Origin of the sequence: Nostoc sp., from assembly GCF_036917465.1 — a bacterium.
GTDB lineage: Bacteria > Cyanobacteriota > Cyanobacteriia > Cyanobacteriales > Nostocaceae > Nostoc.
Genome location: NZ_JBALDL010000002.1, coordinates 1 through 57,671, shown reverse-complemented (window position 1 = coordinate 57,671; position 57,671 = coordinate 1). Strand labels below are relative to the sequence as shown.

Annotated in this window: 44 protein-coding genes and 2 pseudogenes; 19 read left to right on the top strand and 27 right to left on the bottom strand. The window is 40.6% G+C overall.

The annotated features are described in order from the left end of the window. Window positions 1-242: 242 nt before the first annotated feature. From V7K38_RS00355 to V7K38_RS00345, 3 genes are all read left to right on the top strand, one after another. Entirely contained in the window at window positions 243-1,436 is a 1,194-nt protein-coding gene (locus V7K38_RS00355; protein ID WP_334854733.1) for a Fic family protein, read from the top strand. Window positions 1,437-1,532: 96 nt separating this feature from the next. Then, entirely contained in the window at window positions 1,533-3,020 is a 1,488-nt protein-coding gene (locus tag V7K38_RS00350; RefSeq protein WP_334854732.1) for an ABC transporter permease subunit, read from the top strand. Then, a complete protein-coding gene (locus tag V7K38_RS00345; protein ID WP_334854731.1) occupies window positions 3,013-3,747 on the top strand; it encodes an amino acid ABC transporter ATP-binding protein in 735 nt (244 codons plus the stop codon). Before V7K38_RS00350 ends, V7K38_RS00345 begins: the two co-directional genes overlap by 8 nt. 80 nt (window positions 3,748-3,827) lie before the next feature. Here the strand turns inward: V7K38_RS00345 and V7K38_RS00340 are convergent, their stop codons facing one another. Further along, window positions 3,828-4,271 carry a type II toxin-antitoxin system PemK/MazF family toxin gene (locus V7K38_RS00340; protein ID WP_334854730.1) on the bottom strand — a complete coding sequence of 148 codons (444 nt, stop codon included), beginning with the start codon at window positions 4,269-4,271 and terminating at the stop codon, window positions 3,828-3,830. Next, entirely contained in the window at window positions 4,265-4,507 is a 243-nt protein-coding gene (locus tag V7K38_RS00335) for an AbrB/MazE/SpoVT family DNA-binding domain-containing protein (RefSeq protein WP_334854729.1), read from the bottom strand. Before V7K38_RS00335 ends, V7K38_RS00340 begins: the two co-directional genes overlap by 7 nt. A 226-nt stretch (window positions 4,508-4,733) precedes the next feature. Between V7K38_RS00335 and V7K38_RS00330 the strand changes: the two genes are divergently transcribed. Then, window positions 4,734-5,312 (top strand): NADPH-dependent FMN reductase, encoded by a 579-nt coding sequence (locus tag V7K38_RS00330; RefSeq protein WP_334854728.1) that lies wholly within the window; start codon window positions 4,734-4,736, stop codon window positions 5,310-5,312. 5 nt (window positions 5,313-5,317) lie between these two features. Here V7K38_RS00330 and V7K38_RS00325 read toward each other — a convergent pair whose 3' ends face one another. From V7K38_RS00325 to V7K38_RS00305, 5 genes and pseudogenes are all read right to left on the bottom strand, one after another. Continuing rightward, the gene (locus V7K38_RS00325) at window positions 5,318-5,689 is read right to left on the bottom strand and encodes a TSUP family transporter (protein ID WP_334854727.1); all 372 of its coding nucleotides are present in this window, start codon (window positions 5,687-5,689) and stop codon (window positions 5,318-5,320) included. Window positions 5,690-5,712: 23 nt separating this feature from the next. Then, complete coding sequence (locus V7K38_RS00320) at window positions 5,713-6,678, bottom strand: acetamidase/formamidase family protein (RefSeq protein ID WP_334854726.1); 966 nt, start codon at window positions 6,676-6,678, stop codon at window positions 5,713-5,715. Beyond that, on the bottom strand, window positions 6,675-6,935 hold the full coding sequence (locus tag V7K38_RS00315; RefSeq protein WP_334854725.1) for a hypothetical protein: 261 nt from the start codon (window positions 6,933-6,935) through the stop codon (window positions 6,675-6,677). The genes V7K38_RS00320 and V7K38_RS00315 overlap by 4 nt, the downstream gene beginning before the upstream one ends. A 179-nt stretch (window positions 6,936-7,114) precedes the next feature. Next, window positions 7,115-7,370: pseudogene (locus V7K38_RS00310) on the bottom strand (UPF0175 family protein). A 98-nt stretch (window positions 7,371-7,468) separates the two neighbouring features. Then, window positions 7,469-8,089 (bottom strand): hypothetical protein, encoded by a 621-nt coding sequence (locus V7K38_RS00305; protein ID WP_334854724.1) that lies wholly within the window; start codon window positions 8,087-8,089, stop codon window positions 7,469-7,471. A 157-nt stretch (window positions 8,090-8,246) separates the two neighbouring features. On the opposite strand from V7K38_RS00305, the gene V7K38_RS00300 reads away from it, so the two are divergent. Beyond that, window positions 8,247-9,473 (top strand): DUF4336 domain-containing protein, encoded by a 1,227-nt coding sequence (locus V7K38_RS00300; RefSeq protein ID WP_334854723.1) that lies wholly within the window; start codon window positions 8,247-8,249, stop codon window positions 9,471-9,473. 202 nt (window positions 9,474-9,675) lie between these two features. Here V7K38_RS00300 and V7K38_RS00295 read toward each other — a convergent pair whose 3' ends face one another. Beyond that, window positions 9,676-10,323 (bottom strand): GNAT family N-acetyltransferase, encoded by a 648-nt coding sequence (locus V7K38_RS00295; protein ID WP_334854722.1) that lies wholly within the window; start codon window positions 10,321-10,323, stop codon window positions 9,676-9,678. A gap of 243 nt (window positions 10,324-10,566) precedes the next feature. Here V7K38_RS00295 and V7K38_RS00290 point away from each other — a divergent pair, with 243 nt between their 5' ends. Beyond that, window positions 10,567-10,719: a lmo0937 family membrane protein gene (locus tag V7K38_RS00290; RefSeq protein WP_334854721.1), complete on the top strand. Its 153-nt coding sequence runs from the start codon at window positions 10,567-10,569 to the stop codon at window positions 10,717-10,719. 187 nt (window positions 10,720-10,906) lie between these two features. Here the strand turns inward: V7K38_RS00290 and V7K38_RS00285 are convergent, their stop codons facing one another. From V7K38_RS00285 to V7K38_RS00265, 5 genes are all read right to left on the bottom strand, one after another. Further along, window positions 10,907-12,220: a GTPase family protein gene (locus V7K38_RS00285; protein WP_334854720.1), complete on the bottom strand. Its 1,314-nt coding sequence runs from the start codon at window positions 12,218-12,220 to the stop codon at window positions 10,907-10,909. A gap of 93 nt (window positions 12,221-12,313) precedes the next feature. Continuing rightward, window positions 12,314-12,484, bottom strand: a complete 171-nt coding sequence (locus V7K38_RS00280; protein WP_334854719.1) for a hypothetical protein — start codon at window positions 12,482-12,484, stop codon at window positions 12,314-12,316. Between the two features lie 153 nt (window positions 12,485-12,637). After that, window positions 12,638-12,865, bottom strand: a complete 228-nt coding sequence (locus tag V7K38_RS00275) for an addiction module protein (RefSeq protein WP_334854718.1) — start codon at window positions 12,863-12,865, stop codon at window positions 12,638-12,640. A 98-nt stretch (window positions 12,866-12,963) separates the two neighbouring features. Further along, window positions 12,964-15,591, bottom strand: coding sequence for a hybrid sensor histidine kinase/response regulator (locus tag V7K38_RS00270; RefSeq protein WP_334854717.1), 2,628 nt, complete (start codon window positions 15,589-15,591; stop codon window positions 12,964-12,966). A gap of 263 nt (window positions 15,592-15,854) precedes the next feature. Beyond that, entirely contained in the window at window positions 15,855-16,976 is a 1,122-nt protein-coding gene (locus tag V7K38_RS00265; protein ID WP_334854716.1) for a metallophosphoesterase family protein, read from the bottom strand. 322 nt (window positions 16,977-17,298) lie between these two features. Here V7K38_RS00265 and V7K38_RS00260 point away from each other — a divergent pair, with 322 nt between their 5' ends. Continuing rightward, window positions 17,299-18,171, top strand: coding sequence for an S-methyl-5'-thioadenosine phosphorylase (locus V7K38_RS00260; RefSeq protein WP_334854715.1), 873 nt, complete (start codon window positions 17,299-17,301; stop codon window positions 18,169-18,171). Window positions 18,172-18,544: 373 nt separating this feature from the next. Here V7K38_RS00260 and V7K38_RS00255 read toward each other — a convergent pair whose 3' ends face one another. From V7K38_RS00255 to dpdE, 4 genes are all read right to left on the bottom strand, one after another. Next, entirely contained in the window at window positions 18,545-19,495 is a 951-nt protein-coding gene (locus V7K38_RS00255) for an AAA family ATPase (protein WP_334854714.1), read from the bottom strand. A 28-nt stretch (window positions 19,496-19,523) separates the two neighbouring features. Next, on the bottom strand, window positions 19,524-20,618 hold the full coding sequence (locus V7K38_RS00250; RefSeq protein WP_334854713.1) for a DUF4350 domain-containing protein: 1,095 nt from the start codon (window positions 20,616-20,618) through the stop codon (window positions 19,524-19,526). An 81-nt stretch (window positions 20,619-20,699) separates the two neighbouring features. Next, complete coding sequence (locus tag V7K38_RS00245) at window positions 20,700-22,874, bottom strand: O-linked N-acetylglucosamine transferase, SPINDLY family protein (RefSeq protein ID WP_334854712.1); 2,175 nt, start codon at window positions 22,872-22,874, stop codon at window positions 20,700-20,702. A gap of 443 nt (window positions 22,875-23,317) precedes the next feature. Continuing rightward, complete coding sequence (dpdE, locus tag V7K38_RS00240; RefSeq protein ID WP_334854711.1) at window positions 23,318-26,629, bottom strand: protein DpdE; 3,312 nt, start codon at window positions 26,627-26,629, stop codon at window positions 23,318-23,320. 570 nt (window positions 26,630-27,199) lie between these two features. Here dpdE and V7K38_RS00235 point away from each other — a divergent pair. The 3 genes from V7K38_RS00235 (at window position 27,200) to V7K38_RS00225 (ending at window position 29,202) form a co-directional block, all read left to right on the top strand. Next, on the top strand, window positions 27,200-27,454 hold the full coding sequence (locus V7K38_RS00235; RefSeq protein WP_322643995.1) for an RNA-binding S4 domain-containing protein: 255 nt from the start codon (window positions 27,200-27,202) through the stop codon (window positions 27,452-27,454). Between the two features lie 47 nt (window positions 27,455-27,501). After that, the gene (gene arfB, locus V7K38_RS00230; protein ID WP_334854710.1) at window positions 27,502-27,918 is read left to right on the top strand and encodes an alternative ribosome rescue aminoacyl-tRNA hydrolase ArfB; all 417 of its coding nucleotides are present in this window, start codon (window positions 27,502-27,504) and stop codon (window positions 27,916-27,918) included. 1,107 nt (window positions 27,919-29,025) lie between these two features. Next, window positions 29,026-29,202, top strand: coding sequence for a hypothetical protein (locus tag V7K38_RS00225; RefSeq protein WP_334854709.1), 177 nt, complete (start codon window positions 29,026-29,028; stop codon window positions 29,200-29,202). A 135-nt stretch (window positions 29,203-29,337) separates the two neighbouring features. On the opposite strand, the gene V7K38_RS00220 is transcribed toward V7K38_RS00225, so the two are convergent. The 3 genes from V7K38_RS00220 to V7K38_RS00210 form a co-directional block, all read right to left on the bottom strand. After that, window positions 29,338-29,913 carry a pyridoxamine 5'-phosphate oxidase family protein gene (locus V7K38_RS00220; RefSeq protein WP_334854708.1) on the bottom strand — a complete coding sequence of 192 codons (576 nt, stop codon included), beginning with the start codon at window positions 29,911-29,913 and terminating at the stop codon, window positions 29,338-29,340. Window positions 29,914-30,026: 113 nt separating this feature from the next. After that, entirely contained in the window at window positions 30,027-30,551 is a 525-nt protein-coding gene (locus V7K38_RS00215) for a DUF937 domain-containing protein (RefSeq protein ID WP_334854707.1), read from the bottom strand. Window positions 30,552-30,709: 158 nt separating this feature from the next. After that, the gene (locus V7K38_RS00210; protein ID WP_334854706.1) at window positions 30,710-32,452 is read right to left on the bottom strand and encodes a sensor histidine kinase; all 1,743 of its coding nucleotides are present in this window, start codon (window positions 32,450-32,452) and stop codon (window positions 30,710-30,712) included. A 267-nt stretch (window positions 32,453-32,719) separates the two neighbouring features. Between V7K38_RS00210 and V7K38_RS00205 the strand changes: the two genes are divergently transcribed. From V7K38_RS00205 to V7K38_RS00195, 3 genes are all read left to right on the top strand, one after another. Beyond that, window positions 32,720-34,273: a YcjF family protein gene (locus V7K38_RS00205; RefSeq protein WP_334854705.1), complete on the top strand. Its 1,554-nt coding sequence runs from the start codon at window positions 32,720-32,722 to the stop codon at window positions 34,271-34,273. Window positions 34,274-34,621: 348 nt separating this feature from the next. Then, window positions 34,622-34,834 carry a hypothetical protein gene (locus tag V7K38_RS00200; protein WP_334854704.1) on the top strand — a complete coding sequence of 71 codons (213 nt, stop codon included), beginning with the start codon at window positions 34,622-34,624 and terminating at the stop codon, window positions 34,832-34,834. 229 nt (window positions 34,835-35,063) lie between these two features. After that, window positions 35,064-36,827 (top strand): serine/threonine-protein kinase, encoded by a 1,764-nt coding sequence (locus V7K38_RS00195; protein ID WP_334854703.1) that lies wholly within the window; start codon window positions 35,064-35,066, stop codon window positions 36,825-36,827. Between the two features lie 337 nt (window positions 36,828-37,164). Here V7K38_RS00195 and V7K38_RS00190 read toward each other — a convergent pair whose 3' ends face one another. The 3 genes from V7K38_RS00190 to V7K38_RS00180 all read right to left on the bottom strand — a co-directional run bounded on the left by V7K38_RS00190 (window position 37,165) and on the right by V7K38_RS00180 (window position 43,251). Next, on the bottom strand, window positions 37,165-38,460 hold the full coding sequence (locus V7K38_RS00190) for a hybrid sensor histidine kinase/response regulator (protein ID WP_334854702.1): 1,296 nt from the start codon (window positions 38,458-38,460) through the stop codon (window positions 37,165-37,167). After that, the gene (locus V7K38_RS00185; protein WP_334854701.1) at window positions 38,457-40,883 is read right to left on the bottom strand and encodes a hybrid sensor histidine kinase/response regulator; all 2,427 of its coding nucleotides are present in this window, start codon (window positions 40,881-40,883) and stop codon (window positions 38,457-38,459) included. The genes V7K38_RS00190 and V7K38_RS00185 overlap by 4 nt, the downstream gene beginning before the upstream one ends. Before the next feature lie 238 nt (window positions 40,884-41,121). Then, window positions 41,122-43,251, bottom strand: coding sequence for a tetratricopeptide repeat protein (locus tag V7K38_RS00180; RefSeq protein WP_334854700.1), 2,130 nt, complete (start codon window positions 43,249-43,251; stop codon window positions 41,122-41,124). Between the two features lie 137 nt (window positions 43,252-43,388). On the opposite strand from V7K38_RS00180, the gene V7K38_RS00175 reads away from it, so the two are divergent. From V7K38_RS00175 to V7K38_RS00165, 3 genes are all read left to right on the top strand, one after another. Further along, on the top strand, window positions 43,389-44,090 hold the full coding sequence (locus V7K38_RS00175) for a rhomboid family intramembrane serine protease (RefSeq protein ID WP_334854699.1): 702 nt from the start codon (window positions 43,389-43,391) through the stop codon (window positions 44,088-44,090). Window positions 44,091-44,917: 827 nt separating this feature from the next. Beyond that, window positions 44,918-46,189, top strand: coding sequence for a DUF4912 domain-containing protein (locus tag V7K38_RS00170; protein WP_334854698.1), 1,272 nt, complete (start codon window positions 44,918-44,920; stop codon window positions 46,187-46,189). A gap of 84 nt (window positions 46,190-46,273) precedes the next feature. Further along, window positions 46,274-47,200: a phosphodiester glycosidase family protein gene (locus tag V7K38_RS00165; RefSeq protein ID WP_334854697.1), complete on the top strand. Its 927-nt coding sequence runs from the start codon at window positions 46,274-46,276 to the stop codon at window positions 47,198-47,200. A 332-nt stretch (window positions 47,201-47,532) separates the two neighbouring features. Here V7K38_RS00165 and V7K38_RS00160 read toward each other — a convergent pair whose 3' ends face one another. After that, a complete protein-coding gene (locus tag V7K38_RS00160) occupies window positions 47,533-47,853 on the bottom strand; it encodes a hypothetical protein (protein WP_334854696.1) in 321 nt (106 codons plus the stop codon). 586 nt (window positions 47,854-48,439) lie between these two features. Here V7K38_RS00160 and V7K38_RS29490 point away from each other — a divergent pair. Together V7K38_RS29490 and V7K38_RS00145 are read left to right on the top strand one after the other, a co-directional pair. After that, window positions 48,440-48,697, top strand: a pseudogene (locus tag V7K38_RS29490) (histidine kinase dimerization/phospho-acceptor domain-containing protein); the annotation flags it as partial. A 504-nt stretch (window positions 48,698-49,201) separates the two neighbouring features. Beyond that, window positions 49,202-51,430: an EAL domain-containing protein gene (locus V7K38_RS00145; protein WP_334854695.1), complete on the top strand. Its 2,229-nt coding sequence runs from the start codon at window positions 49,202-49,204 to the stop codon at window positions 51,428-51,430. Between the two features lie 29 nt (window positions 51,431-51,459). On the opposite strand, the gene hpnH is transcribed toward V7K38_RS00145, so the two are convergent. The 3 genes from hpnH to V7K38_RS00130 are packed head-to-tail and all read right to left on the bottom strand — an operon-like array spanning window position 51,460 to window position 56,196. Then, the gene (gene hpnH / locus V7K38_RS00140) at window positions 51,460-52,479 is read right to left on the bottom strand and encodes an adenosyl-hopene transferase HpnH (protein ID WP_334854694.1); all 1,020 of its coding nucleotides are present in this window, start codon (window positions 52,477-52,479) and stop codon (window positions 51,460-51,462) included. Between the two features lie 55 nt (window positions 52,480-52,534). Beyond that, the gene (gene hpnA / locus V7K38_RS00135) at window positions 52,535-53,518 is read right to left on the bottom strand and encodes a hopanoid-associated sugar epimerase (protein ID WP_334854693.1); all 984 of its coding nucleotides are present in this window, start codon (window positions 53,516-53,518) and stop codon (window positions 52,535-52,537) included. Further along, window positions 53,518-56,196, bottom strand: a complete 2,679-nt coding sequence (locus V7K38_RS00130; protein WP_334854692.1) for an efflux RND transporter permease subunit — start codon at window positions 56,194-56,196, stop codon at window positions 53,518-53,520. The genes hpnA and V7K38_RS00130 overlap by 1 nt, the downstream gene beginning before the upstream one ends. A gap of 186 nt (window positions 56,197-56,382) precedes the next feature. Here V7K38_RS00130 and V7K38_RS00125 point away from each other — a divergent pair, with 186 nt between their 5' ends. Beyond that, window positions 56,383-57,072, top strand: coding sequence for a 5'-methylthioadenosine/S-adenosylhomocysteine nucleosidase family protein (locus V7K38_RS00125; RefSeq protein ID WP_334854691.1), 690 nt, complete (start codon window positions 56,383-56,385; stop codon window positions 57,070-57,072). Window positions 57,073-57,671: the final 599 nt, after the last annotated feature.

Genomic DNA, 57,671 nt, shown 5'->3' with positions numbered 1-57,671 from the left:
AACAGATTTAAAACTAAAACAGATGGAACATTGAACCCAAATTAATGTTCTATTTACTACAGTAATTACTGATATCCATATAAGTATAGCAAAGCTATAGCAAGTGTATTGACCGTTCAGAGAACTAGAGCAAAAAGAACATGCAGTTTACTTGCTGTTTGTTGGAATATGGCAAAGGCATGATCATATCATGTAAAAACACAAAAAAATTCTTATTGCTGATATTAAGAGTATTTGATAATATGGATGAAAAATTGTCTCTTGTGAATGAAATCGATAATATGATTGATACCGATAGAGCAGGTAGATACATAGAACAGCTTACTGGATACAAAGCTTTTATACCTAATCCTTTACCGCCTATACCCAAATTATGTATTGATGATGAAATGTTAGAACTTTTATCACAAGCAGATAGAGCATTAGGTCGTTTAGATGGATCAACAGACGCTTTACCTAATCCCGACTTATTCGTGTTTATGTATGTTCGTAAAGAGGCAGTGTTATCAAGTCAGATAGAAGGAACACAAGCTTCTTTGATAGATGTCCTTGAGTTTGAATCCCGTACAGTTGAACCAGACAACCCGCAAGATGTAACCGAAGTTGTCAATTATATTGCAGCAATTAATCACGGACTCGAAAGATTAGAAAATAATTTTCCTTTATCATTGCGATTGATCCGTGAAATTCATAAAGAATTATTGAGAGAAGGCCGAGGTTCTGAAAAGGGTTCAGGAGAATTTCGCCGCAGCCAAAATTGGATTGGTGAAGGAAGATGTAATTTAAAGGAAGCTACTTATGTTCCACCTCCACCCCATGATATGCAAGAAGCTTTAAGTAATTTTGAGAAGTTTTTACATGACTCTGCTCCAATGCCAGCTTTAATTAAAATTGGATTAGCTCATGCTCAGTTTGAGACAATTCACCCTTTTGAAGACGGCAATGGAAGAACAGGACGCTTACTAATTACTCTCTTATTATGTGAAAAAAATATATTAAAACGTCCTCTGCTGTATATATCTTATTACTTCAAAAAATACCGATTGCAATATTACAATCATCTCCAATCTATCAGGGATAATGGTGACTGGGAAAGCTGGCTTAAGTTTTTTTTAAAAGGTGTATATGAAGTTTCCCAAGAAGCATCTACTGTTGCTCGTCAAATAGTTAATTTAAAAGAAGAACATCGTAAAACAGTAATGGAACGAATGGGAAATCGGAAGGCAGGGAATGCTATAGCTTTACTCGAAAAACTCTATTACAAGCCAGTTTTTAATATAGAAATGGCTCAAGAATTTACCCAATTATCATATACTAACGCTAACATTCTAGTCAGAGAATTATGTAATATAGGAATCGTTGAAGAAGTTACTGGAAATAAACGTAACCGAGCTTTTATTTATGAACCATACCTGTCTATTTTTAAGGAGTCTTAACAACAAAGCAAATGTAGATTCAAAAGCTTCTGCACAAAACTTATAGCTACACTAAAATATTTTGATAGCTATGGAATTTATATAATTATCAAGTTCATGAAGAAAAAAAAAGTATGGCTATTAACGATACTGGTTGTAGCAGTAGTAGGAATCAGCATCATCGCAGGACAAAGTAATTCTCTAAAAGCTGCCTCATCTTTAGGCAAAGACACGCTGACGTTGATTACTTCGCCAGATTATCCCCCTTATGAGTTTTATGATACTAAAGGAGGCGATCGCCAAATCGTTGGCTTTGATATAGATATAGCCAAAACCCTTGCTGAAAAACTAGGGTTTAAACTTCAAATAATGGAATCTGATTTTAATGGGTTAATTCCTGCACTGCAAGCAAATCGCGCTGACTTTGTAATGGCTGGGATGACTCCGACTCCAGAACGTCAGAAAAATATTGATTTTTCAATTATCTATTACGAAGCTAAAGATACAATTGTCGCTCCTAAAGGTAGCAATCTGAAGCAGCCCCAAGACTTATCAGGCAAAAAGGTTGGGGTACAACTCGGAACGATACAAGAACAAAATGCCCAGAAAATTGCTAAAAAAGTTGCGGGTATTCAGCTAAAGCAACTCAATAAAGTGCCGGAAGTCGTTCAAGAAATCAAATCTGGGCGAATTGATGCCGCAATTGTTGAGGATACCGTCGCTAAGGGATTCGCCCAAGCTAACCCAGATTTAGAATTTAATGTTATTCCCTCACAAGAAGCAAGTGGATCTGCGATCGCTTTTCCTAAAGGTTCTTCTTTTGTAGAACCGTTTAACAAAGTCCTTCAACAAATGAAGGGTGATGGCACGTTGAATAAACTTGTCGCCAAATGGTTTTCACAGAATACCGCCAATCCTGTATCCTCAACTCCTGTCAAAAGCGGATTGAATCTTGATTTCACTAGAATTGTCCCTGAGATTCCCTTTATTCTTCGGGGGATCCCTTTAACTTTGTTATTTACCCTATTATCTGTATCCTTGGGGTTAGTCTGGGGAACAATCCTATCTCTATTAAAAATTCTCGGCATCAAGCCGCTTACTTGGGTTGCTAATGCCTACACTTCTGTTTTTCGAGGCACACCTTTGCTATTACAATTGGCATTGGTTTACTACGCAACACCCCAACTTACAGGCTATGACATTTCCGCATTGCAGGCTGGGGTATTAACTTTTACCCTAAATTCTGGCGCTTATATGTCGGAAACTATCAGGGGTGGGATTCAGGCGGTGGATAAAGGACAAAGTGAAGCGGCGATGTCTATGGGTGTTCCCTATTGGTTGATGATGTGGGATGTGATTTTGCCCCAAGCATTGAAAAACATTCTCCCCGCATTGGTAAATGAAACTATCGGATTGCTTAAAGATTCCGCGCTGGTGTCAACCATTGGCGTGGTGGAAATATTACGCAGCGCTCAAATCGTTGGTGCAAATAAGTATATTTATTTTGAACCACTGCTATTTGCCGGATTAATCTACTATGTTTTAGTAATGGGTATGACTTTGAGTGCATCGGCTTTAGAAAGGAGGTTACGGCAAAGTGAATAATGTAGTAATTCGCACGGAATTCTTATATAAATCCTTTGGGAAACTCGACGTACTAAAAGATATTTCTACTGAGTTTTATCAGGGGGAAGTGGTTGCTATACTAGGCCCTTCTGGTTCAGGTAAGTCTACCTTTTTGCGATGCATAAATTTGCTAGAACAACCCACCAAAGGAAGAATCTACTTTCACGAGCAAGAAATTACTAAGCCTAAGGCAAACATTGCGAAGGTGCGCCAGCAGTTGGTGATGGTATTTCAACATTTTAATTTGTTTCCCCACATGAATGTGCTGCAAAATGTCACCTACGCACCCATAAAGGTGAAAGGAATAAACAAGCAAAAAGCAGAACAACATGGCTTAGAATTGCTTGCTAAGGTAGGTTTAGAAGAAAAAGTGTCTGTCTATCCGTCCAAACTATCGGGGGGACAGAAACAGCGAGTCGCGATCGCGCGGGCATTAGCAATGGAACCTGAGATGATTTTGTTCGATGAACCCACCTCTGCACTAGATCCCGAAATGGTTAAGGATGTGCTGGAAGTGATGAAAGATTTAGCGCTATCTGGGATGACAATGGCGATCGTTACCCATGAAATGGGCTTTGCCAAAGAAGTTGCCAATCGGATTATGTTCATCGAGCAAGGAAGTTTAGCAGAAGATGCTACTCCTGGCGAGTTTTTCCAAAATCCTAAGTGCGATCGCGCCAAGCAGTTCTTAGAAAAAATGCTTTAAAACAATTGAAATTCGCTGCTTTTTTTGTATTCTTGAAACTTTTCTAAAACGGGGCGATCGTTTTTTATTTAAAATTAGTTTTATAAAATTAATGTTTCGAGCTTTGCCTGTACTTCTTCTATTAAATCCTGTGAAACACTTTCAACAAATTTTGCCTTTCTACTTTTCCAAGAGAATGATTTAATTTGGTCAGCTAACACAAATCCTTTTGTTTGCATTCCTCCAACAAGTGGAACTTCAAAACTAAGTCCTTTTGCCTTGCTGGTTATAGGACACGTTAAAACTAAAGAAGCCCTTCGATTGTATTGAACTGGAGATATAACAAGAGCAGGGCGGTAGCCCCTTTGCTCCCGCCCTTCCTGTTGTAGTTCATTGTTCAATGTCATAGCAATGTCATCAAATGACATTCCTGAGTTGTAAAGGGCAAATGCACGCTGAATCGAATCAACCGTAAACTGCTGTTCTGATCCAAATTCTAATTTGATGATGTCTCCTCTTTTGGGAAAGTATTGATTGACTACCAATGCTCATTCCCCACAGGATTTCCAGTTTCAAATTCTGGGTGAAATTTATCAGGAGTCATACCTTCAAGCAATTCATCAAGCGTATACTTTTTTCTTTTTCGTGGTGTAGCTATAATACTGTTACCTTCCACAGTAAGATCCATACCTGTCCCTTCAGTTACATGTGCTTGTTCAGCTACCGCTCTTGGAATCCGAATAGCTAAACTATTTCCCCATTTAGCAACAACTGTCGTCATAGCTATCTCCAAATATTTTGTTAGTGATCTACACGCCCGAATTTTAGATTTTCGGAGTGAAACACTTTTAAAACCTTGTCTGATGTATATACTTTGAAGATACAGGTTTTATTAGCGGGTGTCAACACCCCCTGTTAAGAGGGAATATATAAAGAAAATCTAAAGGTGGCAAATAGCGATCGCCTGAAAACAGGATAATGCAGCTGAACTATCCAATCTTAGAATTATGGCATCTACAGCTAAAATCCTCGCCTTTGCTGGCAGCACCCGGATTGATTCTTACAACAAAAAATTGGTAAAAATCGCGGCAGCTGGCGCTCAGGCAGCAGGCGCAGAAGTGACTTATCTAGACCTCCGTGATTTGCCCCTACCTCTGTTTGACGAAGATTTGGAAGCTCAAGAAGGACTACCTGCCAACGCCCGCACTTTTAAGGATTTGCTGATTTCTCATCAAGGATTGCTGATTGCTTCGCCAGAATATAACAGTTCACTCACAGCAGTTTTGAAGAACGCCATCGACTGGGCATCCCGTCCAGCCCCAAATGAAGCGCCATTGGCTGCTTTTGCAGGTAAAGTTGCTAGTATTATGAGTGCTTCTCCAGGCGCTCTTGGTGGTTTGCGCGGGTTGGTTCACCTGCGGTCTATTTTGGGAAACATCAAAGTTTTGGTACTACCTGATCAAATCGCATTACCCAAAGCTTACGAAGCCTTCAATCATGATGGCACTTTAAAAGATCCGAAACAGCAAGAATCTATTGAAAAGTTAGGCGATGGCTTAACAAAAATATTGCTGAAGCTTAATTAAATTGTTCAATTTGATAGTAGATAACGAATACCTATCATTAATACAAAGATGCCATATAGCTTTTTCATGAACTCGCTGCTAATAAACGGCTGATTTGCAAACAATGCCCCGAAGAAGTTACCCACGATTAAACCGACTGCAATAATCAGGGCATATTTGATATTAAGATTACCATTGCGATGGTAAACTAAGGCTGCTAAAATGCCGATTGGCAAAATTTGAGCAGCTACAGAAGTTCCTGTGGCTAATTTCTGATCTAAACCAATTACTAACACCATTGCCGGAATCATAATTGCACCGCCACCGATACCAAACATCCCACCAGCAATACCAGAAACTAAACCGATTAACAATAGTTGGATAAAGATATTAGACATAAAAATGGTCGCTAGATTGTAAATTATAAATTAATTTTCTGAGAAAATATTGACTTAGGTAGCATTCCATGAACACCTTTGTTAGGACTGTTCACAACTTGAGTGATGTGAAAATTTACAGCTAAACTACACAATACATAAGCATCTTCTGGCGACAAATTTGCAAAGCGTTCCAGAAAATCAATCATATTTTTTAAAGCCAGTTCTAAGGCTTCATCTAAGGTTTGAGCAAAGCCCATTGTCATGATATGAGTTGGAGTTTCGGCGATTGGTGTTGTTAGTTGTAAATCCTTGCGAAGTTTGAGGGTAATTCTACCATTCATAGAAGTTTCAATGGCGGTGACATTTACCTCGCCATCTCCTTGTGCAGAATGCCCATCACCAATAGAAAATAATGCACCTTTTACAAAAATCGGCAAAAATAAACAAGAACCAGCTTGTAATTCCCGGTTGTCGATATTACCGCCATAAGAACCTGGTGGGACAGAAGTTCGAGAGGTTTCTGGAGTAGCGACACCCAGAATTCCAAAAAACGGTTTGAGGGGAATTTTTATGCCAGCACCCGCCGGAAATTCAGCGATATTGTTTGCTAAATCTAGAGGAATGAATCTCAAAGCAGGTTGAGGAAACTGCTGTGGTAAAGCTCCCCAACCTGTACGAATGGCATTGAAGCCGACAGGTAAACTAGGTGCGATCGCATCTAATTGTACTTCTAAAACATCCCCTGGTTCGGCATCGCGCACATAAATTGGCCCCGTGAGTAAATGCGGCCCCCCAGCAATCTTGCGTTCTGGTAGAAGATTTTGGCAGATATCGAGAAATTCTGGTGTGACAAACTCAGGTGGTGCTTTGTCGTAAACGTAATAACCAGTATAAGTTTCCACATCAACCGTATCGCCAGAATTAATAGTAAGTGCTGGTTTTAGTAGATGCGAGAAACCACCCAGATGAACGGTTTCTTTTGATGCTTTTAAAATATAGTGACTCATCGCTGTTTTGTTTTTAGTTGGGTTAAAGGTAATTGAATTACAGATGCTTCCCCTAAATCCAACGAGTTGAGCAAAAGAGGTGAAATATTGAGTGGAGTTTGCCACTTTTGTAGCCAGGTTGCGGCCTCAAATTCTGCGACTGCAAACCCACTTACACCCCCAGCAAGTAATTCCTGACAAACTTCAAAAGGAACTATAGGACTACTATTTGATTTCTGAACAGATATGTAGGGTGTGTTAGCGACAGCGTAACGCACCAAATCCTTATAAATGGTGCGTTACGGAAGCCGTAACACACCCTACATATACTTAATTTTGTTCAAAAATCAAACCGGATTCCTATAGTACTTGAGTATATAGCTGCAATACGTCTAAATCATCAAGAGCCGCTACTATACTAATTAGAGGAGCAGTATTAATGACGATTATCTCAGTGTTAGGCATTCTCTAGATCGTCAATAAGTTCATCTTCTGTTAAATCAATCATAGCCACTCCATAATGATGCAAATTAAGCAAAAAAGAAACTCGATCTGTATCTACTAGTGCAGCTGCCATACCAGAAGATAGGCGTTTCATTTCAAACAGTTTTACTGCCATTGCCCATTTAGCTTGTTGTTCAAATATGTTCCTGTATCTGTTGTAAGGCATCTGGAAGTGTCTCTGGGTAGTTGATTTTGATTTGCAATGACATAGGCAAAATTATTCTTTTGTAATGTAACTTTTCCCTTACTCTACATTGTTAAGTAGTGAATCACCATATTCTGGAGCGTGAAAGTTTTTCAACTTGCATCAAGCCTCAGATGAAAGTATGCCTACTAGTACTCGTACCAAATCCTCTAAACCTTCAGGAACACGATAAAGTTTAATATCTTCTGTAATTAGCTTTTGTTGTGTATTGAGTGTACCAAATTTCCAGTCATCTCCATTAGTCACTGCGCCAAATAAAATTGATGATTGTTCATCTAGAGACTGAGCCAGAGCTATTAATTCTACCGCTAGTTGTGTAAACCCTCTTCTGATATCTGATTGTTTTGCTTCAATCACTAATAAAGAGTTAGATTTATGTAAATAATAATCTAAAGTACCTTTGAGCTTTTCATCCACATTAATTGGATACTCACTATATAGTTGAGCTTTTGTTTGATCGCAGATTTCAGCCAGGATAGGAGCAATCATAAATTCTCTGATTGATATTTCAGCCGTCGGGTTAAAAAGCTTTATATTGCGCTGCAAGTAATTTTGTAAAAATTCTAAATAGCTAACCTCAGCAAAATATCTTGGTAATTTTAGCTCTGTGCGATCGTAGCTGTACTCAAACTCAGCTACTACATCTATTGTGGGATTAGGTAACAAAAAGTATTGACTAAAAGTGTAACTTTGCTCAGGTTTTAAAATTCTATATTTATTCATGATTTTTTATTGTGAAAGTAACTATACCGGAGATATTACGAATTACAAATTATGAGTTAGGAATTGATATGATTATCTCAACAATTTGCTAAACTCCAACTTCAGGGATAGCAAATAAAAATAATTTCAGTGTTGGGAAGTGAGAGGGGGTTGCAGAGTGGCTGATGATGAATGCATAGTCAATGCACAACAGATACATCCAAAAGATTTTTCATGGAGATTATGGCCTGTTTTGCCACTGTACCCTTATGGTAGGCGGCAGACAATCCGCAAAGAAGTGGTTAAGGACACAATCTGGAATTTTGACCAGATTCAAGGCATTTTCTACGTAGTTGTGCCAATTCGCATGACTGTGGTTAAACTCGAAGCTGGCGGTTTTCTTATCTATGCGCCTGTTGCACCAACTCCAGAGTGCATCCGACTTGTGAATGAGTTGGTGGCGGAACATGGTAATGTTAAGTATATTATCCTGCCGACTATCTCCGGTATAGAACACAAAGTCTTCGTCGGCCCCTTCGCCAGATATTTTCCGACTGCACAGGTATTTGTAGCTCCCCATCAATGGAGTTTTCCGCTAAATCTGCCCCTTAGCTGGCTTGGTTTACCCTCAAAAAGGACTCAGGTACTCCCTGAAGATAGTAGCAAAACACCCTTCGCTGATGAGTTTGATTATGCAATGCTAGGCCCCATCGAGCTTGGCCCTGGTCGATTTGCGGAGGTTGCTTTTTTTCACAAGCGATCGCATACTCTTTTAGTAACAGATTCTGTACTTTCAATCACAGAAGACCCACCTGCGATCGTTCTATTAGATCCATATCCCTTACTATTTCATGCCAAAGATCGGGCTTCTGATATTGTTGCAGACATTGAAGTAAATCGCCGTAAAGGTTGGCAGCGCATCTGTCTATTTACTTTGTATTTTCAACCAAGCGCCCTACATATACCCCAATGGAGTCAGGTATTGCAAGATGCCTTCAAAGCCCCAGAACGCTCAAGGAAAGCTTATTTTGGATTGTACCCTTTTAAATGGCATCCCGATTGGGCGCGATCGTTTGATGCCCTGCGAGGTAATGGGCGGTTGTTTGTCGCCCCAATTTTACAGATGCTGATTCTCAACCGCGCACCCCAAGAAACCATTGAATGGGCTGAGAAAGTTGCAAGCTGGAATTTCCAGTGGATTATTTCCTGTCACTTTGATTCACCAATTAAAGCCGAACCCCATCAGTTTCGCCAAGCTTTCTCTTTTTTGGAAAAACAGCCTGCTGTTAATGGGGGTTTGTTGAGTAGATATCCCTTACCAGAAGAAGATTTTAAACTACTTAAAGAAATCGATGCAGGTTTAAATAAGTTTGGCATTGTGCCAGTAGCAAAGGAGAAGGTGTAGAACCAATACGGTTCGGTTAATGTTTTTTGATGGAAATTCTAGATTGTAGAGACGCGATAATTCATCACAAAGACGGGATAAATCGCCGTCTCCTGCCTTAACCGAATAGTATTGGGTGTAGAACCTAATTAAACATATTTGAGGAAAAGACAAGCCTAAAACCCATACAGAGTAAATGTAGGCAAATTTACGCCATATTCTACTAACTGTTGTTTAGTTCCATTAATGAAACATTTTCGGGGGAATAAAGCCACTTTTCAAAATTGCCTTTACAGCGCGACCACTCTTTATCTGTCATCGCAAACCAATCGGTATCTCTATTTCTTCCGCGAACAAACATGTGTTGTCGAAAACGACCTTCATAAATAAACCCCATCCTTGTGGCGGTAGTTCGACTCGCATGGTTGAGAGAATCACATTTCCACTCAACTCGACGATAAGAATGGTGGTCAAAAAGATGCTGAAGTAGTAAAAACTGTGATTCGGTATTGACTTTACTTTTGTGAACTGCGGGAGTAAACCATACATGACCAATTTCAGCACGACCATTATTTGGTGCGATCGCAAGTAATGCTACAATTCCTACTTGAATGTTTGCTGAGTTTTCAAAGACTGTCCAAGTAAGAGGGTCAGATTTACTAACTAGGTTTGTTTCTATCCAGTCTTTCATCGTCGAAGGGCAATCAAATGGGCCGTAAAATAAATAATTCCATACAGCTTCTTTTTCAGGAGTGCCGTGTGAAGCTACATACAAGGTATCCACATCCCTGTCGGGAGTCAAGGGCTTGAGTGTTACAAATTGACCCTTGAGTTGCAGAAATTCTGGTGATTGCCAAGTTCGGTTTTGCATGATTTTATTGTTTCTCACACACAGATAATCTCATATCTGAGTGCTTGTTTTGAGAAACGGATTCTTGAGACTTAATGTTTGATTCACTTAAACTGTTCTTATCCAAAAGAATCAATACTTTCGTATTATGTCTCTAGATAGATGAATTATATTTATAGACCTATCTCAAGACAAATAGAATAAACGCAAGTGAGATGATAGAGTCTTTTAACAAAGAAAAATAACTTGATCGAGAGTAAATATATGTTTAGCATACTTTGGGGTATTGTTGTTGTACTGGTTGCTTTTTGGGCATTAGGATTGGTATTTCATATTGCAGGAAGTTTAATTCATGTAGTATTACTTTTAGCTATTGGGCTTGCCATTTACAATTTTGCCAAGAGACATGATGTGTAAATGAATAAATCATGAAAATCCAAATCTAGTATTCAGATGCAAAATGAGCTTTCTGCATGGCTTTAAGATGCAATTTGTATATTTCAGCAAGCCCTAATTACGCAAAATTCGCTAAAAAAGCCTTTGTAATAGCTCAATAATATTCACTGGATAATAGTGATTGTGACATTGCGGTAATTTTTAAGGCTTAATGTTTAATTCCCTTAAAACGTTCTTGTGCCGCCTGAAATGCTTCTTGCATTACCAACTGAATTCTTTGGGGGTCGGGTTTTTTACCTCCCATTAAATCACCAAAGTAAACGCAGGCTGCTTCCCCTAGCGCCCAGGTGTAGGCAGCTGCCCAAGACGCTGCGATCGCACTCCCAAAACCTGGTATAAATTTAATTAACTCCCGTGCAATTGCCTGTGCTACAAAACCACCTGCGATCGCACTCACAACACCCCCCGCCTGTGATGGTGTAATTGTCTGTCCATATAATTTACCCAACAGACTCACCATTGATACTTGTAATGCAGTGAGTACAGGCATTGTGGCAAAGGGCAAAGGTACAGCCGCCAGGGTAGCAGACATAATTGCAAATGGCAAAATATAACGGCGTGCAGCATCTCGGTAAAGATTACCAAGTTGCTTGCCAGTTTCTTCTTGGTCTAATAATTGATAAATTGCCTCGGCTTCTGCTTGTGGGAGTACTTCTGCTAAAGAATCTCGCAGTGCTTCTAAGCCATAAAATACCGGATTATAGCCATCTTCTTCTAGGGTAAAGTCAATGAGTACCGAGCGGTCAGTTATCCCTACAAAGGCTTGTTGCATTGCGGCGAAGGCGCGGTTGACTTCTTCATAGTCTGGTGGATAGCTAGGATGATCGATACTATCGAGAGGATAAACCTCATGCAAGCAGGTAACTACTAGCAGACAGGGAATATTTGGATATTTTTGGCGCAACTGTTGAGCAATTTGTCGGAGTGTGTCAGTTGCAAAATCATTGATTTTGACCGTCAGAAGGAGAATTCTGGCGGAACGAGTTTCCTTTTGTAAATCGCCAACTAACTCCTGAATGATTAATTGAGTATTTTTGGTAACATCACCTAGCCCCACCGTATCAGTAAAAACTAGTAAAGGTAGGTCATTGGAAGGATAGGCATAGCGCTGGGTATGTTGCGTGTGGGGACGAAATCCTTGACCAATAATCTCAGCAGAAACTCCTGTCAATCCCCGGACAATTGAACTTTTTCCAGCTTGGGGTTTACCAATTAGCAGTGCTTCTGTGGTTGGTAGTTCGGCTCGAATTTTCTCTAAAATCTCTGCAACCTGAGTTTCGCTCACACTAAACCATTCAACAACCGTTTGTGCCACTTGTTCTACGGGTAGCAGTTGGGTTAGACGTGTTGTTGCTTTGTTCCAGACACCACCAAGACGGTTTGTCCAAGAATTATCGACCGACTTGGTAGTTGTTTCATCAGTCGGTTTACTCAATTGCTGAGAATCATCTTGCTCAGTCATTTTCATGAAAACGGTAGATAGAATTACAAACTACATCCTGTCTATATTTATCGTACTGTCAAACTTGGTTTAGTTTGGGTTAATTTACTCATCCTAAAGTTCAGTTTCTTCACCCAATGGCTTTTCTTGAACACGCTCTTTCCAATATCCTGGTTCGCGGCTACAGTGCATCACCGCCAAAATCAAAATGTAATCTTCCTGAATGGTGTATAAAATTCCATAGGGAAATTTGCGTGTTAAACACCGATTGAATGTTTTCCTCAAAAATAGCCCAGCGATTTGGTGATTGAATGATTCGGAAAATTGTATCCTCAATCGCCTTAATAAATGCTTATGCTAATTCAACTCGACGTTCTGCGTAAAAATTGACTGCTTCGCCGTATTCACTTAATGCTATTGGGTGAAAAACGTACTTCATTAATCGAAAAGTCGTCTCACCCTAGCTAAGGCTTCCTCTCTAGGAATGAGTATAACTGTACCGTTTCGGACTTCATCTCTACGCTTCTTGGCTTCCTCTATCCACAGCTTTTGTTGTGTTTCATCTAGATCAAATTCAAGACTTTCAACCAGTTTTTCTGCCAACAATGCTCTTGATGCACTGGGCAAAGCTAAGGCTTCTTTCATGATTTGCTCAACAGATGACATAATTCCTGAAAGCATAGGACTATCAAGAGTCTAGCAGGAAAGCAGTAGACGTGGCACAATACTGAGATTATGGAAAGTTTCTCGGATGTCTACCTAGATCATTTTGATTCAATCAAATTAACGATCGCTTTCAGCAATACATCTGGATCTACTGGTTTAGAAATATGCATTTGAAATCCGGCTGCGAGTGCTTGCTGCTGATTCATTTCGCCTGCATAGGCTGTGAGAGCGATCGCGGGTACATGTCCTCCTTGTTGGGGCGATCGCGATCGCACTTCCCGCATCAGCATATAACCGTCTGTCTTTGGCATTCCAATATCGCTGATTAAAACGTCTGGTATCAATTCAGACAGTGCTTGTAATGCTTCCTGTGCTGAGGATACGGCGGTTACTTCTACACCGTAATCTTCCAAAATGAAGCATACTAAGTCGCGGATATCTGGTTCATCGTCCACAACTAAAACTTGAATGTCCGAAAGAAGTGAAGATTCCGGCTGACAATCTAAAGACTCATTCTCCTCATGTCTAACCTGTTCACTTCTCACTAAAAGCGGTAACTCAACAGTAAAGGTTGCACCCAATCCTTCTCCAGGACTTTCGGCTTGAACTGTTCCCCCATGCATTTCTACAACATTACGCACGATCGCTAATCCTAAACCTAGTCCACCAAATACCCGGGTAGTTGTGCCATCAGCTTGGCGAAAGTAATCAAACACATAAGGCAAAAAGTCTGGGTTAATTCCCTTACCTGTATCGCTGACTTGAATTTGCATCTGATTACCAACTTCCATGAGTCGAATTTCTACTCGTCCTCCTGTTGGTGTAAATTTTACCGCATTAGAAAGCAGGTTCCACACAACTTGCTGGAGCCGATTTGGATCGCCCATAACTTGCCCTAAATTGGCATCAAATATGGTCTGAATTTGAATGGAATTAGTTTCGGCTGCTAGTCGTACTGTTTCTACTGCTGCTTCAACTACCACTACCAAACTCACTGGACAGATATTTAAGTTTAATTTTCCTTGAAGGATGCGAGACACATCCAACAAATCTTCAATTAGCTGGGTTTGTAATTTGGCGTTGCGTTCAATAGTTTCTAAGGCGCGATGAGTGGTTTGTTCATCAAACTTGCGAGTCCGCAACATTTTCGACCATCCTAAGATCGGGTTAAGTGGAGTTCGCAGTTCATGGGAGAGAACCGCCAGAAATTCATCTTTAATTTTATTAGCGATCTCTGCTTCTTGGCGTGCTGTCCTTTCGCAGTCGAGAAGGCGATCGCATTCTTTTTCGGCCAATTTGCGATTGGTAATATCTAGGACAAAAGCAACACCGTTGTCTTGGGAGTCATTCAGCAAGGCTATCCCCAAAACAATTGGTACTCGTTTTCCATTGCGGTGAATATATTCTTTCTCGTAAATTTTGGAAACTCCAGTGCTTTGCACCTCCAAGAGGGCGCGATCGTCTAAATGCTTGTATTCAATCGGGGTGAGTTCTCGCCAATTAATTTTACCTAAAGTGGCAAATTCTTCATGAGTGTAACCAGCTAATTGAAGAAAGGCATCATTGGCATCAATCACAAAGCCGTCCACATTCCAAAAAGCGACCCCGATTAGGTTAGACTCAAACAAACGCCGAAATCGTGCTTCACTTTCGCGTAACAATTTTTCTGCGCGTTTGTGTTCGGTAATATCACGAGAAACAATAATTACGCCTTCAATACTTTGGTCGAAATTCCGTAATGCGGTAATAATGTATTCATAATAATGCACGCCATCAGTAGTTACATATTTACACTCATCCTTGATTGGCTGTCCAGTTCTCATCACAGCTTGTCGTTGATTATCTACCTGTTCTACAAGGTCTGTAGGTAAATCCAGTTCTTGCAAAGTTTTTCCGATAATATCCTGGGGTTGAAAACCTAATATAATAGCTGCATCATGACTGACATATTCATAGCAACCTTTGCGATTAAAGATGTAAATATGATCGACAGAGGCGGTGAGGATGGCATTTAAAATATTTGCCTGTTCTTGAACTTGGGTTGTTAGTTCACGAGTACTTTCTACTGCCTGCTTGCATACAGTAGTTTCCATACAAACGCCAATCATTCGTACGGCTTTTCCCCGCTCATCATAGATAAATTTTCCCTTGGCAGAAATCCAATGTACACTTTGGTCTGAGCGAACTATCCGAAATTCATCGTTGTAATCGGTTTTTTGTGCCAAGGCATGGCCGATCCTTTGCATTACAGATTGCTTATCTTCGGGATAAACGCACTTCTGAAATGTCTCATAAGGGCCGTCAAAACTATTTGGAACTACACTAAAAAGCAGTTCATAATTTTCAGACCAGATGACTTGATTGGTAATAATGTTCCAATCCCACAAACCCATTTGGGAAACATCTAAAACTAACCTTAGCCGTTCCTCACTCTCTTTTAAAATTACCTCTAATTGTTGCCGCTTAGTAATTTCTTCTTGGAGTTGCTGCAAAGCTACATCTTTTGGAGCATTTAAAGCTGGAGATTTCCCTTGTTCAAGATTGTATTCTATGTCATGCTCGACAACTTGAATATGGGAGTTTTGCGCCGCTATTGCTAGTTCTTCCTCAAGTGCTGCTTGCCTTTGCTGATAAAATATTTCTGATTGCTCTAACTCAGCTATACGCTGTCGCAAAACTGCTAATTCATCAGTAGGTTTAGAGGTAATTTTATCAACATTTGGCATTTTAACACACTATTTATAACTAAATAACACCGACTTCAAAAGTAGGTACTCCCTAGTCTTACCAGTATGGATTTTTAAGCTAAAAAATGCAATCTCTCAAAAGGCACACAGGAGTATTAGCCAGAATACATCTTCTGGTATTTGAGAGTGATTTCTAGCCCTGCCAAGGTGATATTTATATCAGAGAATTATGACAGGAGCGATCGCTATTTAAAAAGAAACAGTTAAGAATAAACTACCAAACTTTCAGACACTCATCACTCCTAACGCAGCAAAAGTGTGCTGTTGTTATCAATTAGCGTCATTCCACTAGTAGCCATACCTGGGTTAGGCTGTGCCGATGCATTATAAGTCTCAATGTAGCGACGCACTTCTAATGGAAACTGAGGATAGTCTAATACTGCGTCTCCATCGGCAATAGTTGCCCAGAAGTCTCGCAAACTTGGAGCTAATTTTCTGGCCTGTGATAGTGGTAAGTTTAATGGAGAGTGAGTTAATAACTTGATTAAGAAGGGAAAAGAGCGATCGCCCATCCATTGCCGTGATGACTCTTGCAAGTCAGGAAAATCAGGTACTGACTCTACCCGATGGGATACAATTTGCAACGATTCTTTACCTTGGTTATCCCGATGAAACTCTAGCACTCGATAAGGGTGAGGATAGCTAACTAAGGAGCCAGTGGTAATATCATATACTCCATCTGAGTAAGCAATATCCTGAACGTGCAAATGCCCTGTAAATACTAGCTTGACTCCGTAACGTCTTAGCAATTGCAATAATTCTGCTGAATTCGCCAACATATAGCGATTTGCCAGTGGGTGGTTCGATTGATTGGGCAAATGCTCCACCACATTATGATGCACCATCACCAAAATTAATTCATCAACAGATGCCGCCAATACTTCTTCTAACCACCGTAGCTGTTTGGCATCCAAACACCCCACTTGCTCACCCTGGTCATTAAAGGAGTTAGAATTTAGTCCAATTAGCTTAACTCCAGGCTGCAACTGACGAACGTAGTACATCTGCTGCGGATTTTCATAGCCAAACTTGGTGTAATAGTAGGGAAAATCTGCAAAAGCGATTGATTGGCTATCGGCCAACAGCACAGGAACGTCATGATTACCAGGAACAACATAGACGGGAAAAGGTAGCTGGGCTAAACATTGTTGTAACCAGGCGTGGTTTTCTGGTTCGCCGTGCTGAGTTAAATCTCCTGGTAATAATAAGAAATCTAAATCGAGTTGTGTTAAATGTTCGAGTACACTTTCAAACGCCGAAATACTGACTTCTACCAGATGAAACCGACTAGGATGATCCCAGATTGTGTGGGGAAGTGCCAGGTGTAAGTCACTGACTACCGCAAAACGAAAATTGAGAGCCATTGATTTATGAGAATGTTAAAAACAGTGTTTAAAATAAGCCTTTTCCCAAAAGTATAACCCTAACTTTCTTTCCTTGCTCAGGAGTGCATTTACTTAACATTTGTATACATTAAGTATTGATTAAACATTATGATGACGATTAACTTAAGGGCAATCGTAGCCATTAATCACCAAAAATTATCGGACATAGAAAAGACCAAATATGGATGATTTAAAAAACTACATCTGTCGTAGGGGCAATTCATGAATTGCCCCTACTTCTCTGCTACTCCACTTTTCGGTAAAATAACTTAGCAGATCAGCAAAGAACAGGTTCAGAATCATGGCTCAAGCTAGTATTGGGATTATTGGTGGCAGTGGTTTGTATAAAATGGACGCACTCAAAGACGTAGAAGAGGTGCATATCCAAACCCCTTTTGGCTCACCATCTGATGCTTTGATTCTGGGGACATTAGATAGTACACGAGTAGCTTTTTTGGCGCGTCATGGCCGCAATCACACGCTTTTACCCTCAGAATTACCCTTTCGCGCTAATATCTATGCGATGAAGCAATTGGGAGTGCAGTATTTAATTTCAGCTAGTGCTGTGGGTTCCTTGAAAGAAGAGGCGAAACCATTGGATATGGTAGTGCCAGATCAGTTTATTGACAGAACTAAAAATCGGATTTCCACGTTTTTCGGTGAGGGAATTGTGGCTCACATTGCCTTTGCCGATCCGATTTGTAAGAATTTGGCTGTTGTGTTGGCAGATGCGATCGCATCTCTCAATTTACCAGAAGTTACCCTCCATCGCGGCGGTACTTATGTGTGCATGGAAGGGCCAGCTTTTTCTACCAAGGCGGAATCGAATCTTTACCGTAGTTGGGGTGCAACCATCATTGGGATGACGAATTTACCAGAGGCAAAGCTGGCTAGGGAAGCCGAAATTGCTTATGCAACCTTAGCGCTGGTGACAGATTATGATTGTTGGCATCCAGATCACGATAGTGTGACGGTGGAATTGGTAATTGGTAATTTGCTGCGGAATGCTGCCAATGCTCAAAAAGTGATTCAAGAAACTGTGCGGCGATTGAGTGAAAATCCACCTGCGAGTGAGGCGCATTCAGCATTGCAATATGCGATTTTGACTCAGTTAGATAAAGCACCAGTTGCAACCAAGGAAAAGTTAGGGTTATTGTTGCAGAAATATTTGTAGTAAGCAAGTGGGTCAAATTAAATATAAAACCTCACCCTGCCTCCGGCTTCCCTCTCCTTACTAAGGCTACGGTGTACACACAAGTCTTTGAGAGTGGACTCATAGGCTTTTGATCCCCCCAACCCCCCGATAAATTGGGGGGCAAAAGTCTCTTAAAGTCCCCCAATTTATCGGTGGATTTAGGGGGATCTCCAACGATTTTGGATTTGTACAAAGATGTGTGTACCACCGTAGCCTTAGTAAGGAGAGGGATTGAGGGTTGAGGTTTGATCTTATATTTAATTACGCCTACCTACTTATTGGTTAGCGATCGCTTTATCTTAAGTTTAGGCGATACCTACGGTAAGCTCCGCTAACACAGCAACAAATTTTTTCATCTTGGAACTGGCACTTGATTAATCACCGATGCAATTACCGCATCCATTTGTAAACCATCCAGCATTGCTTCTGGTTTTAAAATCAGGCGATGACGTAGCAATGGCAATGCAACCGCTTTCACATCATCTGGTGTGACAAAATCCCTTCCAGTTAACCACGCTAAAGCTTGAGATGTCTGCAACCAAGCACCGGCGGCGCGAGGCGATGCACCCAAAGTTAAATCAGGATATTGACGCGATATTCTCACCAACGCCAACAAATAATCAACGATCGCTTCTGATACTTTAACTTCTTTCACTGCTTGTCGTGCTTGTAAAATATCGGCTACTGTTGCGATTGGTTTCAAACGGCTAATATCCAAACGCCTTGCGGCAAAACCCGCCTGACGATTGAGTAACATTTGCTTTTCAGCAGCTTGATCTGGATAATCTACCACCAGTTTAAATAAAAATCTGTCTAACTGTGCCTCTGGTAAGGGATAAGTCCCCTCAAATTCTAGGGGGTTTTGGGTTGCAATCACCCAAAATAAATCAGGTAAGGGTAAACTTTCGCCATCTAGCGTTACCTGCATCTCTTCCATCGCTTCTAGTAGCGCCGCTTGTGTCTTGGGAGGAGTACGGTTGATTTCGTCTGCTAGCAGCACTTCGGTAAATATTGGCCCTTTTTTTAAAGTAAAATTGCGGCTATTTAAATCAAAAATATTTGTCCCAGTAATATCTGAAGGTAAGACATCTGGTGTTAATTGAATTCGGCGAAAATCCCCTTGAACTAACTGTGCTAACACTTTTACGAGGAGAGTTTTACCAGTTCCCGGTACTCCTTCTAAAATTACGTGTCCACCAGCTAGCAGTGCTACTAAAAGTTGTTGGATGAGGCTAGATTGTCCGACAACTACTTGATTAAGACCTTGACCAAGCCGAATTATAATAGGATGAGTTTCGCTCATATTTTTTATTGATAAATAACAAAATTAATTACGAATTACGAATTCCCCGCAAGCTTCGCCATTTTCCCAACCAGCTTAACAGTTCTCGTTCACTGATGGGTTTTTTCCGAGATTGTAGCTTTAAAACTGCATCTAGTTCTGCTGCACTTTTGCCTGTTTTTTCTACCCAAAAACCGATCAAGGCTTGAGGTTCTAAAAGTACTTGTCCTAATCCCAAAGCTTTTTGGAGTTGTAGTTGTTCTTCTTTACCTACCATCTCTACAACAAAGTCGGTGGTATCAGCTTTCTGCAAAACTCCTGCTAAGGCTTGGATGTATGCTTCGCTGTTATCTGCAACTGGTGTAACTAAAGCCACTGGTTTCCCAAAGCGACGATTCTGCGCCCAAGTTAGCACCAATAGCAGGATACCTACCTGTATTAATATCGGAAATAAAGGAGTTTTAGCAAAAAAGCTAGATAAATTACCTTCACTTTCTTTCTTCCTGACATCAGCATCTTTATAACCGTGGATGTATTCATCGACAATTACTGTGTTACTTTTTTCACTTACTAAAATATCTAGATACTTGAAATTACTTAAATAATCTTGATAGGCGTTAGCGGCTAAATAAGGAGTGGTAGAAAAAATTACCTTTCCCTGGTTATAATTTTTTTCCCAGACAACAGCACCAAAGCGATCGCCTAAATCAACTTCCTTGGAGTTAGCTTTCTGATATCGTCTACGTGTATCAATTTTGATATCACCTTGAGGAGATTTTTGCATAGTGCTAAACTCCGCTTCTGTAACCCGCGCCCCCGCACCCAAAATTACCAAAGTATTCCCTTTTTCTACCCATTCCTGCTCTTGACTATCCAGTGTTGTCTCTCTGGGATAACCACTGATCTGTACAAAGGTAACTGGGCTTTTCTCTGACTGAAGATCGCTAAAAGGCTTTTGCCAGCGCTTGATAGAAATTCCTTGCTGTTGCATAAAAGCATACCAAGCGCCATAGCCATCGGAGGCACGATTATAGGTAGAGCCAGTGTTAATTTTTGTATGATTCGGAGCCGCGAACAAACTCAGTAAAACGATCGCAGCGAGTGCGATCGCTCCTATCCAAGCAAGCCGATTTGAACGTTTCATTTTCGATCGCTTCGTTTCAGGATCACAAGTGTTAATACTTACTTATTTTGCAGGTAAAGTCAAAAATATAATCAAGTGGCTTCATTTTCTCAAAGCGATCGCCTGCTTGATGAATGCTTCTAAGTTTTGGGTAGCAGTAGGATTGTCAAACAGAATGTTGATTGACAGTTTTAGAGCTTCACGAATAGAGGATCGCCAATCAATATCTACCGCTAATCGCACTGCAATCTTGATATATTGCGAGGCATCATCGGCAATTGTCTCAGTTACACCCATAGCTTGCAAGAAACCATAAGAGTGTCGCCCTCGCATAAACTCACCAGGACAAGTAATAATGGGTAAATGACAAGCGATCGCATCCAGTGTTGTATTCCCACCCGCCCAGTCGAAGGTATCTAAATAAATGTCTGCTAAAGAAAGCAAGTCAAAGTAATCTTCACGGGGTAAAACAGGCGAGAATACACAATAGTGAAGACTATCTAAACCTACACCCGCAAATACCCGTTTCAGACGTTCTTGAGAAATCCCACACCGAAGGAACATAAACTGAGCATTGGGAACTTGACGGGCAATTTCGGCGTAAATATAATCGTGCTGCGGTAAATATTTATAGCCAGCTTGACTAGATATGTAGACAACAGCATCTTCTCGTAATCCAAAAAATAATCGGTTGCGGCGAATTGAGTCAACTTTGATCGCAGGATAGGAAATCCCCACACCAGGCAAACGGACAAGCTTTTCAGTGTAATGATCTTGCCCATTCACAGGTTCCATCAATTCGCTAGATAAGAAATAGTCAATGCTGGGCAATCCAGAAGTTACAGGTTGTCCCCAAGCCATACATTGAATCGGTGCTAAACGAAGTCCAGCAATACATAGTGTGGTGGCATCCATTCCTAATTCTGGAAAAATTAACACATTAAGGTTGTCATCAATAACTTGTTGACAAACCTGTTCTAAATTATTCGGTAAATGATAAAACTTGGTACTACAAGACTGAAATAATTGAGTAACAGGATCAATTTGATGCCCTATGTGATATGAATAAATTTCAAAATTTTGATTATCTGCATATTTTAGCCAGTTTAAGAATAAAACTGTTCCACTCCAGCCACACAGAAAATAAGAAAGATAGCCAATCTTAATTCGCTGATTGTTGCTAATAGAAGAAATTGGACGTGACTGAATCCATTGCGGATAATTCACCGCCATAATTTGGTGAACTAGCTGCCCATATTGTTGCTGTATTAATACATCATTCTTTGCCTGATATGCAAGAAAAAAGTTTGTATGATTTCTGATTCCTGTTAAAGCTTTTTTCTGCTGCTCAAGGCTATTAATTCTTATTTCTTGAATGAGTTTTTCTAGCCCATGCTGAAACCATGCTCGGTAAGTATCAATTTCATCAGGAGTATGATAAATTTCTGGCAGCATCAGATGGCTTAACATCTTAAATATATAGTTTTCAGGAAACTTATCTGTAACCTGTTGAGCGAAGTTACGAGCTTCCAGATATTTGTGGCTTTGCTTTAGGCGAATAATCAGCCAAAAATAGAGTTCTTCTGCTTGGGGGCAATGGCTAATACCATTGTGCAATGTTTCGATAGCCGCTTGCATCTGACCAGTTTTATAGAAAATATTACTTAGCTTCAGATAATAGTCAATCTGGTACGGACAACTAGATAAATACTTGCTGTAATATAGAATAGCGTTTTCAGGCAATTCACTATCTGCGAAATAGTCGCCCCATCTTTGCCAAGATTCTAACCGGGCAGTTTCATAAACAGTTTGCTGACAAATTTCTGACAACTCACATATCGGAATTTGTGCAATTTGTAGCTGCTGGATAATATAGCCATCTTCGTTGTTAATTGGAATGCGAAAATTAATTAATGATTTAATCATAGACCATTCTTGTGTGGTTAACTGACCCGTAAGCCCTACATTCAGGTCTTCACAGATAATATTTTCTAAGCTAAGTTTCAGAACAGTCTCAAAAAGCAATGAGTTAGCATTATCTTGTAGCTCATCCGATAAATATTGAGTGTCAATTAGTAGTGTTATATCTTGTCTAGCTGGATGTGTAAAAAGAGTTCTGAGAACAGTTATCAAATCTTCTGCGTTAGCGTTCGCGCAGCGTTCCGCAGGAAAGCTCGCCGTTGGCGCAGCCTCTCGTAGAGAAGGCATCGCTGTTTCTAAATTAGACCAGTTAGGAAAAATAATGAAATTAATATCTCTTAATTCATTAATTAACATAATGTTGCAATTACTAATGGCAAGTTGCCTTGCGTATAGGCACTACTATATATGTTTTTACAGCAATGTCATCAGTAACTACGAACACAAAGATCCCCGACTTCTTCAAGAAGTCGGGGATCTAAGCCTCTGGCATTTTCCCAATCAAATAGGATTGCCAAGGCTATTTAATCGGAAATCATATCACTCAAATTGCACAAGCGATCGCCCCTATCCAAGCAAGGCAATTTGAACCCTTCATTTTCTGTTCAAGATCCAAGTATACGCGATCGCGCTTCCATTCTTGGTGAAAAAATCCGCTCAGAAAATGGTGTTGCAACAGCAGTGCAAATATATTGAAGAAACGATTCTCTGATGATATTTGCAAGTCTTAAAAAACCCCACCTATTTAATAGGTAGGGTTAGTATACTTACTAAGGCTATTTAGCTACACATAAATGATATCACTCAAATTGCACAAGCGATCGCCCCGATACAACAATAAAGCCGACAGAATCAAGCCTAATCTGGGGTTGGCGAATCCCCTCTAGAATGGCTGCATTTAAAGCAGTTTCTATCTGTAATTCTTCAGCTAATGCATTATCCCAGCTTTGTTGGTTCAAACGCAGGCGTAATTGTTCGACTCGATTGGCTAATTTCTTCTCGGCGACTCTAGCACAACATTGGCACAAGTCAATAAAATCTGGACGATTTGAGAGTAATTCCGAAGAAGTATTCCGCACTTGATAGCAGAAATTTTGCCATTTGCTAGGATCAACAAATTCGTCAATAATTCCTAAGCGCTCTTTTGCCAGATTGTAATCTCGTCCTTGACTATTGTTTTTATCTTTATATGGACGTTGCAGAATACTTAAAAGAGCTTTGTCTTCAACAACCTTTATTGGCTCTTTGCGACCATCAACATAGATAGTTTCAATAATTGGCGCAAATAGAGCATCAACACGTCGCTGCAAGTGTTTGAATTGAGAACTATCTAGTTTATTATCTAGTAAAACTTGTTTGGCAATTCTTAAATTTGCCTCGACTACATAATTGCACTGAAAACCGAACCACTCTTTCCCTTCTTTAGCATCCCAAGATGCATCAGTGCGCCACATTGCAAAGGCTTCACCTCGGTCATCCCAGTTAATGTAGTTCCAGAGTGCTTCGACAAATCCTTCCCCAACTCGAAAGAGTTTAATACCAGGATTCTGGTTTGCCACTCTGCGATTATAAGTACCAAATTGGTCTAGGTTACTATCAGCAAAACGGTTTTTTAAATCGTTTATGGGAACCAATGTCCGCGTTGAAGGTTGATAACGTCGCATCTCTGAGGAGTCGGGGTTATTGAGTCCTCGGAATCCTAGCGCCTCACAAATCCAGCCTTCAATTGCCCGTTTCATTTCTAGATGACAAGCATCGTAATTATCTAGCTCTTGAAAATACTCCGTAGCAATTTCGTCGTTAGCGTCGATTTCATCTAGAGCATTTTGTTCGCTAATTTTTGCGATTTCGGTTTCAATTTGCTCTTGAATAGGCGAAATCATCTCTAACAATCCAGCAGCACCAGATTTAAACAAAGCTATTTCTAATTCTGCAAGTTTATCATCCACATAAAATTGTAAACTCGCAATTGATTGTTGGAAAATACCAAACCCATCTTTCAATACTTGATACCAAGCATTGTGTGGGCTATCTGACAAATAAGGGCCAATCAATACACAAGATTGGACTCCAATTTTGCTACCAATGCGGTCAAGTCTACCAAGTCTTTGTTCTAATTGATTCGGCGACCAAGGAAGGTCAAAATGAATTAACCAATCGGCAAATTGGAGGTTAAGCCCTTCTTCTCCAGAGCGATCGCATACTAGAATAAAGCAGTTGGGGTTATTCTTGAACTTATTTAAGCCTTCTTCAACTTTGTCTGGTGATTCTCCAAATTGGTGTTTCGCTACAGCCTCTGCACCAAAGATATTAGACAAATATCGGACAACTTCGCCACAAGTCTGCACAAAACTCGTAAAGACAATAAATTTGGGCAAAATATCGCCAGAAATTGGTCTGCGAATTCTCTGCTGTATCCTCGTGAGGAATTCGTTTTGATTCTTCCGAATGTTGGCGGGAATTTTGTAGTATGTACCTAGCTGATTTAACAGCACTGTTTTTAAATTCTCCGTCCGTTCTCCATCCTCTTGGGGTTGACGAATAATTTTGAGGAAGGATTGCAGAATCTCTTCTTCCCCTGACAATTTAGGGGTTGTAGTTAATAGGCGAATATCATCTTCTTTAAACTCCTGGATGAGTTTAGCATCAGGCTTACCAGTTAACCGAGCGCTAATTACCTGCTCTAAAATCCCTAACCAAGTCCCAGCAGCTAAGAATAACAGCAGAAAAATTCGCTGATATGGCTTTTCATCAGGAGCAACACTACGCCATTGATTGAGTAGTTCGTGGATATCAAGCGATCGCTCGTCTAAATCATACTCTTCTTTCGGCGTAAAGTTGCGGTCAAAGATCACATCTTCCACTGCCGCGCGACGGTTGCGAAGCATTCGGCGGTGTAGGCGATAGATATCACTGACGTGGGTGCGAATCGCTTGAACGATTTGATCTTGCTCGGTAGAATTGGCTTTTAAACAATTTTCTAAATCATCCGCTAGCTTCAGTAAATACTCATCCTCACCTAAGAGGGTTCGTAGTTGCTGCAAGTTGCTTTTGAGAACAGCAGGTTTAGCACCTTCTTTAAAAGAAAGCAGAAGTCTACCGATTTCCTGACGGCTTTCAACTTTGGCGCGGAAACCTGCTAAATCACCAATTTTATAGGTTGTTGGGTCGAGCAAGTGCAACATGGCGAGAAAATCTTGCTCGTGATTGAGAACAGGAGTGGCAGATAATAAAAGTAAGCGATCGCTCTTATGAGCAAGTTCTTTACAAGTCTGAAAACGCTGGCGCACTGTCGCATCCTTGGAGGTTGCCATCGCTGCGATATGATGAGCTTCATCTAAAATTAAGCAGCCTATCCTCGCTTTCAGGTTGATTTTATGGATATCTTCAACCGCCAGCACCGCTACCCGTTTGCCAAAATGGGAGATATAAAACTTGTTTTCTAACTCAGTCCGCCATTGTTTGAGCAAATATTGCGGAACTAATACCACCGCCCCTTTTTTCGGCTCATCCAAGAGGAATTGACGGAGAATCGCACCCGCTTCGATGGTTTTTCCGAGTCCCACCTCGTCTGCTAACAAGTAGCGTTGAATTGGGTCTTCTAGTACCCGCCTAACTACTTCAACTTGGTGGGGATAAAGATTAATATTTGCTGAAATCAGTCCTGTCATCCCGCGACTGACAGCGCGTTGCTTAATCAAGGATTTGACGAAAGCCAATCTTTTGTCGTGGAAGTAAGGCGTTTCGTGACCCTTCATCGCTATAGTTTCGATGGGGTCTGTGTTTGGGAGATTACAACGAACGTAAATGTCTTCTTCAGTAGCGATCGCAGTTTTCTTATCTGGTAAATCAATTTGATACATTTCTGTATCTTCATCCCAGATGAAAACTCTGCCAACTATCCATTTATCCTGAGTCTGAGACTTAATATAGCATCGAGCTTGGGGTTCAAGCCTGACCTCAGAGAGCGAACTTAAAGGTAAAGTTTTTTGAAGACGTTGCCCTATTGAGCAGAAATACTCAACATTTGCATTGGCATCAGATATTTCCGTAACTTTTCCGATACCCAAAGAGTTATTCTGGGACTGTACTAATAAACCGAGCTTAATCATAGATCCAGTCCCCTGAACACACTAAAAGAACCTTCCAGACTAGTTTGTTCACCTATATCTGGCAGTTTTGTCGATCAACATTATAGATAATAAACTGACATTACAGTTTTTTGTCATAGCAATAGACCTCTTGCAAAAGTCCCTAACACCCCACCCCTTAGCAAGGCTACGGTGTACACACAAGTCTTTGAGAGTGGCCTCATAGGCTTTTGATCCCCCCAACCCCCCTTAATAAGGGGGGCAAAAGTCTCTTAAAGTCCCCCTTATTATCGGGGAATTTAGGGGGATATCCAACGATTTTGGGTTTGTACAAAGATGTGTGTACACCGTAGCCTTAGCAAGGGGAGGGGAGACAAAGCCTAGCTTTGGCGGGGTGAGGTTATTATATTTTTGATTTATGCAAGAGGTCTATTGTTAAGCGGCGCATTGGCATTGCAGGGTATTGTCAAATTTAATTTGCTACGAATTAATGAAATGCTGTACTTAGCTGATGATGTATGTGGTGCAACAGATTTACGCTTTGCCTTGATAACGCCACGATACAATGAAGGTGATGTAGTTTTATTGACTATGAAGAAAATCCGAGACAACACAATTAAGTTAAATCAATATTTAAAGTTGATGGGCATAGTGCCAACTGGAGGACAAGCCAAGCTAATGATTCAAGGTGGCGATGTCCAAGTAAACGGGATGTTGGAAACCCGACGAGGGCGGCGACTAGTACCGGGTGATAAAGTGACAATAGAAGGAAAAACTTTAGAGGTGAATTTGGACAACAATGAAGACCAACACGTAGTGATAGATTTTCCTGAACAAACCGAGTAAAGGATTTTTATCCCAAATTGAAAAGTTTCTCTTTTGTCTTCTGAGTAATGCTGCAAATTTCCAATAAAGTTATCATCCCACAGAGTGAGATTGAAATTAGTGCGATTCGTTCGCAAGGAGCGGGAGGCCAAAATGTCAATAAGGTTTCTACGGCAATTCACTTGCGCTTCGATATTGTCGCTTCATCATTACCGGATTATTACAAAGAACAGCTTTTAAAGCTGAACGATCGACGCATCACTCAGGATGGAGTTGTTGTAATTAAAGCACAAGAACACCGAAGCCAAGAAAACAATCGGGAGTCAGCTTTGAGACGACTTCAAGAACTGATTCAAAGCGCAGTTGTAGTCACGATAAAGCGCAAACCCACAAAACCAACTCGCAGTTCTCAAAGAAAGCGCCTTGACTACAAAACTAAGCGCGGACAGGTTAAGTCTAACAGAGGGCAGGTGACAGATTGTTAAAATAATTCGTAATTAAATAATGCAACTGGGATTTATATCATGTTCGCTTGATTACTTATTAAACCCGAAGAACCCCACCCCGCCTGCGGCAACGGTATACACACAAGTCTGAAAAACTTCATCCACCAAAGATTTGCGGTGAAGCAGCACTGCGGGAGGGTTTCCCTCCGCAGACGACTGCTGTTAGCGACGCAGGAGCGTCACCCGTTCGCGTAGTGTCTCCGATAGAAGAAGGGTGCGAATCGACGGCGTAACAAAGCTAAATTGTTGCAATCATGGCGATACCTGCGGCGGGCTACGCCAACGCATTTGTTATTTCGGCATACGCATTTGTTATTTCGGCGTACTCATTTGTTATTTCGGCGTACCCATTTGTTATTTCGGCGTACCCATTTGTTATTTCGGCGTACCCATTTGTTATTTCGGCATACGCATTTGTTATTTCGGCATACGCATTTGTTATTTCGGCATACGCATTTGTTATTTCGGCGTACCCATTTGTTATTTCGGCGTACCCATTTGTTATTTCGGCGTACCCATTTGTTATTTCGGCGAACGCATTTGTTATTTCGGCATACGCATTTGTTATTTCGGTGTGTCCATAACGCGCCCAACGAAACTACTAAAAAAGTTGAAACCTATAGTCTGTACACCGTAGCCGCCTGCGGGGAGGCGTTCGGGGTGGGGTGCAATGACTGTGGGAATTATAAGTAGGTAGGCGAACTTGATATTAGACCGAGCGACAAAACTTACTGCTTGTTAGAAGTGGGAAGTTAAACCGCCGAAATTTTTTAATTTATAAATTAGATTTTGGTATCCAATTTGGTTGCAAAATCTTACCAGAGAACTAAGAGGTTGTTTGAAAAGTAGTTTGCTATAATTTTAATCACATTCTTACCCCCCTTAATCCCCCCTTTACAAGGGGGGAAACAAGAAAAATCCGGTTCCCTCCCCTTTATAAGGGGAGGGTTAGGGTGGGGTAAAAATATTTGATACATCAATCATGACTTTTCAAACAACCTCTAAGACTAATTCTTTCTATTGACTATGGTCAAGTTTATGGCTTAGTTGGTTAACTTAAGAATAATAACTATTAAAGGTGAAAAAATGAATAAGACATTACTAACAATTTTGATGTTTGCCCTGTTAATCTTATTCATCATTTCTCCCTTTGCTGCCCTTGCTAGTTTAATGCTGATAGTGTTAGTCTCGGCGTTTTTATCTTTACTAGGAAACTTGTTCCAAGTAATAATTGGTGGTGATACCAAACCAAAAGGGTCATAAAAGCACAATTCCAAATGAAGATTTCCAGATGCGCTGCTCCATAAAACATTGTCCAGAGAAAAGGCTCATCTTTTTGTGTGAGTGGACAAATAGAATAATCCATACAGCAGTTTTCTTATTGCATCAAGTATAAAGCTACGGGTTTTGAGGCAATTTAGAGGGTAATTTACTTAGTGGTGTCGCTAAACCGTCAATACTGACAAGATTTTTCTTCTGTTGAAATTCTCTAACTCCCTCTTCGCCTTTTTTGCTAGCCCAGGTTACTAAAGTCTGGCGCTGACCTCGATATTCATATACTGGTACACCAAAACCACAAGAAACCTGTATTTTTTCAATGTCGGCGATGATAATTTGACGAGCTCCAGGCATCGGTACAAACAAAGAATATAGAGAGTCCCAATCTGGAGAACTCGGTAAAATCGTGTTTCCTTGACCGTAAAGACGGAGGATACACGCGGGTTCTTCAAAGGCGCAAAACATGAAGGTTATCCGCCCATTTTCTTGCAAATGGGCTGATGTCTCGTTACCACTGCCTGTAAGGTCTAAATAACCTACTCGGTTAGGAGAGAGGACGCGAAAGCCTCCTAAACCTTTAGGAGATAGGTTAACATGACCCGTAGGACTCAAGGGTGCAGAGCCAACAAAGAAAAGATGTTGGGCTGCAATAAACTCTTGCAGTTCGTCAGTAATACAGTCAAAAACTTTAGCCATAGACTGTCTGATTTATATTTGGAAATTCCCCATCTTCTCAGCCTATGTCTTAGCTAAATATCTAGCAAGGTTTAATTGCTCATGTCTAAAGAAGTGGGGAGTTGGGAAAAATATTACTGTCTCATATACCGACTTGCCATTTGGATGGCATCAGCGATATCAACATCACCATCGCCGTCAGCATCCAAAAAGGAATTTAGTACAGGATTCCCGCCAGCTTGGGCATTTTGAGCGCTTGCACCTGATTGTAAGAAATTCAGCACTAAAGGTACTGCTAAAGGTAGCAATTGTTGAACTATACCAGCATCTAATCCAGTGCGCTGGGCAGCGACCTCAGCTACTTGCTGTTGTATTTCAGGAGAAAACAGCGAATCGACTGCTTGGGGATTAGCTGAAGTCCCAGCGTATTGATTCACTAAACTTTGTGCGGCTTCATTTCCGTCTGTAGCTTGCTTGTCTTGTAAAGCAGAACGCACTTGACCACCGACAATTGACAAAACTGATTGAATGGTAGAAGGATCTGCGCCAGTGCGATCGCTCAACTGTTGTACAGTGTTAATAATTCCTCCCAGTTGCCCTAAGCTACCTTGTTGATTGGGATTAGCGACAGCCCCAAGAATTTGATCGAAAAGTCCCATAAATTTATTTCTCCCTTTATTCTCAAAAAGCTTGCCAAAACTGGCTTGAAGTGTTCGTGTGTAGGCAAACTTTCGTCAGTCCACTAAAAAATTTAAACACGCAAGTTTCTACTTGGTGTTAATTATTATGAAAAAATTAACTTTGGAAAGCTACTAGCTCAAGGATGAGAAGTCGGTAAAGTGATACTTGTGGTGGGCAAAGCAATACCTGCGGTGGGCAGAGCCAACGCAAATTCTGTACCTTGATTTAACTCAGACTGACAGCTAATCTTGCCTTTGTGTTTTTCTACCACAATTTGATATGCGATCGCTAGCCCCAAACCAGTACCAATACCTCGCGGTTTGGTTGTAAAAAATGTTTCAAATATCTTTTTCTGATTTTCTGGTGGAATACCAGCCCCGTTGTCGGCAATTCGCACTATCACCAAATCATTCTGGCAACGTTCTGTAATAATAGTGATTTTAGGGATAAATTCAGGATTATCAGCCGATTTTTCCTCCACAGCATCAAGTGCATTGCTGATCAGATTCATAAATACTTGATAAAGTAAACCTGTATAGCCTGGAATCGCTGGAATCTCTCCATAGTTGCGAACAAGGTTAATCCCATTTTTCAGGCGATTGTTCAGAATTAATAATGTACTATCTAAACAAGCGTGTAGCTCTACTAACTGCGCTTCGCCATCGTCTAAACGAGAGAAATCTTTTAAACTTCGGACAATTTCTCGCGTACGTTCAGCGCCAACTTTCATTGAATTGAAGAGTTTTGGCAAATCTACTTCTAGAAACTCCAAATCAATTTCTTCTGCTAGAGTTTGCACAGCAGTGGAAGGGTGAGGAACTTCGGCTTTGTATATTTGCAGTAATGCTAATAAATCGTCAGTATAGGTTTTTGCGTGTACCAGATTGCCAGAAATGAAATTTACAGGATTATTAATTTCGTGAGCCACACCAGCTAACATCCGTCCTAAACTAGACATTTTTTCACTTTGAATAAGTCGGACTTGAGCCTCAGCTTGTTGTTCTTCTAAAAGGTGCTTTACCTGTTGAATTAGCTGGTTAAGAGAAGTAGTTAAAGCCCCAACTTCATCTTGGGTAATTACGGGTGCTTGCAAGTCAAAATTGGCTTCTTGGCTAACTCTTTGGGCGATATTTGTCACCGCTTTAATCGGATAGGCAATGATTCTACTAGTGTAGAAAGCTAGGATAGCAGCGATCGCTACTGACAACACCATAGTACCAATAATAATCTGAGCTTGGATTAGCCCAGCCTTTTCTTGGGCTAGATCAGATTCCTCTTGGCCTTCTCGAACTGTTTTAACAAAGTCGGTTAACTCATGAGCAAATTGATAAAACTTCACGGACTCCTGACTTTCACTGAATTTTGAGATTAACTGCTGTGCTTTTAATGTTCCTTCCGGCTGTGAACTTAATGGCAAAATTTGCTGAATCAGCGCTCTGAGTTGTTCAAAATATCCCGCTATTGTGCTGTTATGCTTTGTAAGCAGAGTTTGTAAATCCGTTTGCGAATTGATTTGACTAAATTCCTGCATCTGAGAAAGCAACGTTTCAGTTTCTGCCAAATCGCTTTTGAAACGAGAAATTCCCTTTTGCAACACTTGCGGCTGCTGCAAAAAAGGCACTATTTCTTGCTGATGGATCTGTATTTTCAACAAGTTACCTTGTAAACTACTTAACAATTCTCCTTGTTCATCTATCAATAGATGATGTTGTCTAGCTTGTTGGAAATAGCGATCGCCTATTACCAACCCTGCTGTTGTCCCTAAAACTGCAACTCCCAAAGCCAAACCGTATCCATAAAAAATTTTTTGCCGAATACTCAGGCGATGGAATTTTTGTTGAACCCAGTTAAAGTATTTTAATTGAGGTGTTGCAGTCATGGTATTACTCGCTGTTGAATTTTTTACTAGGCGGTTTTTCATCAAAAACAAGAAATCCAGCCGCAAAGAAGAACACATTTAATCCAAAATGCGCTCTCAGTCTATCAAAGGTGGCTTTTTTCTACCCTGGTTAAAAATACTGGAACTGTGAAAATAAGAAGTATCTGTCTACTGAGATATAACAATCTGAATTTGATCTCAAAAAATCCTGAAACTATTAAGATCAGAAGCATCTGCCTACTAAATACCCACTAATCTTTCCCAACCATGCCTCTGTCGCGCATAGTAACGCTAATTGTTGGTCTAATCGTCATTTTGGGGCTAGCCCTCTGGCTAATTGATTCCCTATCGCGCCTCTATTGGCAATTGTCCTATTCGCCGTTGCTTGGCAATTTGCTGCTGTTGCTGCTGATTGTCCTGATTGGAGCCTTGGTTGCGGCTTTTGTCTATTATGTATTGGTAATTCAATCTGGGGAAAAGCGATCGCGCCGCAACCCCAAGCGAGTGACTGCGGCGCAAATTCCTGCGGCTAAATCTGACGCTGCTTCTACAACTCTCCAAGCTGTGCGCCAACAAGTAGCGCAAATTCAAGATGAAGTCACACGCCAAGCTTTATTAAGTCGATCGCGCGAAATTGAAGCGAACTTAGCACGGGGTGAAATTCAAGTAGTGGTATTTGGTACGGGGAGTGCTGGCAAAACTTCCCTAGTGAATGCGATTATGGGACGCATGGTGGGGCAAGTGGATGCACCGATGGGTACAACCCAGGTTGGAGAAACCTATTGTTTGCGGTTGAAGGGATTAGAACGCAAGATTTTAATTACAGATACGCCAGGGATTTTAGAAGCGGGGGTGGCGGGAACGGAACGCGAACAAATGGCGCGAGAACTGGCGACGGAAGCAGATTTACTGTTATTTGTGGTGGATAATGACTTACGACGCTCAGAATATGAGCCGTTGCGGGGATTAGCAGAAATTGGCAAGCGATCGCTTTTGGTACTTAACAAAACCGATTTATATACAGATGAAGATAAAGAAGCGATCCTTGCTAGGTTGCGTCAACGGGTACGGGGATTTATTGCTACTAGTGATGTGGTGGCGATCGCAGCTAATCCCCAATCTGCACAACTAGAAACTGGCGAAACCTACCAGCCGGAACCCGATATTGTCCCTTTACTGCGGCGCACAGCTGCTGTTTTACGCGCCGAAGGTGAAGATTTGGTAGCAGATAACATTCTTTTGCAATCTCTGCGATTGGGAGACGAGGCGCGAAAACTCATCGATAGTCAGCGTCGCCGTCAAGCTGACAAAATCGTGGAACGGTTTCAATGGATTGGTGCTGGTGTAGTCTCAGTCACGCCCATACCAGTCGTAGATTTATTGGCGACAGCCGCAGTCAACGCTCAAATGGTTGTGGAAATTGGCAGAGTCTACGGCTGTGAATTGAATATGGAACGGGGACGAGAGTTAGCCCTTTCTTTAGCGAAAACTATCGCCAGTTTAGGCATTGTTAAAGGAGCGATTCAGTTATTATCTACAGCTTTGCAACTTAATGTTGCTACCTTTCTGATTGGTAGAGCAATTCAAGGCGTTACAGCAGCTTATTTAACGCGAATTGCTGGTAAAAGTTTTATTGAATATTTTCGTCACGATCAAGACTGGGGTGATGGTGGAATGACGGAAGTTGTGCAGAAACAGTTTCAGATTAATCGCAGAGATGAATTTATTAAAGCTTTTATTCAAGAAGCGATCGCGCGAGTAGTGAAGCCGTTACAAGATAAATCTGAAGTAGTTGAGGAAGATGAAGAAATCAATAGTTAAATAATTAAAAATTAAAATAAGTATCCTTATTTATCTTATATAATCTAATTTCTAGACACTTTTAAGTGTGCTAACATATCGACAATAGTCAATAGAAAAGAACAATACCTGAAACAGTAACTATTGAAGATGCATTAGAGTTAATAAAACAGCTTTCGTTAAGAGATAAAATCCGCCTAATAGAGCAAATTGCACCCCAAATTGAACGCGAGTTAACAAATGTCGAAATCTGGGATAAGCACTTAATAGAGCGTAGGCAGGCATTGCACATAAAATAATATCGTATTTGCTGGGAGCCTTCCGTCAGGTTGCAGCTAAAGAACGAAAAATTCGCCTAATTTCGGTTTAATGACTAAAAAAAAAGTTAAAAATTATCCGGTTTATACTTATGATTATCCAGATCATAATTATGAAGACAACAGTGTTTATCTAGTTATTTACTGCAACGGTAAAAATATTAAATCTCTAAAAAATGAAGATGCACAGTGGTTACTGAAGGCTTTAGAAATCTGGGAAAGTCAAGAAGATATTCAAGCACTCTTAAGTTCGTATCACTACTAAATTATCGTAATATTGCCTTGGATGAACACATAACATTCATTCTTTTGTTGGCCAATCGCTATTTTTGACTTTTCCTCTAAGAATTTTTTAGGGGCGTACGCAAAAATACTTAAAAAATAAACTTGTATTTAAGGTATCAAAACTCTGTTCATTTATTTCTAAAGCATTCCGGAAACAGGAGGTAATGTCAGAAAAACTAAATAATAAGGACTTACTGAGTAACCAGGTCATGACTAACCACATAATCGGTAAATTACTACAAGGGCGTTACCAAATTGTCCAAACCCTTGGTGCAGGGGTATTTGGACAAACATACATAGCTGTAGACGTAGATTATCCAGAGAGTCCCAAATGCGTTGTTAAGCAAATTAAAGTCAATAGTTCCGAACCTGGCTACTTGGAAATGCTGAGGTTAATGTTTCTAACTGAAACTGAAACCCTCAAGCTTCTGGGAAGCCATGCACAAATTCCTGAATTTATCGCCTGCTTTGAAGAAAAAAAACAGTTTTATTTAGTACAACAGCTAATTGAAGGACATGCACTGACTGCGGAATTACCCATTGCTCAACAGTGGGGGTGTCTGTGGAGTGAAAAGGAAGTTGTAGAATTTCTAATAGATGTCTTAGGTATTCTAGAATTTGTTCACTCTCAAGGCGTAATCCATTGTGACATCAAACCGGAAAACTTGATTAGACGTAATAGCGATGCCCTACGCAAGTTAGTTTTGATTGACTTTGGCTCAATCCAGTCTATCGATTTTGGCATCGGTGCGGAATTGCCGATTTATAGAATTCCCGTCACCTCATTGGGATACATACCGCCAGAGCAATTTATTGGTCAAACACAGCCTAACAGTGATATTTATGCTTTGGGTATGATTGCTATCCAGGCTTTAACTGGGTTAGAACCACTACAATTAAAAGTTGATTCTTATACTAATGAAATTTTTTGGCGTTCTCAAAACACGCCAGTTAACGATTATCTAGCTGCTGTTCTCAGCCAAATGATCCGCTACGATTCTGAAAACCGCTTTCAGTCTGCGGCTGAGGTGTTGCAGGTACTCAAACAAATAACATGGGAAACTCAGCCACCAGAAACGTTAGAAGCAGATAATCAATTTTTTCCAGAAGTGGCGATTGAAGATGCTAATCCTACATCTGGTAAATTATCTCCCTTATTCACGGGAATAAAAGTCGGGCTAGCGGCTAATTCTTTATTGATGGGATTTGGTGCATATTCTTTAATTAATACTGCCCCAGCATACTCAGAAACAGAAACTTTATCTAAAGCCACACAAGAATATCAAGCTGGGGATTTGCAAGAAGCGATCGCACTTATTAAATCAATTCCCTCCCACAGCAATGTTTATCCAGAAGCGCAAGCCACAGTTGAAGAATGGCAAGGGCAATGGCAAGTTGCTGCCCAACAATACCAAATGGCTCAACTAGCTTTTCATGAGAGCCGATGGTCAGATGTTATTGATGCTGTTTCTCAAATTCCAAATATTTCATATTGGCAATCTAAAACAGATAAACTAGTTCAGCAAGCATACCTTAACATTGAAGCACAGACACAAGATTTGTTAGCAAAAGCTTACGAAAGTGCCCAGATAAAAGATTTTTCTAGTGCATTACAATATCTGCGACAAATTCCTAAAGAAAGTCGTGCGGGTGCTTTAGTTCAAGAAAAATTGGCTGAGTACAACCGAAAGCGCCAGATTAGAGCAGCTTACTTTTTACAGAATGCTTACAAAAAAGCATCCATTGGTGATTTCGATTGGGCTGTAAAATTTCTCCGAAACATTCCCCAAGACACTCTAGTTTATGCTCAAGCTCAAGTCAAATTAAATGAGTATACTCAAAAGCAACGTCTGCTAGCTGACAATCAAAAGGTAGCTTTTGCAAAAAGAACAAATTCATTTGTCTCTAAAAATCCTCCTAAGATTAAATATATTCAGGAAGTAAATTATTTACAAGAAGTGAATATTCGATAGTTACAGCAATTTTTAGATAAATGTATTTGTTACATAGAGTAATTTTAAGTAGAGATGCGAAATTGTACTGGGCTTTACCCCGCTACGCTAACGCATCTCTACAGGTCTAAAATCATTAACAAAAATCCTTAACTAAACCGGATTGATACATAAAGAAGTGATGGCAATACTGCTCGGTTAAGGGGTTTATTCCTCGAAGATCCCCCCAACCCCCCTTCAAAAGGGGGGCTTATAAGCATCTTTTACCCCCTTCAAAAGGGTGTCGCCGTAGGCGGGGGGATCTTAACCGAACCGTATTGGAAGTGATGGTTGCTTTTATTTAGTTTACAATTCTCATTTATCGAATGGGTAGTTCAATAATAAACTCCATCCCTTCACCTGGCTTGGAATCGTATGTGAGCTTGCCATGATGGTTATTAACCACAATTTGGTAAGCAATAGATAGACCAAGCCCTGTTCCTTGACCGACGGGTTTTGTTGTGTAAAAGGCATCAAATATTTTTATTTTATCTGCGTTTTCTATACCTGAACCATTGTCGGCAACTCTTAAAATAACTTGCTCTCCAATTGCCTCAGTTTTAATTTTAATCATACCAGGAGATTGATATATTGTATCAATATCTTTATTTTTATTTGCTTCTTCAATTGCATCGATTGCGTTACAAATTAAATTCATAAAAACCTGATTTATTTCACCAGGAAAACACTCAATAAGTGGCAAATCTCCATATTCTTTAATTAATTGGATGGCTGGGTGATGAGCATTTCGCTTAAATCGGTGTCCGAGAATGAGTAATGTACTTTCTAACCCTTCATGCAAGTTAGCTAATTTCTTACCAGCTTCTCTGTGGCGCGAGAAGTTGTTCAAATATGACACAATTTCTGTGACGCGATCTGTACCAAGTTGCATTGATTTAATAATTTTCGATAAATCATCTAACAAAAAGTTAAGATCGTTTTTTTGAATTGCGATTTGAATTTCATCTGGGGGTTCAGGCAGATATTTTTGATAGAGATACAGTAAACTAATTACCTCTTGTACATATTGTTCAACAAAATTCAAGTTGCCAGCTATAAAATTAATGGGATTATTAACCTCATGAGCAATTCCGGCTGTCAGTTGCCCTAAAGCTGCTACCTTTTCTGCTTGAATAAGTTGAGTTTGAGTCTGTTGTAATTCGGCGTTTTTAGCAATCAAGGTTTTCGTCAAATTTCTCAGCTTGAGGTGATTTTCAATCCGCACTAAGACTTCTTCATACTGAAAAGGTTTGGTAATGTAGTCTACAGCTCCCAATTGCAAACCTTTGACTTTATCAGCCGTTTCTGAAAGGGCTGTCATAAAAATGACTGGAATATCTTGGACACGAGGATTGCTTTTTAGCTGTTTACAGGTTTCAAAACCATCTATACCCGGCATCATCACATCCAGCAAGATTAAATCAGGTAAATCATCATTTTCTAATCGCTGAAGGGCTTTCTCTCCACTGCGTGCTGCCCAAACTTCAAAGCTAGATTGATCCAGAAAGCTGGATAAAATTTGTAAATTTGCAGGGTTATCGTCAACGACTAAAATAATTCCTCTAGAAGGAGCATAATTGATAGAATTATTTTGGTCTTCAATAATTGTTTTCATACTGTTTGCACCACATATTTAGTCAAAAAACTTAGAATTAAATCTTCATCAAATTGCCTTGCTAGTTGCCGTAGTTCGTCAGCAAATGGTGCGAAGGTTATGTCTGTTTCCTCAAGTTTATCGGCCCACTTGAGAATGGCATTGAAGTTACCTTTAGTGGCTAAGGTGACTATTTCTTGCAACACTTGGGGGGAAGGAGCGGTTAATTGAGCAGTTACTATTGTTGCTTCCTTAGCTTTTTCCCCATCCGGCTGAGACTTACTGTAAATCCATACCAAATTTAAGTATTGTTCTAGTTGATGCAATAATTCATCTAATTGTATGGGTTTGGTTAAGAAGGCATTACCTCCAGCTTGCAGGCTGCGATTTTGGTCGGCTTCAAAGACACTAGCGGAAGAAACAATAATGAATATATCCTGAATTTCTGGAGTCTGACGGAGGTGTTTAATTAATTCAAACCCATCCATTTCTGGCATCAGCAAATCTGTGATGATTAAGTCTGGCTTGAGGGCGATCGCTTTTTTTAAACCTTCTTTACCGTTGCTGGCTTCAACTACATTAAAACCTAGTGGTTGCAGTAAGTTTGTAATGACTGTGCGATTCTCCCAGCGATCGTCAACCATCAGGATGGTGTAGGGGCTACCCTCAAAGCCAATGATTTGTTTCTCTGATGCAGCGATCGCAGATTTTACCCAATCAGTTGCTTCAGGAATCTCCAACTCAAACCAGAAGCTACTCCCCTGACCGATCTGACTCTTAACATAGATATCGCTACCCATCATTTGGACTAACTGCTGAGTAATAGCTAAACCCAGCCCTGTACCTTCAGCTTGGCGCTTTTTTTCACCTACTTGTTCAAAGGGCAAGAAAATTTTGCTCAACTCTGCGGTAGTTATACCAATTCCCGTATCTTCTACGGTAAAGCGAAGGCGATGTTTGATTATCTGCCCATCATTGGGAGGTTGATCGATTACTTCAATATTGAAAGTAACCTGACCTTCATCTGTAAATTTGATGGCATTTCCCAGCAGATTTAATAGTACCTGACGTAATCTTTTGACATCAACATAAACCCCTGTAGGCAAATGGATCGCAGGTTTATAGACAAAGCAAATGCCCTTTTGTTTTGCCCGAATCTGGCATATTTCGATAATTCCTTGAAGAAAGGAGGGGAAATGCACATCATAAGGATGCAGTTCTAACTTTTTCGCTTCAATTTTGGAGAGATCCAAAATGTCATTAATTAAAGTCAGCAGATGAGAGCCACATTGTTCAATAATATTGAGGTGATATTGCTCTTGCTTAGGTAAAGCTGGGGAACGCAACAAAATTTGGGCACAACCGAGAATGCCATTCAAGGGTGTTCGCAGTTCATGACTCATGTTAGCTAAAAATTCGCTTTTAGCATGGTTGGCTGTATCAGCCGCAGCTTTAGACTTTTTCAGTTCGCGTTGTTCAAATGCTTGCACTTGCCACAAGACGGTAATCATGGTGACAGTTAATGCACCGACAATTAAGGCGATCGCATCGAGGAATTGCAATCGAGATTCGATATTTTGGCAGGGAATCACCAAAGCTACAGACCAATTAGCGGCTTGCAACGGCAGATAAGCTACATACTTTTTAGTGCCGTCAATTTCCATTAACTCAATTCCCTGTTGTTTGTTTACCATCCTCTGGGCGATCGCATTTAGATTGCGATCGCTCATTTTCAGCAGGCTGGGTGCAGGTTTTTCTAGGGTTGACATCAACGCTGAGTTAGGATGAGCGATCGCTTGTCCTTGAGAATTCAGCGCAAAAGCATAGCTGTTCGTACCGTATTGCAGGGAGTTAACAACCTCTGTAATGCGATCGACTCTCACATTGCCCTGGAAAGCCCCGATCGGTGAACTACTGCTAGCAGAATTTGACCAGATCGGGGTAGAGATCGCAATTAAAGGAATTCCTGTAGAACGGCTAATAAAGGGATCAGAAGTATTGCTCTTTCCCGCAATTGCCTTTTTAAAGTAGTCTCGATCCCGAATATTTTTATTTGATCGACCAACTTTTGTATTGGAATATGAACCATCTGGGTTAGCTATTTGGAAAAGGAAAAATTCATTGATCCGCTTGACTTCTGCTTTTAAATAGGGGTCTGCCACAGACCAGTTTAAGGAGCGGACAGTTGAAGTATTAGCCAGGGTTTGTACCTCCACTTGGCGAAGGTCTAACCACTCCTCAATTTCAGCACCCCCTCTCTGCACTTCTAAAAAAGCGCTATGTCTCAAATCTTTCAGCGTCATATTTCTAGCAGCTTGATAGCTGAAATAGGCAGAAATACTGACTATAAGGGTGGTACCGCCAAGAATAAATCGAATCAGTAAATTTCGTGAGGGATGACTTTCTTTGTCAGATGTCGATAGGCTGGAGTTTTGTTGTATCAAGGGTTAGCTCCTTAATCACATAGTTCGGTAAGAAGAAATTCTAGGTTATCTTTAGATTTCCCTATAAATTACCGATGCTCACAGCTTTTGGTAAAATAAACCAAAAATTTATCCAAATGTCATGAATTATAAGTTTTTATCTGAGAATATTCTTTAAAATCAACTAAAATTCCAATTATTGCTTCTAATTAAGTGTTGTTAAAAATTCGTAATTAATAATTACGAATTGTTTAGTATATTAGGGCGTTGTCTGCGGTGGATTAATAGGATTAGGAACTGGAACAACTGGCACAATTATAGGCTTTGGTTTCTCAGATTGCAATTGAATCTGGGCTTGATTGCGACCATCTATAGCTTGTTGGTAATTAGGCTTGTATTTTATTGCTTGATCGTAAGAGGCAATCGCATCCTTATATTGCTTCAAATTTAGTAGAGCATTGCCTCTGCTATACCAGCTTTCAGAATGATCTGGTTTATAACGAACTGCCTTATTATAAGATGCGATCGCATCTTCGTATTTTTGCAAAATGTATTGTGAATTTCCTAGATTATACCAAAGTTGATAATCTTTTTGCTTCAGGGTTGCAGCTTTATTATAAGATTTTATTGCTTCTTCGTAGCGCTGACTTTGATGCAGCGACCAGCCCAAGTTATACCATGCTTGATAGTTACCAGGGTTATATTTAATTACTTGATTAAAAGATTCGATTGCTTCTGGATAACGTCGTAAATTTAGGAGAGTATTACCTCTTGAAAACCAGGCTTGATAATAGTTTGATTTGTATTGTACAGATTTATCATAAGCATTGAATGCGTCTTGGTAGCGTTGTGAATTGACTAGCATATTCCCTAAATTATACCAAGCTTTCTCGTAGTCTGGTTTTAACTCAACGACTTTTTGGTAGGCTGCGATCGCTTCTTCGTATCGTTTAGAATTCTGTAAGGCTAATCCTTTTTTGTACCAAGCTTCATAATTATCTGGTTTGAATTCAATCGCTTTTTCATAAGCTTTAATTGCTTGGTCATATTGGTTCAAGTTACTAAAAGCTTCACCCTTAGCATTCCAGACTTCTGAGCTTTCATTCTTTAATTGTAAGGCTTGGTCAAAAGATGCGATCGCTTCTTGATATCGCTGTAGACTTGCTAATACAAAGCCCCTTCCACTCCAAGCCTCAAAATAATCTGGCTTAATTTGAATTGCTCTATCATAAGCAGCTAATGCTTCTTTAGATTTTTTTAATTTATACAGTGTTTTGCCTTGACCATTCCAGCCTTTTGCATAATCCGGTCTAATATTAACGGCTTTTTCATATACTTCTAATGCATCTTGATAACGTTGCAAATCAAAAAGTGTATTTCCTTGGTTGGATAATTCTATAGCGTTATTTGAATTAATGTGATTTAAAACAAATATTGATGCTACTCCACTGACCCCAACTAAAAATATTGTTAGTAAAACTTTACCTAAAATACCTTTTTTCGGTTGAGGTTTCGTTATATTTTTTGGTGGAGAAATAGGAGTTAATGCTATTGTCTCAATCGGTGGTAGTGTTAACTCTTTCAGTGCTTGTAATGTTACCGTTGCCGAAGAATAGCGCTGTCGAAAGTCATAGCACACCATTTTATCTAAAAATTCAGCAAATTCTGGCGTTACTGTGGCTTTATCGCGCCAGATAATTTCATTAGTTTCAGCATCTTTTACTATTTCTTCTGGTAATAATCCAGTGAGAGCTTGAATAGCAATTATTCCCGTAGCATAGATATCACTGCTTAATTTTGGCGTACCATGAGCTTGTTCTCCAGGGATATATCCAGGTGTACCTATAGCAACAGTACCTTTAGCTGAACCTTCGGGAGTAATCACTTGGGTAGTAATTTGTTTAACCGCACCAAAATCAATTAAGATTAACTTGCCATCTGGGTGTCGTCTGAGGATATTTCGCGGATTAACATCACGGTGAATTACATTCTGCTGATGGACAAATTCTAGAATTGTCAAAATTTCTTGTAAAAGCGAAATTACTTGTTCTTGACTGAGGGTTTTACCTGGTATTAATTCTTGACTCAGGTCGTGACCTTCGATTAATTCCTGTACGAGATAAAATTCGGCCTTCTCCTCAAAGTAAGCTAAAAGTTGCGGAATGCGATCGTGAGTTCCTAATTTATACAGAACTTGTGCTTCTGTATCAAATAAACGTCTAGCTGTCTCCAACGTTACGGGATCATTTGCCTGGGGTTTGAGTTTCTTGACGACACATTGAGGTGAACCGGGTAATTGAGTATCATAAGCAACAAATGTTTCACCAAAACCCCCTCCTCCCAAGTTACTAATAATTTGGTATCTTCCAACAAGTGTGTTTCCCAGCATCTCGTTTGCCTACTTAAGTGCGATGCGATCTGATTTCAATCTTGCCACATGTTAAGGAAAATTGAGGGAGTGGGTTAGCCAGAAGGAGAATAACTAATAACCAACGACTAATGACCAATGACTAATGACAAATTTATATGATTCCTATCAGTGATAATATTCGTTGTTGGAATAAACCAATAATTAATTATTGGCTTATTGGCATTAATATTGCCGTATTCTTGTGGGAACTTCAACTAGAATTTAGTGATACATTGGGCTATTTCGTCAATAGTTGGGGTGTGATTCCAGCCCAGATGAGTGGAGCAATTACAAATGCATTCTTCTTCAACAACTTGGCTGCTTGGATAATTGTTATTTGGCGGTCATGTTCACTAATTTTTGGCATATTTCTGCACGGCAGTTTTAGTCAAATATTGGGAAATATGCTATTTCTGTGGGTTTTTGGTAAGAGTGTAGAAAATATTTTAGGACATAAACACTATCTCGGATTTTATCTTACGGCTGGCATTTTAACAGGGATTATGCAAATTCTGGTGGAACCGAGTTTGACAGTACCATTAATTGGGGGTAATGGCGCGATCGCAGCTATTTTAGGGGCATACATTATGAAGTTTCCTAAAGCTAAAATTGACACCATTTTGCCGCTTATAATTCTGTATATTCCTACCGAAGTTCCAGCTTTTTTCTATATATTTTGGTGGTTTTTGCAACAGTTATTTTATGGCATAGGCAGTTTAAATATTCCCCCTATTGGCGTAAATCAATCGGCTGTTGTCTTCTGGGGGCAGGTTGTAGGATTATCGATTGGTGCAGTCTTTATGCGATTGAAAAAATGATTTATCGTAAGTAAAAGGGTTTAAATCCCCCGGAGTTGCTCCTTTACAGCGTTTCTCTGCGAGACGCTTTGCGAACGCGCATCCTGCGGCGGAGGAGACCCCAAGACCGCACTCCTGTTCGTCTGAAAACGTTTTGAATTTTTAATTTTGAATTGTTAATCGTCTGGTCTTTAGTTAGACATTACTTTACCATTACCGTAAAATTGGACTGCCATGATGATCAACTAAATACTACTTTCCACTAAGAACATTTGAAATACAGCTAGTGGCGTGGCAATACTAAATGTATGCGTTAGATTTTTGCTATATATGTAACCTTTAAACATACAGCATTTTAGCTTTTGCCACGCCACTAATAATAAAATCAGGTTTATTTATATATACTAAGTTTTTTCGCTGAATTACTTATGACTGATTAAACAAATTACGCTCTGTATTTAATGTCATGAAAATTTGATATTTTGGCTCTTGGTAGACATGAAGCTAGCCAGTAATGTAATGAAATCATGACATTGCGATCCCAAAAAGGCTTATGAATTCGTGAAACAGGCAAAAAACCTACTGATTACCCCTTGATCCCTAGATATGCTTAGTGGTTAATATTGACTTAACAAAGCGAACTTCTCCGATCCCAAAGAAATGCTAATTTTGGCATAACTAGGAATTGGTTGAAAGTTACCTCAATTTAAAAATAGATTAAAAAACTTAAAACTGGGCAAAACCAGGAGTCAGGAATAAGAAATTCATCTGGATGTGGATGAGATTTTATATAGCATTCTTTAACCAGGGGAAATCATTTACCGCTTACACTACTGGAGGCCAAATTAATGGCAAAAGAACGCCCGCCACTAGAGGAGATGACCTTACGCCAACTACGAAAAGTTGCTAGCGAATATAGCATCTCTCGCTATAGTCGAATGCGTAAATCACAATTGCTGGCATCAATTTTAGAAGTACAGCGCAGCAAAAATTTGCTCAGTCCATCTCGTTCATTGGAGGCTCAAGAAACTGTGGAAGCTGCTAAGTTTGAATTAGGTCAGGAAGATCGTACAGGTGGATCTCTAGCTGATGTTGATGAAGGACTCGCAGATTTGCCTTCTGGCTATGGTGAAAGCCGAATTGTCCTTTTACCGCGCGATCCCCAGTGGGCTTACACTTACTGGGATATTCCCAATGAACATAAAGAGGAACTGCGCCGCCAAGGGGGACAACAACTAGCACTACGGATTTATGATGTCAGCGACATAAATATCGAATACCAAAGCCCCCACAGCATTCAAGAATATCCTGCTGATGAACTAGCTAGAGAATGGTATTTACCGGTTCCAGTTAGCGATCGCGATTATGTGATAGATATCGGCTATCGTGCTGCTGATGGCCGCTGGTTAGTACTAGCTCGTTCTGCGAGAGTACACATTCCCCCCGTGTATCCTTCTGACTGGATTGAAGATGTCTTCATCTCTGTCAACTTTGAAGAAGATTTGCGTGGTAAGACTCAGTACGAATTAGTTCCCCCCGCCAAAAAGATTGCAGCTACAGCTACAGCTACAGCTACCGCTAATGGTAGTAATGGTGTGAATGCCAACGGCAATCCTATCTACGACCAAATCTTTGGTTTAGCCGAATCTGCCGAAGGACTACGGGTTGCGGGTTCTATCTTCGGTTCCCAGCATCAAGTACCAAGTTCAGAACAAGCCCTTAGCTCTTACATTTTCCCCTCTGGTGTAGGTTTGTGGGCAGTTCCCACTGTCTCTGGCTTAACCGCTTCTGGTGCAGGAATGTCAGGTGTTGGCTTCTCAGCTTCCGCCGTTCCAGTACGTCCGCGCCAATTCTGGTTAATTGCGGATGCTGAGTTGATAGTTTACGGTGCAACCGAACCCGACGCTACCGTAACCATTGGTGGCCGTCCAATTCAGCTAAATCCAGATGGCACATTCCGCTTCCAGATGTCCTTCCAAGATGGTTTAATTGACTATCCGATTCTGGCTGTAGCTGCTGATGGTGAGCAAACCCGGTCAATTCAGATGAAATTTAACCGTGAGACACCATCTCGTAATACCAACAGCAAAGAAGAAGCTGTTGTAGAATGGTTCTCTTAAGTTTTGGTTATCAGATTAATTCCAGACTGAAATTTTAAATTATTCCCCGCTATAGTAATTCTATAGCGGTTTTTTTTGCATTATATGCCAACAAAAAAATTACTTTTGTTATTTATTCTGATAATTAGTGCAAGCTTGTTATCAGGTTGTCAACAAATTGAAGCAAATTCAGCCCCTAAAGCATCTAAAACTTGCCCTGGTAAAGATACTAAATTCAGTATTGATTTTTTTAAAACCAATAATCAAGGTAAAAAAAATCCCAGAGGGATTAACAATGTGATTATTTTTAATCCCAAATCAGCAGAATTAGATTTCAAAGTTAATGTTGGCCTATCTCATAAACTCTATACCAAAGATGCGAGTGGGAAACTACGTAAAGAATATGTACCAAAACAGTTTCATGAACTACTCAGCGATGAAAATGCCAAATTAAATGGGCAGCTACCCATTGCCGCAATTAATGCCGACTATATAGGTACTGATAATAAACCACAAGGTTTAAATATTTCTCGTGGGGTAGAGTATTCAGGAGCATTTAAAAATAAGCGTTCTTCTTTTGGGATATCAGGAGGTACGCCCAATCAACGACAGGCTACTATCCAAGCCGGGAGAAGAAACAGCGATATTCTCAATTACAATTTAGTGGGCGGTAATGGCAGATTCTATCGTCAGGGAAAGTTTAAAGATATTTGTCAAGATTTGGGAGAATTTGCTTGTAAAAATGCGACTAATCGCTCTCTGGCAGCTATCACCGATCGCGGCTATGTAATACTATTAGTTAATGACTTGAAAGCTAATTCAGAGATAGAATTATCTCAACTTAATCAAGAGTTACTGCCAGATATGTTTGATCATGTCTTACAAGGCATTGCTAGCAATAACTGTTTAGGTAAGATTCAAGAAGGAATTTTATTTGATGGAGGTATGTCTCCAGGATTGTATTATAACCAAAAAACTTATGTAGAAAATCTTGGGCCGATTGGTTCAGTTTTTTTGATTTACAAAAAATAAAATATTTGAAAATTATTGCACTGTAACGGAAGTTTTAGTAGGGTCAACTCATGTATTGCTTCTACTTCTATAGGAATCCGGTTTGATTTCTGAAAATATACGTAGGGGAGCCAGTCGTGTGGGCGGGTTTCCCGACTTGAGCGTTAGCGACTGTGCGTAGCGTCACTGGCGTTGTGTTAGCACGGAGAGTACGGCATCAAATCCTTGATAATGGTGCGTTACGAACTCCGTTCTAACACACCCTACAATACTGCTTCTACTTATATTATTTATTGAGATGATAACTTTATTTACGTAGTAATGTAGGAGATTTACTTTCATATACTTAAGTTTTAGAGTACTGACTCTTTGACTTTTTGCAAATTCTCAAGCTTATTTGGATTTACCCAACGATTGACAAATTCGTGATTATGTTTGTATACCTTTATTTGCACTTGCTTAGAACTTAACTGAACTACTTCGGCAGGAATTCTTTGAACATCAGTAGAATCCGCACGAGACTTATAAAGCCAAATAACTTTTTGCCCTACTTGAAAGTAGTCAGGATTGTTAGTTAAAGAAGGTGCTTTTTCTGCCCAAGAAGGGAAAGCAATTACTAAGTTGATTAAAAGTACTAAAACCACTAGAGTGATTTGGAAAAGTTTCATAATCATTGCACTTGTCTTTGGTCTGCTGGGGCAATCAATCTGCTGAACTAACATTTATAATCCTTCTTCTTTATTTTATCAAGGTTAAAAACTAAGTAGGTTGGTGCAATCAAAGCTAACTAGTGGGGCTGTCATTTGTCCTTTGTCATTGGTAAGATGAAGCCTGTTTACTTTTCGTAACATAGTTTGATTTATTTCCGCAGACTTACTTAGGTACACTAAAACTTCATTTGGGCAATTTAGCATTAGTTTGGTCTTTGAACCCTGGCAAGCAAGACAACTACTTTCATTTCACAAACCAAAGGCTTGTATTAGTCGCAAGCTAAGTTTGTATTTGTTTAAATAAAACTTACGCAAAACTACACGCGCCCAGGGGTAATTTATAAACTGCCCCTACCTGAAAATCAGGGATTCACCTATTATTTCCGTGAGTCTTGTAAAGTTCAAATCTCTACTGATTTCAGGATAAAGCGACTTATGGAATAAAATCAAATAGTCTTTTTTCTTAAAATGATAAATTTAATTTATGATAAAATTGTGATGTTCTGATTTAGAAGTTTCTTTTAGTAGCTTACCTTGCGGTGTTTGGCAGCGATCGCCTCTCAACCCCATTCTTGGTTGGGCAAGACTTTTACAAACCCGTGAATTTCAGCCAGCAGAGATCAAGAAAGCGATTGCAACCATCAAGCGCAATGCTAAATTACAAGCTCAACTAATTGAAGATTTGCTCGATGTCTCTCGGATCTTACAAGGCAAGCTCAACCTGAAGATGTTTCCCGTCAACCTAGTATTGGTAATTGAGGCGGGATTGGAGACAGTGCGTTTGGCAGCAGAGGCTAAAAATATTCAAGAAACGCCAGTATTTTGGCATTATCGGGCTAGCGATCGCCCTGATTGCCGCCGTCGGATTTGTGAGTCGCAGAGTTGAATATGCGATTATTTTCAATGCCATTTTAATTACTTTTTTTTTGTTCGTATAGCAAAAGACTGGGGAGTGAATATTCTTCTTTTCTGAATCTGGGCAAATAAAAATAAGAGTTTCAGATTTTTATCTAGCGATAGCAATCAATGAATATAACTAAAAACTTTTTCTCCTCTGGCTGATTTTTTCCTTTATTTCGTAACTTAAATTATTAATCTAACTACTCCATAATTTGCTTTATTAGACAAAAGTTCCCAGCAATTAGTTGAATATTTAGTATAAAACTATAAATGTGTTGATGAGTTACTTGATAAGTAAATTATTCAAGTTAACAAACTCATCAAATCTTCATACATTTGAAACATAGTTTATCTTTTACAGTAAAAATAGTGGGAATAATAGAATAAATCAGACTGAACAAATTAGTTAGCCATGAGCCAAATATGTCCTATCTCTAAAACCTGTGCTTGTCGCAATATTGCACGCTGCCAGACTAAGGAAGCAGGCAGGCTCTTTTTCTGGTTCCCCGTTCCACATACCCTAAAGAAAGTCACCTCTTACCTAAAGCAGTTTGCCATAAAGTATGAATTGATGCACGAGCGTCTGGGTTTGAGTTTGGATTGTAGACCTGGACAGTCTCAAGAAATTGCCCGTAACCTGGCCCAACTTCTTGCACCGAGGGAATTAAAAGAGACGCAAGTTCTTTTCATTCGAGGTGCTATCCAACCTCAACTTCATGATTTTAGTGATATAACCTCATTACAACGCTTCATTAAATTGAACCAATCCGACTGGCTGGTTGAAATGTTGCAAACGGAACGATTCACCAGTTACTTTCAAGCAATTGTTTCAATTCAAGACACATCGCAGATTTATGGATATGAATCGCTCTTCCGTGGGCTGGATGAACAAGGCAATTTAGTATTACCAGGGTCAATTATGGAGTTAGCAACCGAAGCCGGACTAATACCCCAACTAGACCAAATTGCTCGCCTCAGTACAATCGCTCAAATCAGTCGCCATCAAATGAGCGGACACATTTTCATCAATTTTGTACCAACGTCACTTTATGACCCAGTTTTATGCCTACGTAGTACGGTAGACGCAATTGACCGAGCAGGCATCTCCCATGAGCGGATTGTTTTTGAAGTCGTGGAGTCAGACAATCCCCAAGATTTAACCCACCTGAAAGCTGTCCTCAAATATTACCGAGATGCTGGGTTTTTAATCGCCCTTGACGATCTTGGTTCTGGCTATTCTAGCCTAAACTTGCTACATCAGTTACGTCCAGACTTTATCAAATTGGACATGGAGTTAATTCGAGATGTGCATAAAGACGTGTACAAAGCCTCGATTACCGAGAAGCTTTTAGAGATTGCGCAAAAGTTAAACATCCAGACTGTTGCTGAAGGAATTGAGTGCATTGAGGAATTGAACTGGCTGCGAGAAAGAGGTGCAACTCTTGCTCAAGGCTATTTGATTGCTAAACCCAGTGCAGTGCCTGTGACAACAACCCCTCACTTTGAGGCGATCGCATTAAATGTAGCATCGCCAGATTGTAAGCTGGTTGAGCAGCACGTTCAACACCAAAATGAGTCTGAGCGAATTGTCGCAGCTGTGACGCAGCGCATTCGACAATCGTTAGAGTTAGATGAGATTTTGCAAACCACGGTAGATGAGGTGCGACAACTATTTGAGGTAGACCGAGTAGTGATCTATCAGTTTAAGCCAGATTGGAGTGGGTTAGTTGCTGTAGAATCTTTAGCACAAGGGTGCATATCCATTCTGGGGTTTCACGTGATGGATACGTGCTTTAAATCCACGCGTGCAGCTTACTACCAAGAAGGCAATACTAAAGCGATTGAAGACACTCAAACGGCAGGACTATCGCCGTGTCATCTTGACTTGCTGCGAAGTTTGCAAATCCGAGCAAACCTTGTCGTGCCTATCTTACAGCAAGAGGGTTTGTGGGGACTATTAATTGCTCACCAATGCCGTCATCCCAGACAATGGCAACAATCGGAGATTAACTTATTTAAACAGTTAGCGGGACAAACTGCGATCGCTATTCAGCAATCAGAACTTTACCACCAATTACAACAAGCAAACCAGGAATTACAGCGTCTTGCTTCTTCGGATGGTCTGACTAAAGTGGGAAATCGACGCTGCTTTGATGACACATTCAATATACAGTGGCTAAGGTTAGCACGAGAGCAAGGTTCGCTATCTTTAATTTTGTGTGATGTCGATTACTTTAAGCTTTACAACGACACGCATGGACATCTAGCAGGAGATGATGCACTCAGACAGGTTGCCAAGGCAATCTCTCAGACAGTTAAACGCCCTGGTGATTTAGTTGCTCGTTATGGTGGAGAAGAGTTTGCAGTCATTTTGCCAAATACTGATATGCAAGGGGCTATTGCAGTTGCAAGAGATATTCAGAGAAATATTAGCGCATTAAAAATGACTCATCCCCATTCTCAGGTTAGTGAATTCATCACTCTAAGTCTTGGTGTGGCAACCATCACTCCTCATAGCCAATTATCTCCCGCAACCTTAATTGCTGCTGCCGATAGGGGACTCTACCAAGCAAAAGCCCAAGGAAGAAATTGTGTGGTGCAGATGGACTGTGAGCATTTTGCCCCTAAATCTCTTCTCTAGCAACAGTTTCCATTTGCTGTACCGTTTTACTAGCTTCTACCAAACACACTGCCAAGGGCGCGCGCCATATTTTGCGGTTGCATTGCATCCATTGCGGCGGTGGGTTCGTAGCCACAATGAACCATGCAATCGGCACACTTGGGATTACCACTCTTCTGGCCGTATTGACTCCAATCAGTTTGTGCCAGTAATTCCTTGAAGGTAGAGTAATAACCCTCGTTCAGCAGATAGCAAGGTTTTTGCCAACCAAGAACGCTATAACTAGGGCTACCCCAAGGTGTACATTCGTAGTCCTTCTCACCAGTGAGAAAATCTAGAAATAGTGGATTGTGATTAAAGTTCCAGTTTTTTTCACCAGCTTTGTAGGGAGCCAGAATTTGCCGGAAGAGGGTGCGGGTTTGTTCGCGGTGGAGAAAATGATCTTGATCTGGTGCCCACTCATAACTGTAGCCGGGAGAAATCATCATCCCGTCAGTATTTAGGGTTTCTATAAAGTCGAAGAACTCTTGCATATCTTTAGGTTCAGTCCCCTCAAAGATAGTGGTGTTAGTGGTGACACGAAAGCCTTTAGCTTTAGCGGCGCGGATGGCTTTGACAGCAATATCAAAAACACCTTGGCGATCGACACAGCGATCGTGTAACTCGCGCATTCCATCTAAATGCACGCTAAAAGTTAGGTAAGGGGAAGGTTGAAACTTATCTAGATTCTTTTCTAATAACAAACCATTGGTACACAAGTAAATATATTTCTTGCGCTCAATTAATCCTTGAACAATCCGATCGATCTGAGGATGTAGCAGAGGTTCACCCCCAGGAATTGAGACAACCGGTGCGCCGCACTCTTCCACTGCGGTAAAGCACTGTTCTGGGGTGAGATTTTGCTTTAATATTTCCTTGGGATGTTGGATTTTACCACAACCTGTACAAGCTAGATTACAGCGAAAAAGAGGTTCCAACATCAATACTAAGGGGAAGCGTTTACGTCCTTTCAAACGCTGAGTAACCAGATACTTCCCGATATCCATAGCTTGTTGTAGATTAACTGCCATTGTTGCGATCGCTCCTCTTTATATATCTAAAAACACTACAGTATCGTTATATTTTTCATTTCACATAGCCCTGAGCAACAAACCAATCCACAGCATCTTTGAGTGCTGCTTTCAACGAAGATTGAGGTAGACCCAACTCTCGTACAGCCTTTGCAGCATTGTAGTACATAGGCTGTTTCGCCATCCGCACGCCATCCAATGGCACTGAGGGCGATTTCCCCAAGGGGGCAAGAATTTTTTCATCAACCCAGGCAACACCAAGGGGCAACCAAGTGGGTACTGTTCGTTGAGGTGCTATCAAACCGGTGATATCGGCAAGTTGTTCGAGTAGTTCTTTGAAACTTAAATTTTGATGACCTAAGATATAGCGATCGCCTGACTTACCCCGTTGCAAAGCCAGTAAATGCCCCCACGCCACATCTCGCACATCGATAAAATTCAGACCAGTATCCAAGTAAAAGGGCATTTGCCGTCGTAAAAACCTTAGAATTATATCACCTGTAGGGGTAGGTTTGATATCCAACGCTCCAATGGGGCTGCTAGGATTGACAATAACTACCTCTTGACCTCTAGCAACAGCTTGCATGGCTTCTTGTTCAGCCAGAAACTTAGACTTTTTGTAGTTACCCACCAACTTTTCTAGGGGACTCTGATGTGTTTCATCGACCACTTGACCAAACGATCCTACCCCAATAGCTGCTACTGAACTAGTATAAACGGTACGCTCAATTCCAGCTTTGCTAGCTGCTGCTAACACATTGCGCGTACCCAGAACATTGTTATGGTGAAGTAACTCTCGGTCTGTTTGCCAGAGGGAATAATGGGCTGCAACATGAAATAGATATTGACAACCTTTCATCTGTTGCCAGAGATTTGAAGCGTTCAAATCGCCTTTGATAATTTCCACATCTAAACCGCGTAGATTATCTAAATTGCTACTTGAGCGTACCAAAGCTTTGACTGTGTAACCCTCTTTCAGTAACAACCGTACCAAGTGGGCACCAATAAAACCCGTACCCCCTGTGACAAAAACTTGCATCAAGCTGTCCCTCTCTTCTGAAATCGGGGAAACCAATCATCTAAAATGGTGTAGACTACCGGCACGACAATTAAGCTGAGGATAGTTGAAGTTACGAGTCCACCAGCGATCGCTACAGCCATAGGCGATCGCAATTCCGAACCAGCACCCAAACCTAATGCGATCGGTAGCATTCCCAAAATAGTGGAGGCAGTGGTCATCATAATTGGTCTGAGGCGCACTATTCCTGTGTTAAGGATCGCTTCGGTGCGTTCTATGCCAGCATTGCGTAACTGGTTGATGTAATCCACAAGCAAGATGGCATTTTTATTGGCCAACCCCAGCAAAAAAACAAAACCGATCAGTGAGATCATCCCAAAGTCACTCTTGGTAATCAGTAATGCCAACATTGCTCCCACTAGTGCTAAAGGTAAAGAGACACCAATCACCAGAGGGTCTACCCAGGTTTTGAACAGCAAAAATAGTACCACAACAATACACAGGGCAGATAAAGCCAAAGTACTGCCAAAACTGCTAAAAACCTCACCTTGGTTAGCGGAATCTCCTCCTAAATCTAAGGAAACGTTAGAGGGTAATACCGCCTTTGCTTCTGCTACCACTTTATCAGTAGCATCACCTAAAGATAGCTCCTTGCCAAGATTCGCACTAACATAAGCAACTCGCTGATTATTCAGCCGCTCGATTTGAACAACCTTACCCTGTGAATTTGTTTCACCTGTAACTGTGACATCAGCAAATCCCGGTAATCTTTGAATTCTCTCTTTAATTGCCTTGACTGCTTTACTTAAGGCTTGGAGATCGTCACCACTTAAAGCTATTTGGAGAGGTTTTTGACCGCCAGAATCGACAAATTGAATATCTTCCACACTAGTAGTTACCCCTGGAAGGATAGGTAAAGAGGAGCGCAATTGATCTTGTAGTTCTCCAGTTGCGATCGCGCGGTCTTCCTTTAACTTTATATATAGTGTGCCTTTGTTTGGCTCACCCTCACGAGAACCAACAGTAGTAAATACCGTTTCAACTGCTGGTGATTTTCTGACTACATCTTCTAGTTTTTTCGCAACTTGAAGAGAATCGTTTAATGGGTTGGGGATTGGGGATTGGGGACTGGGAATATTGCTCCCTTGTTCTTGTGTCGCTCTACCTAAATCGGGGATACTTGGTAAAGGAACAGTATAAGCAATATTGAATTCGCCGCGATCGAGTTTAGGAATAAACCCTTTGGGAATTAAGGGAATCAGTACTATACCTGCGATGAAGCTGAGGACAGCTAATCCGATAACTATTTTCCGGTGATTCAAAGACCAACTCAGCAAGTTTCTGTAAGCTTGGGTAAACGCCACCCAAATTTTTGCTTCTTGACGCGGGGAGAGCGAGGATTTAGGTTTTAGCCAGTAAATAGCTAAAACTGGAGATAAAGTCCGAGCAACTAGCATAGAAGCAAGCATCGCTGCTGAAACAGTGATGCCGAAAGGCTTGAAAAACTGCCCAATTACTCCACCCATCAAACCTATGGGTAGAAAAACTGCTACTGCTGTCAAGGTGGCGGCGGTGACTGTTAATCCAATTTCATTGGTTGCTAAAAGCGCCGCTTGATGAGGAGTTTCCCCATCTTCAATGTGTCGCATGATGTTTTCTACATCCACGATCGCATCATCAACAATACTCCCAATCACTAAAGCTAAAGCTAAGAGCGTAATGGTTTCTAAGTTGAAACCGAAAATTGCCATGACGATAAACGTCGCCAATAAAGACGTAGGAATCGCCAGTGCTGAAATTAGGGTGGCTCGCCAGTTCCACAGAAATGGAAAAATCACCACGATGGACAACAAAACTGCTTCCAATAAAGCATCAATGGTTGACTGAGTGGCTTGGCGGATATATTCTGCTTGGGTAGCAGCTAAGGTGAGTTTGACATCCTTGAGGGTAGAACGTAGCCTTTGGACTTCTTTTTCAACTCGACTAACTACTTCTAAGGTGTTAGCGTTACCGCGTTTGATTACCTGAAATGCCAGGGCATTTTGCCCGTTAAACCGGACTAATGTTGCTCCAGCTTGGGGGAGAGCCGTTAAACTTGCATTGGCTGGAGGTATGGAAGGATTTGCACTAGCAGCGCCAAGTAATGAGACTTTTAAGACTCCTGGTAGTTTAGCGATCGCACTTACAATCTCGTCTTGTGCCAACTTTGTCAAATCTGTGAGATTCCGTTTGGAACTCTCAATGGCATAGCTAATGGCCGCTGACTCGTTCAGATTCAGAGGAATAATTTTAGAAGTCGCTCCTTGAGGCAAAGTCAACTGTTTGAGGGCAGTTTCCACCTTTTTAGTGGATGTTTCTAAATTCGTACCAACGGCAAAAGAAAGGCTAACGGCTGTTTGACTAGGATAGGTTGATGAGCGAATATTGTCCAATCCTTCTAGGGAACGGAGGCGTTCTTCTAACGGTTTGGTAAGCTTCGCCTCTGTATCCAGGGCAGTTGTCAGTGGGGCTGTAGCATTTAAAACTACCACTGGAAAGGTAATATCTGGAAACAAAGCATATTTCAGAGAACTGAATGCCAAAATCCCAGCTACCGTTACGGCAATCCAAAAACTCACCGTCAGCCACGAAAATTGAATCGCTAGTTTAGAAATATTGAAGAGTTCTCGTGCGGATTTTGAGCGATCGGGCTTTACCATCTTGGAAAATTATCGTGTGGTGGCACAATTATTTAGTCATGCTACAGCAATCACCTGGGGTTTATAACCAGAATAGGGCAACATTCTTTATTGTCACTTAGATGTGGCAAAATTTTTAAATATGAAACTTGGTTTTGATAAGCAATTATTCTGTCAGAGTTTTTGGGAGAGCTAGTGCCTAATTTTTTGCCGATCAATACAATTTTAGTACCCCAAGGAGCAGAATATAAAGCTGTATGTCGCGGATTAAGCGGCGTAACTGGTTCGATGCCAACGGTAGTAGCCATACCTGTGGGAATGAAACCTTTGCTCAAATATCTGCAAAAATCCCCAGGAAATGCACAATTTTTAGCTCCCAAATCTAGAGTGTTGATTATGGGTATATGTGGCAGCTTGAGCGATCGCCACACAGTTGGTAATATTGTGCTGTATCAAGATTGTCTTTTCTCTGGGAAGCGGCAAGAATGCGATCGCACTTTCACAGCACAATTGCAATCTTCAATTGCCCAAAAAGTATATTTAGTCAAGTCAATGACAAGCGATCGCGTCATTTGGTCTGCTGCCGAAAAACGCCATTTGGGTGAAACTTTGGCGGCTGATGTTGTTGATATGGAAGGATTTACTGCCCTAGAGTTTTTCAATGCGACTGGAGTTGCAGTGGCAATGGTGCGAGTAGTCAGTGACAATTGTCAGCACGATATCCCCAATCTCACATCAGCAATTAACTCTGATGGCTCTCTAAACCCTTTTGCTTTAGCGATGGGAATGCTGCGACAACCCCTTGCTGCTACTCGGCTGATTAGAGGTTCATTAACAGCATTAAAGACACTAGAGCAAGTTACAAATCTGCTCTTTTCTGGCAATAAATTGGGATAATTTGTTGCAGAATTAATAAGTAGGTAGGCGTAATTAAATATAAGATCAAACCTCACCCTCATTCCCTCTCCTTAGTAAGGCTACGGTGTATACACAAGTCTTCTAGAGTTGCCCCAGAGCCTTTTGATCCCCCCAACCCCCCGATAAATTGGGGGACTTTGATTCCAGTTCCCCCCTTTTTAAGGGGGGTTAGGGGGGATCAACAAGTGTCCAAAATCACAACAAATACTTTTCAAACATCCTCTTAGAGGATGTTTGAAAAGTCCTCTTGTCGGTATTAAAAGTTTTAGATCCCCCTAAATCCACGCCACGTCCTTCAAGTCGGCAGAGCCGCCCAACGCAGTGGCTCCCCTTAAAAAGAGGGACTTTGATTCCGGTTCCCCCCAATTTATCGGGGGGTTAGGGGGGATCTAAAAGTGCCTAAAATCACAGTGAAATACTTGTTCATTCAACCTCGTAGCACACTTAGCGGTGTCTAACTTTTCACAAATAATTTAGAACGGTATAACTCACCGTTCGCGTAATAGGATTTGACTAAGAGGAATTATCGACCAAATGACCATAAATATCAGGTGATAGACCAAGTAAACAAATAATTT

What these genes read in the sequence shown, in the direction of transcription:
- V7K38_RS00215 (WP_334854707.1), bottom strand. Translation starts at nt 30,551, where the DNA reads ATGGGACTTTTCGATCAAATTCTTGGGGCTGTCGCTAATCCCAATCAA.
- V7K38_RS00295 (WP_334854722.1), bottom strand. Translation starts at nt 10,323, where the DNA reads ATGCAAAACCGAACTTGGCAATCACCAGAATTTCTGCAACTCAAGGGT.
- V7K38_RS00130 (WP_334854692.1), bottom strand. Translation starts at nt 56,196, where the DNA reads ATGGTAAAGCCCGATCGCTCAAAATCCGCACGAGAACTCTTCAATATT.
- V7K38_RS00235 (WP_322643995.1), top strand. Translation starts at nt 27,200, where the DNA reads ATGAAGAAAATCCGAGACAACACAATTAAGTTAAATCAATATTTAAAG.
- V7K38_RS00350 (WP_334854732.1), top strand. Translation starts at nt 1,533, where the DNA reads ATGAAGAAAAAAAAAGTATGGCTATTAACGATACTGGTTGTAGCAGTA.
- V7K38_RS00320 (WP_334854726.1), bottom strand. Translation starts at nt 6,678, where the DNA reads ATGAGTCACTATATTTTAAAAGCATCAAAAGAAACCGTTCATCTGGGT.
- V7K38_RS00145 (WP_334854695.1), top strand. Translation starts at nt 49,202, where the DNA reads ATGAGCCAAATATGTCCTATCTCTAAAACCTGTGCTTGTCGCAATATT.
- V7K38_RS00255 (WP_334854714.1), bottom strand. Translation starts at nt 19,495, where the DNA reads ATGAGCGAAACTCATCCTATTATAATTCGGCTTGGTCAAGGTCTTAAT.
- V7K38_RS00245 (WP_334854712.1), bottom strand. Translation starts at nt 22,874, where the DNA reads ATGTTAATTAATGAATTAAGAGATATTAATTTCATTATTTTTCCTAAC.
- V7K38_RS00210 (WP_334854706.1), bottom strand. Translation starts at nt 32,452, where the DNA reads ATGACTGCAACACCTCAATTAAAATACTTTAACTGGGTTCAACAAAAA.
- V7K38_RS00180 (WP_334854700.1), bottom strand. Translation starts at nt 43,251, where the DNA reads ATGCTGGGAAACACACTTGTTGGAAGATACCAAATTATTAGTAACTTG.
- V7K38_RS00200 (WP_334854704.1), top strand. Translation starts at nt 34,622, where the DNA reads ATGACTAAAAAAAAAGTTAAAAATTATCCGGTTTATACTTATGATTAT.
- V7K38_RS00290 (WP_334854721.1), top strand. Translation starts at nt 10,567, where the DNA reads ATGTTTAGCATACTTTGGGGTATTGTTGTTGTACTGGTTGCTTTTTGG.
- V7K38_RS00260 (WP_334854715.1), top strand. Translation starts at nt 17,299, where the DNA reads ATGGCTCAAGCTAGTATTGGGATTATTGGTGGCAGTGGTTTGTATAAA.
- V7K38_RS00250 (WP_334854713.1), bottom strand. Translation starts at nt 20,618, where the DNA reads ATGAAACGTTCAAATCGGCTTGCTTGGATAGGAGCGATCGCACTCGCT.
- V7K38_RS00330 (WP_334854728.1), top strand. Translation starts at nt 4,734, where the DNA reads ATGGCATCTACAGCTAAAATCCTCGCCTTTGCTGGCAGCACCCGGATT.
- V7K38_RS00275 (WP_334854718.1), bottom strand. Translation starts at nt 12,865, where the DNA reads ATGTCATCTGTTGAGCAAATCATGAAAGAAGCCTTAGCTTTGCCCAGT.
- V7K38_RS00190 (WP_334854702.1), bottom strand. Translation starts at nt 38,460, where the DNA reads ATGAAAACAATTATTGAAGACCAAAATAATTCTATCAATTATGCTCCT.
- V7K38_RS00175 (WP_334854699.1), top strand. Translation starts at nt 43,389, where the DNA reads ATGATTCCTATCAGTGATAATATTCGTTGTTGGAATAAACCAATAATT.
- V7K38_RS00270 (WP_334854717.1), bottom strand. Translation starts at nt 15,591, where the DNA reads ATGCCAAATGTTGATAAAATTACCTCTAAACCTACTGATGAATTAGCA.
- V7K38_RS00225 (WP_334854709.1), top strand. Translation starts at nt 29,026, where the DNA reads ATGAATAAGACATTACTAACAATTTTGATGTTTGCCCTGTTAATCTTA.
- arfB (WP_334854710.1), top strand. Translation starts at nt 27,502, where the DNA reads ATGCTGCAAATTTCCAATAAAGTTATCATCCCACAGAGTGAGATTGAA.
- V7K38_RS00335 (WP_334854729.1), bottom strand. Translation starts at nt 4,507, where the DNA reads ATGACGACAGTTGTTGCTAAATGGGGAAATAGTTTAGCTATTCGGATT.
- V7K38_RS00220 (WP_334854708.1), bottom strand. Translation starts at nt 29,913, where the DNA reads ATGGCTAAAGTTTTTGACTGTATTACTGACGAACTGCAAGAGTTTATT.
- dpdE (WP_334854711.1), bottom strand. Translation starts at nt 26,629, where the DNA reads ATGATTAAGCTCGGTTTATTAGTACAGTCCCAGAATAACTCTTTGGGT.
- V7K38_RS00165 (WP_334854697.1), top strand. Translation starts at nt 46,274, where the DNA reads ATGCCAACAAAAAAATTACTTTTGTTATTTATTCTGATAATTAGTGCA.
- hpnH (WP_334854694.1), bottom strand. Translation starts at nt 52,479, where the DNA reads ATGGCAGTTAATCTACAACAAGCTATGGATATCGGGAAGTATCTGGTT.
- V7K38_RS00285 (WP_334854720.1), bottom strand. Translation starts at nt 12,220, where the DNA reads ATGACTGAGCAAGATGATTCTCAGCAATTGAGTAAACCGACTGATGAA.
- V7K38_RS00355 (WP_334854733.1), top strand. Translation starts at nt 243, where the DNA reads ATGGATGAAAAATTGTCTCTTGTGAATGAAATCGATAATATGATTGAT.
- V7K38_RS00170 (WP_334854698.1), top strand. Translation starts at nt 44,918, where the DNA reads ATGGCAAAAGAACGCCCGCCACTAGAGGAGATGACCTTACGCCAACTA.
- V7K38_RS00325 (WP_334854727.1), bottom strand. Translation starts at nt 5,689, where the DNA reads ATGTCTAATATCTTTATCCAACTATTGTTAATCGGTTTAGTTTCTGGT.
- V7K38_RS00160 (WP_334854696.1), bottom strand. Translation starts at nt 47,853, where the DNA reads ATGATTATGAAACTTTTCCAAATCACTCTAGTGGTTTTAGTACTTTTA.
- V7K38_RS00195 (WP_334854703.1), top strand. Translation starts at nt 35,064, where the DNA reads ATGACTAACCACATAATCGGTAAATTACTACAAGGGCGTTACCAAATT.
- V7K38_RS00305 (WP_334854724.1), bottom strand. Translation starts at nt 8,089, where the DNA reads ATGAATAAATATAGAATTTTAAAACCTGAGCAAAGTTACACTTTTAGT.
- V7K38_RS00265 (WP_334854716.1), bottom strand. Translation starts at nt 16,976, where the DNA reads ATGGCTCTCAATTTTCGTTTTGCGGTAGTCAGTGACTTACACCTGGCA.
- hpnA (WP_334854693.1), bottom strand. Translation starts at nt 53,518, where the DNA reads ATGCAAGTTTTTGTCACAGGGGGTACGGGTTTTATTGGTGCCCACTTG.
- V7K38_RS00205 (WP_334854705.1), top strand. Translation starts at nt 32,720, where the DNA reads ATGCCTCTGTCGCGCATAGTAACGCTAATTGTTGGTCTAATCGTCATT.